General features: G+C 62.8%; 54 protein-coding genes and 1 pseudogene (2 of these 55 only partly in view). 30 read left to right on the top strand and 25 right to left on the bottom strand.

Annotation, left to right across the window (positions count from 1 at the left end; translation table 11 throughout):
* Positions 1-112: the start of a hypothetical protein gene (locus ACFE70_RS06420; protein WP_375416899.1), read on the bottom strand. It extends 362 nt beyond the left edge of the window; 112 of the gene's 474 nt are visible here — the first part of the coding sequence; it begins with the start codon at positions 110-112; its stop codon lies off the left edge, out of view.
* Between the two features lie 117 nt (positions 113-229).
* Between ACFE70_RS06420 and ACFE70_RS06415 the strand changes: the two genes are divergently transcribed.
* Together ACFE70_RS06415 and ACFE70_RS06410 are read left to right on the top strand one after the other, a co-directional pair.
* The gene (locus tag ACFE70_RS06415) at positions 230-481 is read left to right on the top strand and encodes a hypothetical protein (RefSeq protein WP_375416898.1); all 252 of its coding nucleotides are present in this window, start codon (positions 230-232) and stop codon (positions 479-481) included.
* An 11-nt stretch (positions 482-492) separates the two neighbouring features.
* The gene (locus ACFE70_RS06410) at positions 493-810 is read left to right on the top strand and encodes a type II toxin-antitoxin system PemK/MazF family toxin (RefSeq protein ID WP_375416897.1); all 318 of its coding nucleotides are present in this window, start codon (positions 493-495) and stop codon (positions 808-810) included.
* Positions 811-2,008: 1,198 nt separating this feature from the next.
* On the opposite strand, the gene ACFE70_RS06405 is transcribed toward ACFE70_RS06410, so the two are convergent.
* From ACFE70_RS06405 to ACFE70_RS06395, 3 genes and pseudogenes are all read right to left on the bottom strand, one after another.
* On the bottom strand, positions 2,009-2,788 hold the full coding sequence (locus ACFE70_RS06405) for an exodeoxyribonuclease III (protein ID WP_375416896.1): 780 nt from the start codon (positions 2,786-2,788) through the stop codon (positions 2,009-2,011).
* 153 nt (positions 2,789-2,941) lie between these two features.
* Positions 2,942-3,328: a hypothetical protein gene (locus tag ACFE70_RS06400; protein WP_375416895.1), complete on the bottom strand. Its 387-nt coding sequence runs from the start codon at positions 3,326-3,328 to the stop codon at positions 2,942-2,944.
* Between the two features lie 131 nt (positions 3,329-3,459).
* Positions 3,460-3,798, bottom strand: a pseudogene (locus ACFE70_RS06395) (carboxymuconolactone decarboxylase family protein); the annotation flags it as partial.
* Between the two features lie 221 nt (positions 3,799-4,019).
* Here ACFE70_RS06395 and ACFE70_RS06390 point away from each other — a divergent pair.
* Positions 4,020-4,721, top strand: coding sequence for a ComF family protein (locus ACFE70_RS06390; RefSeq protein ID WP_375416894.1), 702 nt, complete (start codon positions 4,020-4,022; stop codon positions 4,719-4,721).
* A 194-nt stretch (positions 4,722-4,915) separates the two neighbouring features.
* On the opposite strand, the gene ACFE70_RS06385 is transcribed toward ACFE70_RS06390, so the two are convergent.
* Both ACFE70_RS06385 and ACFE70_RS06380 read right to left on the bottom strand, forming a co-directional pair.
* A complete protein-coding gene (locus ACFE70_RS06385; protein WP_375416893.1) occupies positions 4,916-6,172 on the bottom strand; it encodes an SUMF1/EgtB/PvdO family nonheme iron enzyme in 1,257 nt (418 codons plus the stop codon).
* 80 nt (positions 6,173-6,252) lie between these two features.
* Positions 6,253-7,296 carry a PorP/SprF family type IX secretion system membrane protein gene (locus ACFE70_RS06380; RefSeq protein WP_375416892.1) on the bottom strand — a complete coding sequence of 348 codons (1,044 nt, stop codon included), beginning with the start codon at positions 7,294-7,296 and terminating at the stop codon, positions 6,253-6,255.
* A gap of 273 nt (positions 7,297-7,569) precedes the next feature.
* Here ACFE70_RS06380 and ACFE70_RS06375 point away from each other — a divergent pair, with 273 nt between their 5' ends.
* Together ACFE70_RS06375 and ACFE70_RS06370 are read left to right on the top strand one after the other, a co-directional pair.
* Complete coding sequence (locus tag ACFE70_RS06375) at positions 7,570-10,641, top strand: AsmA-like C-terminal region-containing protein (RefSeq protein ID WP_375416891.1); 3,072 nt, start codon at positions 7,570-7,572, stop codon at positions 10,639-10,641.
* Positions 10,642-10,848: 207 nt separating this feature from the next.
* A complete protein-coding gene (locus tag ACFE70_RS06370; RefSeq protein WP_375416890.1) occupies positions 10,849-11,685 on the top strand; it encodes a DUF4382 domain-containing protein in 837 nt (278 codons plus the stop codon).
* An 84-nt stretch (positions 11,686-11,769) separates the two neighbouring features.
* Here ACFE70_RS06370 and ACFE70_RS06365 read toward each other — a convergent pair whose 3' ends face one another.
* Complete coding sequence (locus tag ACFE70_RS06365; RefSeq protein ID WP_375416889.1) at positions 11,770-12,261, bottom strand: DinB family protein; 492 nt, start codon at positions 12,259-12,261, stop codon at positions 11,770-11,772.
* A gap of 106 nt (positions 12,262-12,367) precedes the next feature.
* A complete protein-coding gene (locus ACFE70_RS06360) occupies positions 12,368-12,826 on the bottom strand; it encodes a DUF6970 domain-containing protein (protein WP_375416888.1) in 459 nt (152 codons plus the stop codon).
* Positions 12,827-13,358: 532 nt separating this feature from the next.
* Between ACFE70_RS06360 and ACFE70_RS06355 the strand changes: the two genes are divergently transcribed.
* Positions 13,359-14,366, top strand: coding sequence for an SDR family oxidoreductase (locus tag ACFE70_RS06355; RefSeq protein ID WP_375416887.1), 1,008 nt, complete (start codon positions 13,359-13,361; stop codon positions 14,364-14,366).
* Between the two features lie 193 nt (positions 14,367-14,559).
* Here ACFE70_RS06355 and ACFE70_RS06350 read toward each other — a convergent pair whose 3' ends face one another.
* The 5 genes from ACFE70_RS06350 to ACFE70_RS06330 form a co-directional block, all read right to left on the bottom strand.
* The gene (locus ACFE70_RS06350; RefSeq protein ID WP_375416886.1) at positions 14,560-15,006 is read right to left on the bottom strand and encodes a diacylglycerol kinase family protein; all 447 of its coding nucleotides are present in this window, start codon (positions 15,004-15,006) and stop codon (positions 14,560-14,562) included.
* Positions 14,993-15,586 (bottom strand): GNAT family N-acetyltransferase, encoded by a 594-nt coding sequence (locus ACFE70_RS06345; protein ID WP_375416885.1) that lies wholly within the window; start codon positions 15,584-15,586, stop codon positions 14,993-14,995. Before ACFE70_RS06345 ends, ACFE70_RS06350 begins: the two co-directional genes overlap by 14 nt.
* 84 nt (positions 15,587-15,670) lie before the next feature.
* The gene (locus ACFE70_RS06340; protein ID WP_375416884.1) at positions 15,671-17,239 is read right to left on the bottom strand and encodes a DHA2 family efflux MFS transporter permease subunit; all 1,569 of its coding nucleotides are present in this window, start codon (positions 17,237-17,239) and stop codon (positions 15,671-15,673) included.
* A 162-nt stretch (positions 17,240-17,401) separates the two neighbouring features.
* Positions 17,402-18,517, bottom strand: a complete 1,116-nt coding sequence (locus ACFE70_RS06335) for an HlyD family secretion protein (protein WP_375416883.1) — start codon at positions 18,515-18,517, stop codon at positions 17,402-17,404.
* A gap of 123 nt (positions 18,518-18,640) precedes the next feature.
* Entirely contained in the window at positions 18,641-19,981 is a 1,341-nt protein-coding gene (locus tag ACFE70_RS06330) for a TolC family protein (RefSeq protein WP_375416882.1), read from the bottom strand.
* 397 nt (positions 19,982-20,378) lie between these two features.
* Between ACFE70_RS06330 and ACFE70_RS06325 the strand changes: the two genes are divergently transcribed.
* From ACFE70_RS06325 to ACFE70_RS06310, 4 genes are all read left to right on the top strand, one after another.
* Positions 20,379-21,110, top strand: a complete 732-nt coding sequence (locus ACFE70_RS06325; protein WP_375416881.1) for a hypothetical protein — start codon at positions 20,379-20,381, stop codon at positions 21,108-21,110.
* Between the two features lie 117 nt (positions 21,111-21,227).
* Entirely contained in the window at positions 21,228-22,622 is a 1,395-nt protein-coding gene (radA, locus tag ACFE70_RS06320) for a DNA repair protein RadA (RefSeq protein WP_375416880.1), read from the top strand.
* Between the two features lie 237 nt (positions 22,623-22,859).
* Positions 22,860-24,464: a TlpA family protein disulfide reductase gene (locus tag ACFE70_RS06315; protein ID WP_375416879.1), complete on the top strand. Its 1,605-nt coding sequence runs from the start codon at positions 22,860-22,862 to the stop codon at positions 24,462-24,464.
* An 85-nt stretch (positions 24,465-24,549) separates the two neighbouring features.
* Complete coding sequence (locus ACFE70_RS06310) at positions 24,550-25,572, top strand: SPASM domain-containing protein (protein ID WP_375416878.1); 1,023 nt, start codon at positions 24,550-24,552, stop codon at positions 25,570-25,572.
* An 86-nt stretch (positions 25,573-25,658) separates the two neighbouring features.
* Here the strand turns inward: ACFE70_RS06310 and ACFE70_RS06305 are convergent, their stop codons facing one another.
* The 6 genes from ACFE70_RS06305 to ACFE70_RS06280 form a co-directional block, all read right to left on the bottom strand.
* Positions 25,659-25,997, bottom strand: a complete 339-nt coding sequence (locus ACFE70_RS06305) for a hypothetical protein (RefSeq protein ID WP_375416877.1) — start codon at positions 25,995-25,997, stop codon at positions 25,659-25,661.
* 131 nt (positions 25,998-26,128) lie between these two features.
* Positions 26,129-26,368: a hypothetical protein gene (locus tag ACFE70_RS06300; RefSeq protein ID WP_375416876.1), complete on the bottom strand. Its 240-nt coding sequence runs from the start codon at positions 26,366-26,368 to the stop codon at positions 26,129-26,131.
* 35 nt (positions 26,369-26,403) lie between these two features.
* Complete coding sequence (locus ACFE70_RS06295; protein ID WP_375416875.1) at positions 26,404-27,204, bottom strand: inositol monophosphatase family protein; 801 nt, start codon at positions 27,202-27,204, stop codon at positions 26,404-26,406.
* Positions 27,205-27,278: 74 nt separating this feature from the next.
* Entirely contained in the window at positions 27,279-29,060 is a 1,782-nt protein-coding gene (gene lnt, locus ACFE70_RS06290) for an apolipoprotein N-acyltransferase (protein WP_375416874.1), read from the bottom strand.
* Entirely contained in the window at positions 29,011-29,802 is a 792-nt protein-coding gene (rsmI, locus tag ACFE70_RS06285; protein ID WP_375416873.1) for a 16S rRNA (cytidine(1402)-2'-O)-methyltransferase, read from the bottom strand. The genes lnt and rsmI overlap by 50 nt, the downstream gene beginning before the upstream one ends.
* 118 nt (positions 29,803-29,920) lie before the next feature.
* A complete protein-coding gene (locus ACFE70_RS06280; protein ID WP_375416872.1) occupies positions 29,921-30,166 on the bottom strand; it encodes a 4a-hydroxytetrahydrobiopterin dehydratase in 246 nt (81 codons plus the stop codon).
* A gap of 111 nt (positions 30,167-30,277) precedes the next feature.
* Between ACFE70_RS06280 and ACFE70_RS06275 the strand changes: the two genes are divergently transcribed.
* From ACFE70_RS06275 to ACFE70_RS06260, 4 genes are all read left to right on the top strand, one after another.
* Positions 30,278-30,802, top strand: coding sequence for a hypothetical protein (locus ACFE70_RS06275; protein ID WP_375416871.1), 525 nt, complete (start codon positions 30,278-30,280; stop codon positions 30,800-30,802).
* Between the two features lie 92 nt (positions 30,803-30,894).
* Positions 30,895-31,122: a hypothetical protein gene (locus ACFE70_RS06270; RefSeq protein WP_375416870.1), complete on the top strand. Its 228-nt coding sequence runs from the start codon at positions 30,895-30,897 to the stop codon at positions 31,120-31,122.
* Between the two features lie 198 nt (positions 31,123-31,320).
* A complete protein-coding gene (locus ACFE70_RS06265; RefSeq protein WP_375416869.1) occupies positions 31,321-32,658 on the top strand; it encodes an AAA family ATPase in 1,338 nt (445 codons plus the stop codon).
* A gap of 273 nt (positions 32,659-32,931) precedes the next feature.
* Positions 32,932-33,972 (top strand): hypothetical protein, encoded by a 1,041-nt coding sequence (locus tag ACFE70_RS06260; protein WP_375416868.1) that lies wholly within the window; start codon positions 32,932-32,934, stop codon positions 33,970-33,972.
* 155 nt (positions 33,973-34,127) lie between these two features.
* Here ACFE70_RS06260 and ACFE70_RS06255 read toward each other — a convergent pair whose 3' ends face one another.
* Entirely contained in the window at positions 34,128-35,405 is a 1,278-nt protein-coding gene (locus tag ACFE70_RS06255; RefSeq protein ID WP_375416867.1) for a hypothetical protein, read from the bottom strand.
* Positions 35,406-35,660: 255 nt separating this feature from the next.
* Here ACFE70_RS06255 and glyA point away from each other — a divergent pair, with 255 nt between their 5' ends.
* The 3 genes from glyA to rpiB all read left to right on the top strand — a co-directional run bounded on the left by glyA (position 35,661) and on the right by rpiB (position 38,596).
* Positions 35,661-36,959 (top strand): serine hydroxymethyltransferase, encoded by a 1,299-nt coding sequence (gene glyA, locus ACFE70_RS06250; RefSeq protein ID WP_375416866.1) that lies wholly within the window; start codon positions 35,661-35,663, stop codon positions 36,957-36,959.
* Between the two features lie 201 nt (positions 36,960-37,160).
* On the top strand, positions 37,161-38,009 hold the full coding sequence (tatC, locus tag ACFE70_RS06245) for a twin-arginine translocase subunit TatC (protein ID WP_375416865.1): 849 nt from the start codon (positions 37,161-37,163) through the stop codon (positions 38,007-38,009).
* 158 nt (positions 38,010-38,167) lie between these two features.
* Positions 38,168-38,596, top strand: a complete 429-nt coding sequence (rpiB, locus tag ACFE70_RS06240) for a ribose 5-phosphate isomerase B (protein WP_375416864.1) — start codon at positions 38,168-38,170, stop codon at positions 38,594-38,596.
* 14 nt (positions 38,597-38,610) lie between these two features.
* Here the strand turns inward: rpiB and ACFE70_RS06235 are convergent, their stop codons facing one another.
* Positions 38,611-40,029: a hypothetical protein gene (locus ACFE70_RS06235; RefSeq protein ID WP_375416863.1), complete on the bottom strand. Its 1,419-nt coding sequence runs from the start codon at positions 40,027-40,029 to the stop codon at positions 38,611-38,613.
* A 117-nt stretch (positions 40,030-40,146) separates the two neighbouring features.
* On the opposite strand from ACFE70_RS06235, the gene rbfA reads away from it, so the two are divergent.
* From rbfA to ACFE70_RS06205, 6 genes are all read left to right on the top strand, one after another.
* On the top strand, positions 40,147-40,569 hold the full coding sequence (rbfA, locus tag ACFE70_RS06230; RefSeq protein WP_375416862.1) for a 30S ribosome-binding factor RbfA: 423 nt from the start codon (positions 40,147-40,149) through the stop codon (positions 40,567-40,569).
* A 133-nt stretch (positions 40,570-40,702) separates the two neighbouring features.
* Positions 40,703-41,512, top strand: coding sequence for a class I SAM-dependent methyltransferase (locus tag ACFE70_RS06225; protein WP_375416861.1), 810 nt, complete (start codon positions 40,703-40,705; stop codon positions 41,510-41,512).
* Between the two features lie 63 nt (positions 41,513-41,575).
* Entirely contained in the window at positions 41,576-42,181 is a 606-nt protein-coding gene (locus ACFE70_RS06220) for a hypothetical protein (RefSeq protein ID WP_375416860.1), read from the top strand.
* 30 nt (positions 42,182-42,211) lie between these two features.
* Positions 42,212-43,444: an ABC transporter permease gene (locus ACFE70_RS06215; RefSeq protein ID WP_375416859.1), complete on the top strand. Its 1,233-nt coding sequence runs from the start codon at positions 42,212-42,214 to the stop codon at positions 43,442-43,444.
* Between the two features lie 289 nt (positions 43,445-43,733).
* Complete coding sequence (locus ACFE70_RS06210; RefSeq protein WP_375416858.1) at positions 43,734-46,745, top strand: DEAD/DEAH box helicase; 3,012 nt, start codon at positions 43,734-43,736, stop codon at positions 46,743-46,745.
* Between the two features lie 130 nt (positions 46,746-46,875).
* A complete protein-coding gene (locus ACFE70_RS06205; RefSeq protein ID WP_375416857.1) occupies positions 46,876-47,355 on the top strand; it encodes a hypothetical protein in 480 nt (159 codons plus the stop codon).
* 123 nt (positions 47,356-47,478) lie between these two features.
* Here the strand turns inward: ACFE70_RS06205 and ACFE70_RS06200 are convergent, their stop codons facing one another.
* On the bottom strand, positions 47,479-47,814 hold the full coding sequence (locus ACFE70_RS06200; RefSeq protein ID WP_375416856.1) for an ASCH/PUA domain-containing protein: 336 nt from the start codon (positions 47,812-47,814) through the stop codon (positions 47,479-47,481).
* Positions 47,815-48,022: 208 nt separating this feature from the next.
* On the opposite strand from ACFE70_RS06200, the gene ACFE70_RS06195 reads away from it, so the two are divergent.
* From ACFE70_RS06195 to ACFE70_RS06185, 3 genes are all read left to right on the top strand, one after another.
* A complete protein-coding gene (locus ACFE70_RS06195) occupies positions 48,023-48,463 on the top strand; it encodes a hypothetical protein (RefSeq protein ID WP_375416855.1) in 441 nt (146 codons plus the stop codon).
* Between the two features lie 44 nt (positions 48,464-48,507).
* The gene (locus ACFE70_RS06190) at positions 48,508-49,050 is read left to right on the top strand and encodes a GAF domain-containing protein (RefSeq protein ID WP_375416854.1); all 543 of its coding nucleotides are present in this window, start codon (positions 48,508-48,510) and stop codon (positions 49,048-49,050) included.
* A 126-nt stretch (positions 49,051-49,176) separates the two neighbouring features.
* Positions 49,177-50,397: a class I SAM-dependent rRNA methyltransferase gene (locus tag ACFE70_RS06185; protein WP_375416853.1), complete on the top strand. Its 1,221-nt coding sequence runs from the start codon at positions 49,177-49,179 to the stop codon at positions 50,395-50,397.
* A gap of 23 nt (positions 50,398-50,420) precedes the next feature.
* Here ACFE70_RS06185 and ACFE70_RS06180 read toward each other — a convergent pair whose 3' ends face one another.
* Positions 50,421-50,615 (bottom strand): hypothetical protein, encoded by a 195-nt coding sequence (locus tag ACFE70_RS06180; protein WP_375416852.1) that lies wholly within the window; start codon positions 50,613-50,615, stop codon positions 50,421-50,423.
* 548 nt (positions 50,616-51,163) lie between these two features.
* Here ACFE70_RS06180 and crtD point away from each other — a divergent pair.
* Both crtD and ACFE70_RS06170 read left to right on the top strand, forming a co-directional pair.
* The gene (gene crtD, locus ACFE70_RS06175) at positions 51,164-52,663 is read left to right on the top strand and encodes a 1-hydroxycarotenoid 3,4-desaturase CrtD (RefSeq protein WP_375416851.1); all 1,500 of its coding nucleotides are present in this window, start codon (positions 51,164-51,166) and stop codon (positions 52,661-52,663) included.
* A gap of 118 nt (positions 52,664-52,781) precedes the next feature.
* Entirely contained in the window at positions 52,782-53,441 is a 660-nt protein-coding gene (locus tag ACFE70_RS06170) for a carotenoid biosynthesis protein (RefSeq protein WP_375416850.1), read from the top strand.
* Between the two features lie 42 nt (positions 53,442-53,483).
* On the opposite strand, the gene ACFE70_RS06165 is transcribed toward ACFE70_RS06170, so the two are convergent.
* Positions 53,484-53,735 (bottom strand): DUF6952 family protein, encoded by a 252-nt coding sequence (locus ACFE70_RS06165; protein ID WP_375416849.1) that lies wholly within the window; start codon positions 53,733-53,735, stop codon positions 53,484-53,486.
* A gap of 301 nt (positions 53,736-54,036) precedes the next feature.
* On the opposite strand from ACFE70_RS06165, the gene ACFE70_RS06160 reads away from it, so the two are divergent.
* Positions 54,037-54,609, top strand: a complete 573-nt coding sequence (locus ACFE70_RS06160; RefSeq protein WP_375416848.1) for an arylesterase — start codon at positions 54,037-54,039, stop codon at positions 54,607-54,609.
* Positions 54,610-54,652: 43 nt separating this feature from the next.
* Here the strand turns inward: ACFE70_RS06160 and ACFE70_RS06155 are convergent, their stop codons facing one another.
* A complete protein-coding gene (locus tag ACFE70_RS06155) occupies positions 54,653-55,567 on the bottom strand; it encodes a DUF72 domain-containing protein (RefSeq protein WP_375416847.1) in 915 nt (304 codons plus the stop codon).
* Positions 55,568-55,926: 359 nt separating this feature from the next.
* Between ACFE70_RS06155 and ACFE70_RS06150 the strand changes: the two genes are divergently transcribed.
* Positions 55,927-56,203 carry the 5' end (the start) of a septal ring lytic transglycosylase RlpA family protein gene (locus ACFE70_RS06150; RefSeq protein ID WP_375416846.1) on the top strand. 575 nt of this gene lie beyond the right edge of the window, so the window shows 277 of its 852 coding nt (coding positions 1-277); it begins with the start codon at positions 55,927-55,929; its stop codon lies beyond the right edge, outside the window.

Here is a 56,203-nt window from a genome sequence, read left to right as displayed (position 1 = left end):
TGCCCGACTTGATCTTCTGACCACTCATCCAGACCTCGAAGCGGGCAGGCGCGAAGCGTATGTCTCTCCAAACTACCTCTTGGTCGGGGTAACGGTCATATTCTGGCTCCATGCTATTTTATGGGTTTATAAGCGTAAAAGATGGCCAAATATAGGAGAGGTTTCCAACTGCATCTATAGCAGCAGTAATGCAGCCAAATGTACTTACATTGTACGTACATTCGCTTCTATGACCACGCGCCTGATTCGGGTCGGCAATTCCCAGGGGATAGTGCTGCCCAAGAAGCTCCTGCAACAGTATCAACTCACCGGCGAGGTGGACCTGCTGCCCACGCCCGAGGGCCTGCTCATCAAGCTCGTGGCAAAGCCCCGCCGCCAGGGCTGGGACGCGCAGTTTCAACAGGCCTTGGCCCAGGATCCAGCCCCGGAAGGCGAGCTACTGGAAGGCTTTACCGACGACGCTTTTGAGGAAACGGAGTAGCAGTGGTAGCGGTGCAGCGCGTCGAGGTGTGGCTCCTCAACCTCGACCCGACCCAGGGCAGCGAAATCAACAAGACCCGCCCCTGCGTGGTGCTCCCGCCCGACGAGATGAACCGCTACCTGCGCACGGTCACGATTGCGGCCCTGACCAGCACCCGGCGCGCCTACCCCCCACGGGTAGATTGCCCCTTCCAAGGCAAGGAAGGGCAGGTCGCGCTCGACCATATCCGCTCGGTTGATAAAACCCGCCTGGTGCGTCGCCTGGGCGTATTGCCCGACGCCACGGCGCAAGCCGTTTGTGACCGGCTACAGGAGTTGTTTCAATACTAAAAGCTTGCGACTTGCGCCCATAACCGCCACGCCCGCTACTTTCGCCAGGAACCGGCGCGGGGTGAGGCGTCCGCGTCGGCAGGGGGGGCGTCCGCGCTGGGAGGGGGGTAGGGGGTGGGGCGGGACGTGGCGGCTTACCGCGCCGTCTGCTCCCGGTCCGAAGATGAAGCGTCCATTACCGTAGCTGCCAGCGGCTGGCAAGGGAAGCCGGGCAGTAAAAAGTTTCCGGGGGGTAGGGAAGAGGCCGGTGGATAAGCTAAGTATAACTCTTGTTATGTTGAAGGACATAACTAAGACGAAAGGGAGGATCAATACCTTGCTGCTACATCCAAAACTCTGTTTGTGTCCCCCCATGAAAAGTATTGGCTTTGGCGTTTACAAAACTCGTCACCTTAGGCCCTTTCGTAGACGGTGAATGGTAAACGAGTTTCTTAAACTCCTCCGGCACTACAACTGCCGGTTGACCACTAGGTGCCGGGCTAATTCCTGACGTTTAGCGAAAGGAGCGGATGCTCGAACGACCTCCTCCTTTAGTTTTTCAATGGGACAGACCGGGGGATATCCCGGGCGCGGATTAGGATGGCGTCAACGGGGCGTCCGCGACGAAAGGCAACGGTGTCTATTTTCACGGCCCACACCGACGCCGTGCGCGGTGGAGCGGCGGCCCTTTTTGGATGAGAGACTCCTTTCCCCAGGGGGGTGTTAGGTGCAGGAGTTGGCGTTGTTTGGGCGGCAGCAGGACCGCATAGGGCCACTAGCGTCATGCCAAGTAGGAAAAGGGGGTCGGGTTTCATAACCAGGGAAAAGGTGAAAGGGTGAAGATACTGACTATGAGCTGTATTGACGTTCATTCAAACGGTGCTTTAAGCACCCACCGTCTTTCGGATAGGGTTCGATAAAATCTCATTATTGGTATTAAAGTGCTGATTTATAGAGTATGAAATCGACATAGCCAAGCATGTGTACAAGGTAAGGAAGGGCAGGCCGCGCCTCACCATATCTGGTCGATGGACAAAACTCCCTTGGCGCGCCGCTTGGACGTAGTGTCATACACTACGCCCAAGCCGTCTGTTATTGGCTACAGGAGCTGTTTCAATACTGACACTTACTACTCGTGGCCTTAGCGCCCGCTACACCGTCGGGCTGCGGGCATCCGCGCCGGTAGGGGGTAGGGGCTGTAAATCACAATCCGATTCGGTCAACTTCCTATCAACTCCACCCAGGCCGGGCAGTGGTCGGAATGCACCACGTCCGGCAACAGCCCGGCCGCCTGCACCCGTTTGCGCAACTGCTCATCGACCAGCACGTGGTCGAGGCGCCAGCCCACGTTGCGGCGGCGCGAGCCGGCGCGGTAGCTCCACCAGGAGTAGTGGCCGGCGGCTTCGGTGCCCACGTGGTGCCGGAACGAGTCGAAGTAGCCGTCGGCGAGCAGGTCGCGGAACCACTGCCGCTCCTCGGGGGTGTAGCCGGGGCTCTTTTGGTTGGCTTTGGGATTGTGTAGGTCCAGGGGCGTCTGGCAGCAGTTGAAGTCGCCGACGATGATGAGCGGCGCCTGGCCGGGCTGGGCCCGGAGCTGGGCCACGTAGCGCCGGAAGAAGTGCAGCCACTGCACCTTGAAGGCCTGCCGCTCCGGCCCGCTCGTGCCGGAGGGCATGTAGGTGTTCAGCACCGAGAAGCCGTCGAAGTCGAGTCGCAGCACCCGGCCTTCATCGTCGTAGAGCGGTTTGCCGCAGCCTTCGGCCACGCGCCGGGGTAGGGTTTTGGTGAACGTGGCGACGCCGCTGTAGCCGGGCTTGCGGGCCGGGTGCAGGTAGCAGTGGTAGCCCAGCTGCTCAAAGCCTGATACATCAAGCGGGGCGGTGCCGGCCTTGATTTCCTGCACGCAGAAAATGTCGGGTCGGGCCTCGGCCAGCCAGTCGAGCAAGCCCTTGCTTAGGGCCGAGCGTAGGCCGTTGAGGTTGTAAGAGACGATTTTCACGGGGTTAGATAAGGCTACTAGAACGTCATGCAGAGCGCAGCGAAGCATCTCGCTCGTGGCAGTAGTCAATAATTAACAACGATTAGATTACTACCCCCGCGAGATGCTTCGCTGCGCGCTGCATGACGTTCTTACTATTATGCTTCTGCCATCTCACTCCGCGTCGGCGGCGTCGAAATACTCCAGGATGTGCCATTTCAGCATTCGCTCCTGCTCTTTCAGAAACGCGAACGGCACCGGACGCAGCAGCTTGTAATGGGGCCAGCCGTCGGCGTCCACGCTTTCCAGCTCGTAGTGGCCGCTGAGGCTGAAGAGCTTGCAGGTCGCGATGTGCATCAAATCCTGCTTCTGCTCTTTGGTGAATGTGGCCACGCCCTGGCCCAGCTCCTGCACGCCGATGAGCAGCAGCAGCGCGTTGAGGTCGGGGCGGCGGCTGAAACGCGTTTCCATTTCAGCCATCAGCGTTTCCCAGCGGGCCTCGAAGTCGGCTTCGCTCTCGTTGGCGCCGTCGGGGGGGGTAGGGATTTCCTGGTCGCTCATGCGCCGGTCGTTTCGGTGGAGGTGGCCGACGAGGCGATGCCGTGAGCGGCCTGCTCGTGGCGCTGCTGAGCCGCGTCAGCAGCCTGGCGGGGGGTAGGAATTCCGGCGGCAGGTGGTGCCGTGTAGCCGGGCTCCAGCTTCAGTGCCTCCCAATACTCGACGGCGCGGCGGAAGTGCGGGATGACGATGCTGCCGCCGATGAGGTTGGCGATGGCGAAGACCTCGTAGATTTCCTCGTCATTAAGGCCCTCCTCCTGGCACTTGCCCAAGTGATACTTGATGCAGTCGTCGCAGCGCAAGACCATCGAGCAGGCCAGGCCGAGCATTTCCTTGATTTTCACATCCAGGGCGCCGGCCTGGTAGGTGTTGGTGTCGAGATTAAAAAAGCGCTTGATGACTTTGTTGTCGGCGGCGAGAATCTGCTCGTTCATCCGCTGGCGGTAGTCGTTAAATTCGGTTACGAGGGACATTATTTTAGTTAGCAATTAATAGTGAGCAATTAACAACTCAGGGGAAATTATAGCGCGGTAAAAAAGCTCCGGCCCGGCATTTCTCCCGAACCCCGAAGTTAAGCACGCGCCTTCCGGCGCCGGGCGCTACCTTGCCGCATTCCCTACCCCCCTTGGCTGACTGAACTGCCTGGAGGCCTTGCCTACCAGGCTCACCAGCGCATCGCTTTATTATCTCAACAATGCTGCGCGACCTGCTCCCCGACTTCCTGAGCCTGCTGTTTCCCAGCGTGTGCCTGGCCTGCGGGCAGAGTTTGCGGCGCGGCGAGCGGCACTTGTGCACCGGCTGCCGGGCCGAGCTGCCCTACACGGATTTTCACCTGCTGCCGCCCGCCGACAGCCCGCTGGGCCGGCGCTTCTGGGGCAAGCTGCCCGTGCAGTACGCGCTGAGCTACCTGCGCTTCGTGCAGCACGGGCGGGTGCAGCAGCTCTTGCACCAGCTTAAGTATCAGGGGCAGCAGGAAGTAGGCGTGGCGCTGGGCGAGCTATACGGCGCCGAGCTGGCCGGCAGCGGCTTCACCCGGCAGTTTGATGTTATCGTGCCCGTGCCGCTGCACCGCCGCAAGCTGGCGCGCCGCGGCTACAACCAGGCCGCTGCTTTCGCCGAAGGTCTTGGTACCGGCCTCGCGCTGCCTCACCGCGCCGATGCCCTGCGCCGTACCGAGCACACCGCTTCCCAAACCCGAAAGAGTCGTGCTCAGCGCTGGCAGAACGTGGCTACGGTATTTGAAACGGCCGAGCCAACTCAAATAAGCGGCCACCGGGTGCTGCTGGTCGATGACGTGCTCACAACTGGCGCCACCCTCGAAGCCTGCGGCTTGGCGCTGCTGGCAGCCGGCGCAGCAGAAGTAAGCATTGCCACTATTGCCTGCGCCGATAAATAATATCTGGACCACGGATTCAGGCAAATTTTTCGGATTAATCGGGTCTTGGGGACGATTCTGCTCTGCCGGCTCCAAATCCCTACCCCCCTGGAAAGCAAAAAGGCCACTCAAATGAGTGGCCTTTCTTAATTATTTAATCCGAGGATAAAGTCGTCCCTAAAATCCGATTAATCCGAAAATCCGTGGTCCAGATATTACTTGTTCGAGCCGGCGTTAATCATCGCGCAGCGGAAACCGATGGTGGCCGTAGCCGAGTCTTCGGCCATGAAGCGGCGGGTGCCGGGCGAGAGGTAGTATGCTACGTCGCGCCACGAGCCACCCTTGAACACGCGCACGTGGTCGTCAATCAGGCTCTGGTAACCTTTCTTGTCGTACTTGTCGGCGGGGTCCTGCACGCCGTTGCGGCGGAAGGGGTTGAGGTCTTCCACGTCCTGGAAGGAGAGCGGGCGGTACACGTCCTGCACCCACTCATTCACGTTGCCGGCCATGTTGTAGAGGCCGTAGTCGTTGGGGGGGTAGGCGTACACCTGCTCAGTAATCATAGCGCCGTCGTTCAGGCTGCCGGCAATGCCGGCGTAGTCGCCGCGGCCCCGTTTAAAGTTGGCCAGGAACTGACCCATCTTGCGGCCGTAGGCATTGCGGGTCGAGTTGCCGTCCCAGGGGTAGATGCGCTTTACTTCCTGGTTTTCGTTGCCTACTTCCTGGGCACCGACGAGGGCCTGCGCGGCGTATTCCCATTCGGCCTCGGTAGGCAGGCGGTAGTTGGGCAGCACGTTGCCATTCTCGATGGCAACGCGGTTTTTGCTGTCGCCCACGCCCGCGTTGCCACCTTCAGCGGCGGCATCAGCTTTTTTCTTGCGGCCAAACAAGCCACCACCCTTTTTACTGCCACCATTATCGCTGCCGTTCGCTAAGCTGGCATTCACAACTGAAGTGCGCCAAGTGCAATAGTCATCAGCTTGCAGCCAGCTCACGCCCACAACCGGGAAGTAGCGGAAGCCGGGATAGCGCAGGTAATAGTCAACGTAAGGGTCGTTGAACGACAAGTCGCGGGCCCACACCGTGGTGTCGGGCAAAGCCGCCTTGTAGAATTCCTCGGTCGAGTCGGTGCGGATGAAGTGCAGGTATTCGAGCCAGTGAATGTTGGCCACTTCCGCTTCGTCCATGTAAAACGAGGCAATCGTGACCGTGCGCTCCAGGTTGTCGTGCATGTTGGTCACGTCCTCTTCCTGCGATCCCAAAACGGTACGGCCACCTTCGATAAATACCAGTCCGGGGCCATTGGGGGTGCCTTTGTACGAGGCGACCGTCATGCCTTTCTCGGTGTTATATTCCAGATTAGTAGTGGAACTATACTTACCGGGATTAGCCGCCGTCCGGGGTCCTTTATTACAACTTGCCAGGGCAACAGTGCCCAGCAGGGCCAGGCGCACACATTTATAAAAGTTCATAGCAGAGTGAAATTTCGCTGAAGGCTACGGGGGTTAGATTAGGTAATGAAGACGCAATAATACAAAATTTCGGTAATAAATCAGTAGGCCGGAAAAGGAGCGACCGGATAAGCGCGCCGCCGCAACCGGCGGTAGGCGCTGTCCAATTGGTCGAAACTAAACAGATTCAAGGTTAGTTCGTGTGCGCCGCCGAGGTCAGCGCTCAGCGCAGTCAGCCCCGCATCGTAGCAATAGCCGAGCCGAAATGCGCCCACGCCTACCCCCACCGTGAAGGTCAGCACCTGCTGGCGCTCAACGCCACTGCCCGCACCAATATTGCGGTAGCCCGCGCCAATTGTGAGCGGCGCCACGGTGGCGTAGGCGCCCATCTCGCTGCGCGAAGAGCCACCCTGCCGGGTGTAGCTGGCCGTGGGCGTGACACTTATTTCCGTCACGGACGGGCTGCGCGGGCCGGGGCTGGGCCGCCGCAAAAACAGCTTGTAGCCGCCGCTGACGCTGAAGCGGGGGGGCAACTCGCTCTGAGTGCGAAAGCCCAGGCTGGGCCGGTTGAGGTGATGGGCGGCCACGCTCAGCCAGGCCTGTCCGGTGTAGAGCACGATGCCCGGATTAACCGAAAAATAATTGACGGGCACGAAGCTCAGCGGCTCAGCCGATGGGCCGGTGGTGGTGCCATCGGCGCTGAGTTGGTCGCCAAAAACGAGGTTGTCGTAGCCCACGCGCTGGCGGCCGTAGCTCAACCCCAGGCCGCCGCTCAGGGCCAGGGCCGAAGTGAGCCGGCGATGGTAGGCGTACAGGGCGCTGATTTCCAGCCGGGTGTAGCCGATTTCCCCGGCCCGGTCTTGGGTGAGCACCAGGCCCAGGGCGTGGTGCAGGCCGCGGGTGGGCAGGCGCAGGTCGCCGGCCAGCTGCGTGGTGGTGAACGAGCCGGCCAGGGTCGGAAACTGGTTGCGGAAAGCCAGCGTTACGCTGTAGTCGTCGAGCAGGCCGGCAAAGGCTGGATTGGTGTGCAGACGCGTAGCGCCAGGCTGGGAAAAGTACACATCCTGCGCCCGCGCGCCGGCTGGGCTCAGCGGCAGCAGCGTGCTCAGCAGCAGAGCGGCCTTTGGAAACAAATTTGAAAGCATGGGCGAGCAATAACGGGAGCGGGCCGCGTTTTGGTGCGCGGAGGGGGGTAGGGAATGCAGGAGTAGGGGAACAAGAAACATCATGCTGAGCAACGCGAAGCATCTTGCCCGTCACTAATCAGAAGGCGGAATGATTAGATTACTTCCCCTGGCAAGATGCTTCGCGTTGCTCAGCATGATGTTTCTTGTTCCCCTACTCCTGCATTCCCTACCCCCCTCCCGGTACCTACCGGTCCGTTCTAACTTTGACCCTTCCACGCAAATTTCCGACTTATGATGCGTAAGATTCTGCTGGGCCTTTTAGCGGTCGTGGTCGTGCTGATGGCGGCGGCCGTGGCGGCGCCCTTCCTGTTTAAAGACAAGTTGCGGGCCCTGGCCGACCGCCAGATAGCTCAGCGCCTGCGCGCGCAGGTGCAGTATGACCCGAATAGCATTGACGTAAGCCTGCTGCGCTCGTTCCCGGAATTAACGGTGAGTTTGCGCGAGCTGCGCATTATCGGGCAGGACTCGTTTCGGCGCGACACGCTGGCCTACCTGCCGGCCGTGCGCGTGGGGCTCGACGTGATGAGCGTGGTGCGCGGTGGCGCGGTGGACGTGAACAGCATCGCCCTCGACCGGCCCGACATTCAACTAAAAGTGCTGAAAAGCGGGCGCTCGAACTGGGACATCGTGGTTTCGGATTCGACGGCTGCCGCCAAGGGGCAGGACACGAGCCAGGTGCAGCTGGCCATCCGCGGCTGGAACGTGACCGATGGCCACCTGCGCTACGAAGACCTGGGAATGCCTTTCCTGATGCGGGCGCGCGGCGTGCAGCACAGCGGCCGGGGCGACTTCGCCCGCAACGTGTTTGATATGACCTCCCAAACCACGGCTGACAGCCTGAGCATGACTTACGGCGGCGTGGCTTATGTAAGCGACAAGCGCCTGACCGCCGACGTGACAATGGCTATGGATTTGAACCGGAATCTGTATACGTTCAAGAATAACCAAATCAGGCTCAACGACTTTCCGTTCAGCTTCGCGGGTGCCATCGGGCTGCCCAATGAGAAGGACATTACCTATGATTTGACGTTCAAGGCGCTGGAAACCGATTTCAAGAACATCCTGAGCCTGGTGCCGGGCGTGTTTACCGAGCGGTTCAAGAATATTCAAACCAGCGGCAAGGTGGCGTTCGATGGCTACTACAAGGGCACGCAAAACGCGCTGCGAATGCCGGGCTACGGTGTTAATCTGATGGTGAACAACGGCGAATTCAAGTACCCGGATTTGCCGCAGGCGGCGCGCAACATCAACGTGAAAATGCGGGTCGACAACCCCTCGGGCTTCACCAACAACGTGAAAGTCAACGTCGAGCGGTTTCACCTTGACCTGGGCCCTAACCCGGTGGACGGCAGCGTGACTATCGACGGGCTGGAGCCGATGAAAGTGAACGGCCAGGTGAAAGCCAACGTGAATCTGGCTGAAGCGCTGAAGGTGTATCCAGTGCCGGATTTGGCGATGCGCGGGCAGTTTTTCGTGGATGCGACGGCCAACGGCACCTATTCCAAAACGCAGATGCCGGTCGTGAACGCGGCCATCCGCCTCACCAACGGCTACGTGAAATCGGCCAAATTTCCGGCGCCGCTGGAAAACGTGAACCTGAGCGGCACCGTCGTCAACCGCACCGGGCAGGTAAACGACACGCGGGTAGACTTGCCGCAGTTTGCCATGACGCTCGACGGCGAGCCGCTGCAAGGCCGCCTTACGGCCCAGAACCTGAACGCGCCGGTCTTCGACACGGATGTGCGCGGCACGATAGACCTGACTAAAATCACGAAGATTTTCCCGCTGGAAGGCATGACCGTGACCGGGCGGGTGAGCGGCAACGTGGCCGCCGCCGGCAACATGGCCGACGTGGAGGCCGGCCGCTACCAGAACGTGCGCGCCAGCGGCACCGTGACGGCTAACAACGTGACCTACAAATCGAAAGACCTGCCGCAGGGCGTGCGCATCAGCCGTGGCACCGCCACGTTCAACAACAATCAGATTGCCGTGCAGAGCCTGCAAGGCACGGCCGGCTCGTCGGATTTCACGGCCAATGGCACCGTCAGCAACTACCTGGGCTACCTTTTCACGCCCGGCCAGCCGCTGCGCGGCAACCTGAACGTGAATGCCAACCGCTTCAACCTCAACGAGTGGATGGTGGACGAGGTAAGCGGTCAGGCCCGCCCTACCCCCTCCAAAGCGACCGGCGTGCTCGAAGTACCCAAGTTCTTCGACCTGACCCTGAACAGCACCGTGGGCCAGGTCATTTACGACAATCTAAACCTGACCAATGCCAGGGGCGCCGTGGTAGTACGCGACCAGACCGCCACACTGCAAAACCTGGCCTTCAACACGTTGGGCGGCAGCTTCACGACCACGGGCAGCTATTCGAGCAAGGATTTGGCGCACCCGAAATTCAGCCTGGGCTTGAAGATTGATGACTTGAATTTTCAGAACGCCTTCCAGGCCTTCAACACCATCAAGGCGCTGGTGCCGCTGGCAGGGCGGGTGGAGGGCGTTTTCAACACCTCGTTCAACGTGAGCGGCGAGATGCTGCCCGACATGCGGCCCAACCTGAACTCCCTCACCGGGCGCGGCGTGTTTGATATCGTGAAGGCGGCAGTGCTGAAATCGGAGGTGCTGGGCAAGATTTCCGCGCTGACGACGCTGCCCGAACTGAAAGATTTGGTGGTCGTGAACAAGGCCATCAGCACCGAGCTGGTGAACGGCAACTTTATTGTCAAGCCCTTTGACCTGACCATTGGCGACGTGAAGATGACCATCGGCGGCTCCAACTCGGTGGCCGGCGCGCTGGCCTACGTCACGGCCCTGAACGTGCCGACGGGCCGCCTCGGCTCGGCCCTCACCGGCCAGCTCACGCGGCTGACCGGCGTGCGCGACATTCAGGGCGCCGAGCGCGTCACGCTGGGTCTCAACATCGGGGGCAGCGTGACCAGCCCCAGCGTGAAGCTGACCAGCGGCAGCGTGAAAGACCAGGCCAAGACCTTGGTAACTAATGTGGTAAAAACGAAGCTCACGAATACGCTGCTGGATTTGGCCACGAAAAACAAGGCCAGAAACGACAGCACGCAGCAGAGCGCCGCCGCCACGCAGCAGGAAACTGAAGAGCGCCTGCGCCTGGAGCTGGAACGACGACGCCTCGAAGCCGAAGCCAAGGCCCGGCAGAAAGTTGGGCAGGGCATCAACGCCGGCCTGGACCGGCTCTTCGGCAAGCCCAAGCCAAAAGCCCCTACCCCCCCTCCTGCGCCCGAACCCGCCGAAGCGCCAGCGCCGGCCGATACAGCGAAGGCGGGCGGGTAGGGAGTAGCGCGGACTTTGTAGTCCGCGAGTCAGGGGGTAGGGGCGGCTGTTCGGGTCGCGGACTACAAAGTCCGCGCTACTCGCCCGCGCATGAGCGAGTGGCTGCTTGTTGGAGTGGTCCTATATTTGACAAGACAATGGCCTGACAACCTGTGAGTTGTCAGGCCATTTTATATTTCAACTTTTCCTCCGCCCCGTCCCATTTTTATGAAGATTACTCGTTTACTACCCCTGACTGCCGCTGCTGCCCTGGCGCTGGCTGGCTGCTCGAAAGAAAAAGAAAGTGACAGCACTAGCTCGAAGCTGGAAGTGCGGCTGACCGACGCACCGGGCGACTTTCAGAGCGTGGTGCTGGATGTGCGCCAAATTGAGGTGCACTTGAAAGAAGAAAAAGACGCTGATGGCTGGAAAACGCTGGGCTTCACGCCCCAGGCCATCAATGTGCTCGACTACGTGAATGGTAAATCGGCGCTGCTGGTGAGCGAGGACTTCGCCGCCGGTGATCTGAAGGAAATCCGCCTGATTCTGGGTCCCGACAGCTACATCACCAACCGCGACGGCCAGCGCTACGAGCTGAAGACGCCCAGCGGCCAAAGCTCGGGCGTGAAGCTGGCCAAAGCCACGCTGCGCCAGCGCGAGACGTTCCAGCTGCTGCTCGACTTCGACGTGGCCAAGTCCATCGTGGAGCGCGGCAACTGGAAGCCCGGCAACGACAAAAAAGAGCGCTACCTGCTCAAGCCGGTTATCCGGGTGGTGGCCCAGGACTTGCGCGGCGGCCTGCGCGGCACGGTGGTGCCCGTGGCGGCGCGCCCGCAGGTGCTGGCCATTCGCTCGTCCGTCACCGGGCCCGACACGGTGAGCACGTCGGCCGATGCGGCTGGCGCTTACCAGCTGAGTGGGTTGCCCAACGGCACCTACCGGGTCGAGTTTTTCCCGAGCACGATGGCCCCCGCCGGCCAGGCCGCCTACCACTTCGAAGCCCGCACCGGTGTCGTGGTCGCCAACGACCAGATTACCGACCTGCCGCAGGTGAGCGTGCAGTAAGCATTGGCCGCTTGACTATACAAAAAGCCTCTCCCAACGCTGGGAGAGGCTTTTTTGTGATAAGGCAACGCCGCCGCCGGGGTGCTACAAACTGGGCACGGCCGCCGCATCAAGCTGGCGACAATAGGTGATGAAGTCGGTATTAACGGGCTCGATGCCGGCCTCGCGCAAGCGAGTAGCGACCTGCCCGCGGTGATAGCTGGCGTGCACCACGGCGTGGGTTAGCACGTCGGACACGCCGCTGTCGTAGGCATCGCCGAGGGTGTTGGTGTACTGAATGCGGCGGTGCAGCTCGGTGTCGTCGGCCGTGGCCATGATATCGCGCAGGCGTCCGGAAGTTTGCTCATGCCAGTGGTGCAGGCCGGCCAAATCATGCTCCTGCCACACCTTCACGGGGCTTGGGGTGCCACCGAGGCGGGCAATCCAGATGGCCTGGGCATTGAGTACGTGGCTGAACAGGCGCAGGGCGTTGGCGGGCAGCTCGCGGCCAGCTGTGGCGCTCTCGTCGAGGCGGGCCAGCAGCGTTTCGTTGGCCCACACATTGAAAGCACCGAGCTTTTCGATGGTATTTACCATTTTGGGAGTTATGAGTTATAAATTAGGAGCTATGAATTAATGGTTGTGAATTTTGAGCATCATAATTAGTCAGCTCATAACTCCTAATTTATAACTCATAGCCTTTTCACCGTGGGTCCTGCCAGACGAGCTTTTCGTCGGTTTTGTTTTTGTCAAAGTTCGGGCATTTGCCGTCGCCTTTGCCCGTGAGGCCGCCGTCGGGCTGGCAGAGCACCCGGCCGCGGGTGTCGAACACGTAAGAAGGCTGGTCGCAGCAGGGCGCCGACTGGTAATACACCGTCTGGCCCTGGTACTGATAGCTGAGAATGCGCGTAATCGGGTTGCGCTTGCGCTCAGCCAGCACGCCCTGAATGCGGCGCTGCAGCCAGCCGGGGCGGGCCGTCGTGTCTGATTCGGCCACGCGGGCGGGCACGGGGTCCACGGTGTTGGCGCTGGTCGGGGCGGGCGTCGAGTTGCCGGCCACGTTGGGGCTGTCGGGCGGCGTGGTGGGCGTATTCACGGCCAGGGGCTGGCTGCACGCGCCGGCCGCCAACAGTGAAGCCAGCAGAAGATGGGAAGAACGCACGGGGGTAGGAAGCTAAGAGACAGAGGTGGCAGATGCTTACGCGCGGCTGCCGGGCAGGTTGGTGGCTGATTGGAATACCGTGCCGGCGCATCGCCGCGCTTTGATTGCGGGTTTTAGGTTCTGGCGCTCGGCTCAAGGCAGTTTTCTGGGTACGTCTGGGCTAATTTCACTACCCCCCTGGCGGCGGGCAAAGTGAACGAGGCTGGGCAGGGTCTAGCAACGTCAACTGCTCGGATTGACATCGGGCAAAGCGGCCGCCGCTCTCAACTCGACTATAACGCCCGCCCGCTGCTTACCGTTGAACTGATGTACGCTTTGCTGTTAGCTACGTGATGAGCTGATAAGTAAGGCCAGCCAGCATCTTGGCGGGACTAGAGCTAAAGCAAAGAAACCAAGAGCCACTATAGCCTTTGTGGTGGCCGGCAACTTCCAAGTCGGACACTGCGCGAGCCTTGGCGCCGCCAGGGACGCAGTCCGGAATCAATAGCACGAGAAACGCTTCACTAACCCGTCAACCAACCACTGCACTACCATGAACGAAGAAAATAAAATCAGTCGGCGCCAGATAATCAACGGTTTGGGCGCGAGCCTGGCTGCCGCGGCCGTGGGGCCGGTGCTCTCGGCTCAGGGCGCCCCCACCTCAGTAGAATCGGCGCCCGCACCCCTACAGGACCCGACCACCAAGTACCCCCGGCCGCCATTTAAAAGCCAGTCGCAGCCCTGGCCAGGCCTGGCTAGTCAGATGGACCCGCGCCCCGACCACGGCGAAACCAGCTACAAAGGCTCGGGCCGGCTGGCGGGCCGCAAAGCCCTGATTACCGGGGGCGACTCGGGCATGGGCCGCGCCGCGGCCATTGCCTACGCGCGGGAAGGCGCCGACGTGGCCATCAACTACCTGCCGGCCGAGGAGGCCGATGCCAAGGAAGTTATTGCCCTCATTAAGAAGGAAGGCCGCAAGGCCATTGCCATTCCGGGCGACCTGCGCGACGAGGCCTTTTGCCAGCGGCTGGTGGCTGAGGCCGTGCGCCAGCTGGGCGGGCTCGATATTGTGGTCAGCAACGCGGCGCGCCAGCAAACGCACAAGTCTATTCTCGATATCTCCACCGAGCAGTTTGACTGGACGATGAAGACCAACATCTACGCGCCCTTCTGGATTATCAAGGCGGCGCTGCCACACCTGCCGCCCGGCTCGGCCATCATCGGTACCACGTCGGAACAAGCTACTGACCCTTCCGAGGACCTATACGACTACGCCCAGACCAAGGCGGCAACCAGCAACTTCGTCCGCTCGCTGGCCAAACAGCTCGCCCCGAAGGGCATTCGGGTGAATGGCGTGGCGCCGGGCCCCATCTGGACGCCGTTGCAAGTAAGCGGCGGCGCCACCCAGGAAAAACTGAAGAAATTTGGCGGCGACACCCCAATGGCCCGGCCCGGTCAGCCGGTGGAATTAGCGTCTATCTACGTGCAACTGGCCGCCAGCGACGCCAGCTACGCCACGGGCCAAGTGTATGGCGCAGCGGGCGGGAAGGGAATACCGTAAGATAAGGCAGGTGCTGAGCTGGTTAGGTAGCGCCGCCTTTACCGACCAGCTGCCTTTGCTAGCTATAAGAAGGCACGAGTAAGCCCAACCCCAAGCGACTTCATAAACTGAGTTGTTTGGGGTTGGGCTTACGCTTGCTTTATCTTTTGCTGTTTGAGGGGGTAGGGCACGGTAGATTGCCCAAGCACCGCTGCTAAAATAACCCCACTACCCGTTCGCCGAACACAATCAGCCCCACTACGGCCGCGCCGGCCGCAGCCAGCAGCACACCGGCGGCGGCCACGTCTTTGGCCTTGCCGGCCAGCGGGTGGTAGGCGGGCGAGACGAGGTCGGTCAGGGCTTCGATGGCGGTGTTGAACAGCTCGGCGCTCCAGACGCCAGCGATGGCCAGCGCCACCAGGGCCCACTCCACGTGGCTCAGCTCCAGGTAAAAGCCCAGCCCCACCACCAGCACCGTAGCGCCGGCGTGAAAGCGCAAATGCAGCTCGGAGCGCAGCGCGGCCAGCACTCCGCGCCAGGCGTACTGAAACGAAGCCGCCCGGCGGCGCAAAACGCCCAGCCGGCGCGGCGGCGGGCCACCGTCGGCGCCGGCCGGCGGGGTTGCCGGCGAGAGGGGGGGTAGGGGATTAGCCACGGGCATCGAACTCGGCGAAAACGGTGCGGCCCAGCTCGGTCCACTCCGGCCGCAGGATACTAAAGATAACCGTGTCGCGCCGCCGGCCGCCCTGCGTGGGGCGGTGGCTGCGCAGGGTGCCTTCTTCGGTAGCGCCCATGCGGCGCATGGCCTGCTGCGACTTATGGTTGCGGGCATCGGTTTCCAGCTCGACCCGCTCGCAGCCCAACTCCTCGAAGGCGTAGCTCAGCAGCAGGTGCTTGGCCGCCCGGTTGAGGCCCGTGCGCTGAAACGCGCTTCCCACCCAGGTATAGCCGATGCTCAGGCGCTGGTCTTCGGCCACCATATTATAATAGCTCGTGCTGCCGGCCAGCTGCCCGGTGCGCCGGTCGATGATAACGAAAGGGTAGCGTTGCTGCTGCTGCCGGCCTTGCAGGGCGGCGGCCAGGTAGGCGGCTAGGCTCACGGCGTCGTCGCCGCGGGTCAGGATGTGTTCCCACAAATTCGGGTCGAAGGCGACGGATTTGAGCGCTTCAAAATCACTGGCTTCGAGGGGCCGCAGCCGCGCGCGGCTGTTTTCTAAAACGACGGGCGTGGTGAACTCCATAGGCCCGCAAAGAAACGGTGAGATAGTGGGATGGGGCAATAGTGTCGTTCAACGACACTATTGCCCCATCCCACTATCTCACTGCTAGTGCGCGGCCAGTTCCACTTTGCCCACCTGCTTGACCTTCTTCACCAGCAGAATGAGGGGTAGGCAGCCCAGGAAAAAGATGCCCAGCATGGTGAAGGTTTGGGCATAGGTGATGAGCGAAGTTTGCTTGAGCAGCAGGCCTTCGAGGCCGGCGTAGGCCTGCTGCTGGGCCAGGGCCAGGGGGTAGCCTTTGGCCAGGAAGTTCTGGGTGAAGGCTTGCAGGCGCTGCCCGGTTTCAGGGTCGTAAAGCGAGATGTTGGGCAGCTGGGCGGCGCGGTTGAGGGCGTTGCTGCGCTCAATGTAGGTGCCGACGATGGCCACGCCGAACGAGCCGCCGAGCTGCCGAATCATGCTGGTCAGGCCCGCCGCCTGCCCCGCATCCTTGCCCTGCAAGCCGGCCAGGGACATGGTGGTGATGGGCAGAAAAATCAGTCCCAGCGCGATGCCGCGCACCATCAGGGGCCAGAAAAAATCGTCCTCGCCGGCCGTGGGCGAGATTCTCTGACTCATCCAGAAGGTGAATATGAAGAAGATGGCGAAGCCAAAGGGCAGAATGTACTTCTGCGGCACGCCCGCTTGCAAAGCCCGGCCCAGCACTGGCATCATAAAGCCTGACATCAGCGCTCCTGGCAACAGGATGAAGCCGGTTTGGGCGGCCGTGAAGCCCAGGATGCGCTGGGTGAAAATCGGGAACACGAACACCGACGCGAACAGCCCAAAGCCGAGGATAAACGACAGGAACGCGCCCACGGCCAGGTTGCGGCTGCGCGCCAGCACCCGCAAATCCACGATGGGATTCTTGGCCGTCAGCTCGCGCCAGATAAAGCCGACGATGCCGACAATGGAGATGGCGGTGAACAGGTTGATGAACGACGACTCAAACCAGTCCTCGGTTTCGCCTTTCTCCAGTACCAGCTGCAAGGCGCCGACTCCCGCAATGAGCAGCCCAATGCCCGCCCAGTCAAATTCGCTCAGTGCGCGCGGCACCAGATTTTTGAAGCGGGCCGGGTCCACGATGAAGCTGAACGTGCAGATGACGGCCAGAATCCCGACCGGCACGTTGACGTAGAAAATCCAGGGCCAGTCGTAGTTATCCACGATGTAGCCGCCGAGCGTCGGGCCGATGGTCGGGCCGATGATGATGCCCATACCAAACAACGCTTGCCCCAGCGGCAGTTGCTTGGGTGGAAACGTGTCAATCAGGATGGCCTGCGAGGTGGCCATCAGCGCCCCGCCGCCGATGCCCTGCACGAAGCGAAACGCCACCAGCTCCCAGATGTTGGTGCTCTGCCCACACATCACCGAGGCCAGGGTGAAGAGCACCACTGAGAAGCCGAAGTAGTTGCGCCGCCCGAACTGCTCGCTCAGAAAGCCTGTCATCGGCACGACAATAACGTTGGCGATGGCGTAGGAGGCAATCACCCAGCTCACCTCCGAGAGCGTGGCCGAAAGGTTGCCCATCATCTGGGTCAGGGCCACGTTCACGATGCTGGTGTCAATCAATTCCAGCAAGGTGCAGAGCACTACAGTGATAACAATAATCCACTTTTTAGCGCCGGTTTCCATTGCTTGTTCTATAAAAAATCGTGTTGTTAGCCGGCTGTCATGCTGAGCCTGCGAAGCATCCTACTACATGTGAACGACGCAGTGATCAGAAGCTAGTGCTCGTTAAGGCGTGGTAAGATGCTCCGCAGGCTTAGCATGACAAAGAGGGGGTAGGAAAGTCGGCTACTTAATAGCCACTTCCGCTTTAACGCTCATGCCGGCGCGCAACGGGTGCTGTGGGTCGAGCTTGTCCAAGGCAATTTTCACCGGCACGCGCTGCACCACTTTCACGAAGTTGCCGCTGGCATTATCGGGCGGCAGGAGCGCGAAGCGGGCGCCCGTGGCGGCCGACAAGGACTCGACGTGACCTTGGAATTTCAGGTCGGGGTAGGCGTCCACCTCGACCGCGACGGGCTGGCCCACGCGCATGTTGGCCAGCTGCGTTTCCTTGAAGTTGGCCGTAATCCAGGTGCGCTCCGAGCCCACGAGGCCGAGCAGCTGCTGGCCAGGGCCGACCGACTGACCGGGCTGCACGTTCTTTTTGCTCACGATGCCGTTGGCCGGGGCCGTGATGGTGGCGTAGCTGGCTTGCAGCCGGGCGTTATCGAGGTCGGCCTGGCGCTGCTTCACCACGGCCTGCGCCACGGCCACCTGCTGCTGAGCGGCGGTCACTTGCTGCCGGGCCACGCGCACCTGGTTGGTGGCCGTGGTGCGGGTGGCGGAAGTGGCTTCCAAATTGGCTTGCACGGCGTCGAACTCACTCTGCGGAATGATATCCTCCTTGCGCAAAAACTGGCTGCGCTGAAGGTCTTTCTGGAGCTTGGCGCGGTTGGCATCGCTCACGCCGATGGTGCTTTGGGCGGTGCTGATGCCGGCCTGGGCCGTGCCGACGCCGGCGCGGGCGGCTATTACCTGCGCCCTGGCCTGCGCCAGCGCGGCCTCGGCGGCGTTCACGCGCTGCTGATAGTCGGCCGGGTCGAGGGTCACGAGTACGTCGCCTTTTTTAACGAGTTGATTGTCATCGACGCTCACTGCCAGAACCGGCGCGCTGATGCGCGGAATAATCGGGTACACGTCGCCTTCCACCTGGGCGGCGTCGGTGCTTTCGTGGGCAGCGGCGTACTGGTAGCGCGTCCAGCCATAGTAGCCGCCGATGAGCAGGGCCAGGGCCAGAACGAGGAGCACGATGCGCCGGCGGGCCGGGTTGGCGGGCACCTCGTCGGCGGGGGGGGGGGTAGGGGCGGGGCCGGCCGGCGGCGAAACCGTCGCGGTGTTCAGCTCAGTTTGTTGGGTTGCCATATGATGAGATGAGTAGTTGAGTGATAGGGGGTAGCGCAGGATCCTGTAGGGTGCGGGGCTTGCCCCCGCCCGCCATTCGGGTCGTTTGATTACTAACCAAGCGGCGGGGGCAAGCCCCGCACCCTACTGCCAAATCTGCTCGCCCGTGGCGCGGCGCAGCTGAAACTGACCCAGCGTGTAGTTATACATGGCTTGCGCCCGCGCCAGCCGCGCCTGGGCCAGACTGGTTTCGGCGTCGAGCACATCGAGATTGGTGCCCACATCGTAGCGGTAGCGGGCACGGGCGCGGGTCAGCGCGTCGGTGGCCTGCGCAATTTGCTGGGTGGCATTATCGAAGCGGGCCTGGCCGTAGGTGAGGTTGTTGACGGCCTGCCGCACGTCGGCGCGGATTTGCTCCTGCGCGTCCTGGGTGCGGGCCTGCTGGCCGCGGATGTTGGCCAGCGCCTCTACGCGCTGGTTGCGGTTTTTGTGGCCATCGTATATCGGCACCGACAGCTGCACCACGCCCGTGAAGTTGGCCCGGAACTGATTGATATCGGGCTGGAAGCCGTTTTTGCCGCCCACCTGCGCGCCGGTGCCCAGCGAGGGCAGGTTGCTTTTCTCCACCAGCCTGAGCTGCAAATCGGCCGTGCGCTCGGCGTCGCGGGCCAGCTTCACTTCGGGGCGGTTTTCGAGAGCTTTGGCCAGCTCGGCGCTCAGGTCCACGGCCTGAAGCTGGTAGCCGAGGCGGCCCCGCACGGGCACTTCCGTTTGCTGGGGCTTGTGCAGCAGCCGTGCTAATTGCACCTGCTGGTTGCGCAGCTGGTTTTCCAAATCCAGTTTGGTGTTTTGGGCCTGCGTGATGCGCACGTCGGTCGTCGTCACGTCGAAGCGGGTGCTTACGCCGCCCTGCACGCGCTTTTCCATCTCGCGGCGGTGAACTTGCAGCGAGGCCACCTGCTCGTCCTGCACCCGGATGCTCTCGCGCATAAACAGAATGTTGTAGTAGGTCTGCGCGGCCGTGAAGGCCAAATCGCGCCGGGCCACCGTCACGTTGTCCTGGGCCGTCTGGCGCTGGGCCTCGCTCAGGCTCAGCGTGGCGGCGTTGCGGCCGAAGTCCAGCAGCAGGTACTGGGCCGTAATGTGGGCGTCGTAGTTGTTATGCGGCACGAACTGTAACTCCCGAATCTCGCCGCCCGGCCCGGCCGGAAAAGCCGCCCGCGCCACGGGGTTGAGGTAAGTGTAGGTTGCGGTGCCCGTCACCTGCGGCAGCAGGCCGGTGCGCGTCTGGGCCAGGCGACCGGCGGCGGCGTTCACCTGCTCTTCGAGGGAAGTGACGGCCGGATTCGCATCGAGCACCGAGCGCAGCGTGCCGTCGAGGTCGAGCGAATCGCTGATGGCTGGCGTCTGGGCCCAGGCGGGCGCGGCCATCAGCAGCCCGGCCCCCAGCAGCCAGGGTGCAGCAGTTTTAAAACACAAGAGCATAGGAAGGAGAGATAAGCAGCTGGGGCGCCGATGCCCGGCAGATAGGCCATCCAGATAAGTCACCCGGCTGGCAGGGGGGTAGGGATGGCGAGGTGAAAAAGAAAGCCAGCGCACTGTGGTACAACTTCGCTATTACGACTAATGCCGCAGCATGACGATAATCCCACCCACTTTGTTCATTTGCCCGGCCCGGAAAAGGAATCAAGCCGGCCGCCGGGCCGGGGCGGCCGGGCCCGGATTATTCCGCGGGCGGCTGGCGGGCTACTGCGCGATGGTGCCGTCCGGGGGGGTAGGCCACCTGGCTCTGGCAACGAGCCTACCCCTGCCGGGCAAATCAGCGGCGACGTTGGTAGCTTGCGAGTGCGCAGCGTTCTAAATTTTTTTACTGTTTCCTCTGATGGCTTGCCGCTCTTCTCTTTTTCGCCGTTTCTTCCTGCTGCTGCTGACTGGCACTCTGCTCGTGGCGGGCACTGCTGCGCTGGCGCAGCGGCCGGCGCGGGCCGCGACGCGCCTCGACTCGCTGCGGGCCGCCCGCGACGGCGCGCCCACCTTCTTTCCGGCCCTGTTCACGCTCAGCAGCGGCAAACAGGTGCGCGGCTATGTGAAAGAATACAGCACCTGCCTGCTTGAGCGCGTAGCGTGCTACGAGCTGCCCCCCGACCGCCTGCCCCCGCCGCCGGTCAAAGCCATCAGTATTGAGCGGCTGCGCAGCCTGAGCGTGGACGGTCATACGCTGGAAGCTTTGTCTATCAAAGGCAAGCCGCTGGGGATTCTGGCTGAAAACCTGGCCTCGCCCGGTCCGCTCCAAATTTATGGCTATGCCAAAACCAAGAACGATATGCTGCTGCCCATTCCCATCGGGCCGCCCACCATCTTCGTTTCCACTGGCACGCACGAGAAATACTACTGGTTCGTGCGCCAGGTCGGCGGTGAGCTGCAAGAGGTGCCGCGCGACCAGAAAGGGTTTGTGAAGCTGATGAGCCAGCTCTGCGCGCCGGTTCCGGCGCTGGTGACCGAGCTGCAACGGCCGCCCGCCGGCCCGACCAAAGCCGAGCGCCAGCCCCGCTACCGGGTCGATAACGCGCCGGAGCTAATCAGCGCCTATAACGCCGCGCTGGCCAAGCCCTGAAGCGCCGGGTACGCCGCCGAATCCAACCGGGCAATCTGGCAATTTCACTCAACGGCACTTTTCCAACCCTGAAAACCTTACCCCCAGCCGGCCTATTCTGGCTGGCCTTGCTGCTTTATGGCCAAACTCAAAACCATGTATTTCTGCCAGAGCTGCGGCGCGCAGTCGGCCAAATGGATAGGCCGCTGCCCGAGCTGCGGCGAATGGAACACCTACGTGGAGGAAGTTATTCAGAAGGAAGACACCCAGGCCGCCGGCTCCTGGAAGACGCCCGCCAGCACCGTGCCCGGCGGCCAGGGCAAGGCCGCCCGCCCCAAGGTAATTAATGACATTGCCATCGAGGATGAGCCCCGCTACGACACGCTGGACGGTGAGTTGAACCGGGTGCTGGGCGGCGGCCTCGTGCCGGGCTCGCTGGTGCTCATCGGCGGCGAACCGGGCATCGGCAAGAGCACGCTCATGCTCCAGATTGCCATGAAATTGCGCCACCTCAAGGTGCTCTACATTTCAGGTGAAGAAAGCGAGAGCCAGATAAAGATGCGCGCCGAGCGCCTCGGCGAGCAGCATCCGCAGCTCTACATCCTCACCGAAACCAACACCCAGAACATCTTTAAGCAGATTGATACGCTCCAGCCCAATCTGGTCGTGGTCGATTCCATTCAGACCATGCACTCACAGCTGGTGGAGAGTGGCGCGGGCAGTGTCAGTCAGGTGCGCGAATGCACCGCCGAGCTGCTCAAGTTTGCCAAGGAAACCAGCGTGCCGGTCTTGCTCATTGGTCACATCACCAAGGACGGTTCCATCGCCGGCCCCAAGATTCTGGAGCACATGGTGGATACGGTCTTGCAGTTCGAGGGCGACCGGCACCTGAGCTACCGCATCCTGCGCACGACTAAAAACCGCTTCGGCTCCACCTCCGAGTTAGGTATTTATGAGATGCAGGGCGACGGGCTGCGCGAAGTTTCCAACCCCTCGGAAATCCTGCTCTCGCAGCGGGCCGAAAGCCTGAGCGGCATGGCCATCGGCGCCACGCTGGAAGGCAACCGCCCGCTTTTAGTGGAAGTGCAGGCGCTGGTGACGCCCGCCACCTACGGCACGCCGCAGCGCTCGGCCACGGGCTTCGACGCCAAGCGCCTGCAAATGCTGCTGGCCGTGCTCGAAAAGCGCAGTGGCCTGCGCCTGGGCCAGCACGACGTGTTCCTCAATATCGCCGGCGGCCTGCGGCTTGACGACCCGGCTCTCGACGCGGCCGTGTGCGCGGCTGTGGTTTCCTCCCTGAATGACCTGCCCATTCCCGGCACGGTTTGCCTGGCCGCCGAAGTAGGCCTGAGCGGCGAAATTCGAGCCGTCTCGCGGCTGGACCAGCGCCTGGCTGAGGCCGAGAAGCTCGGCTTTAAAGAGATGTACGTATCTGAGTTCAACGGCAAAAACCTGGGCCAGGGCACCCACTCCGGGATGCGGGTGCAGGCCGTGAGCCGCCTCGACGCTGTGTTGGCGGGCTTGTTCGGCTAGCGGGGGGTAGGGGCTGGGTGGGCGTCCACCTCTGGCTACAAAAAACACTTTAACGCGGGGCTAATGCGCTTGGTATTCGGGGCATTGAAAAAATATAGGCTAAATAGGATTTGATAAACAAAAAAGGCCTTATCTTCGGCTATCCTTTGGCTTTTCCCGTGAAAGCTTTTCCTGCCATATTCCAACTCTTCGAGTTCTTCCTTCTTCTACCCGCTTATAGCCGTTAGTATTTTGCTTATGATGCGTTATAACTTTCACTGCACCCGGCGCTGGATACTAAGCGGCGGCCTGCTACTGGCCGGCACGCTAGCCGCTCAGGCTCAGGGTACTGCGGCCCGGCCGGCGGCGGCGCGGCCCGTAGCGGCCGTCGCCAGCAGCGCGGCCAATGCGGCCACGCTCACGGGCAAGATTAGCGGCCCTACGCTCGACTCGGTGGCCGTGTCGGTGCGCGAAAACCCGCTTGACCCGCGCGAAAAAATCACCTACGCCCGCCTTAATGACAAGGGTGAGTTTCGGCTGGTGGTGCCCGTGGTGGGCGGCACCAAGGCCGACCTCGTGTACGGCGACGACGTGGCCCCGCTCTACCTCGACCCCGGCACCGACCTCGACGTGCGCTTTAAGGGCGAGGACATGGCTGCCACGCTCAAGTTCAAGGCCAACGACGTGCCTACGGGCATGAAAGTCAAGCTTAGCAACGGCACCAACCTCACGCCCGAGCAGCGCCACCGCCAGCAGGCTGCCAACGCCAATGCCTATCTGGTGGAGGCCGACGAGCAGTTCGTGGAAAACGACGGCTTTCAGGTTTTGCCCGACAACATTCAGCTTTACGAGGCGCCGTTTATGTCGTTTCTGGAGTACCGCCGTAAGCACCAGAACGAGTTCCTGGAAGACCGTGCCGAGAAGCAGTCGTTCACCCCGGAATTTTACAACTACGCCAAGGCCGAAATCATCTACGCCTACGCCAACGACAAGCTCACTTACCAGGATTTGCGCGAGCAGGTGGTGAACACCGAGGGCCGATTGAAAATGTCGCCCACCTACTACGAGTTCCTCAACGACCCGGCCCTGCTCAACAGCCCCGAAGGCTACCAGAGCGAGTTGTACCACGAGTTTCTGCTCAACTACGTGCACTACGCGGCCGTGGCGGCCAAGCACCAGCGCACCGACCCCGACTTCTACCCCGCCTGCTACGCCCTGGCCAGCAAGCAGCTCACTGGCCCTACCCGGCCCGTCATCCTGGGGCGCATCCTGCAGGAGTCGTTCCGCTTCGGCCACGTGCGGCAGTCGGAAGCCATGCTGGCCGACTTCGAGGCTGGCGACCCGAAAAAAGAGTTTTCCCCCACGCTCAGGGCCGATTTCGACAAGCACCGCAGCTTTGCCATCGGCGCGCCCGCGCCGGCTTTCCGTCTGGCTTCGGCCACCGGCGATTCCATCAACCTCAAAGACTTCCAGGGCAAGCTGGTGTACCTGAACTTCTGGAAAACCACTAATGGCCTGTGCTTGCGCGATTTGGCCTACGCGCAGGACTTGATTCGCCGCTTTGAAGGCAAAAACATTGTGTTCGTAAACGTGGCCCTCGATGAGAACGAGCAGGCCTGGCGACAGCTCGTCACGATCAAGAAGCTGCCCGGCGTGCACGTGCGGGCCACTGGCGGGCTGCGCTCGGCCCTGGCCAAGCTCTATGCCGTGCAGGAAGTGCCTACGTATTATCTGCTGGGCGAAGACGGCACCTTCCTCAATACCAAGCCCAAGCGCCTGAGCAGCCGCGCCGCCGTGGATGAGATAAATCAGTCGTTTGGCAAAGCCAGCACCTACCTCAGCGCGCTGAGCGTGATGAAGTAAGCTCGTCACCCTCCCAAACCCGGTGCCCCAAGTTCCAAGCCAGCCCCACTGAGCTTGGGGCTTGGGGCACTAGCTTTACTTCTCGATGACTTCCACGCTCCGCGACGCCCTCAGCTTCCTGCGCAAAGCCACGCCGCTGCGCCTGCTCAACGGCGCGCAGGTGGTGGGCTCCTACCTTCTGAGCAAGCTCAGCGGGCGCGCCCACCATGCCGGGCTGCCCGTAGCACTGGCTTTCGAGCCCACCACGAGCTGCAATCTGCGCTGCCCGGAGTGCCCCAGCGGCCTGCGCTCGTTCACGCGCCCGACCGGAATGCTGCCGGCTGATTTATTTAAAAAGACGATTGACGAGGTAGCCAGCCGGCTTTGGTACCTGATTTTCTATTTCCAAGGCGAGCCGTATCTGCACCCGGAGTTTCTGGATTTGGTGCAGTACGCGTCCCAAAAAGGCCTCTACACCGCCACCAGCACCAACGCCCACTACCTAAACGAGCAAAACGCCCGCCGCACCGTGGAAAGTGGCCTCGACCGCCTCATCATCTCCCTCGACGGCACCACCCAAGAGGTGTATCAGCAGTACCGCGTTGGTGGCAAGCTGGAGAAGGTGCTGCAAGGCACCCACAACGTGGTGAAGTGGCGCCGGGAGCTGAACTCCCGCACGCCGCGCATCATCTTTCAATTCCTGGTGGTGCGGCCCAACGAGCACCAAATCGAGGATGCCAAACAGCTGGCCGAGGCGCTGGGCGTGGACGACGTGTGGTTCAAGACCGCCCAGATTTACGACCACCAGCACGGCTCGCCGCTGATTCCAACCATCGATTACTACTCGCGCTACCAGAATCAGGGCGACGGCACCTGGCGGCTGAAAAACCGCCTGCTCAGCCACTGCTGGAAGATGTGGCACGCCTGCGTCGTGACCTGGGATGGCCTCGTGGTGCCCTGCTGCTTCGATAAAGACGCCGAATACCGCCTCGGCGACCTCAAAACCCAGACCTTCACCCAGCTCTGGCAGGGTAGGAAATACCGGGACTTTCGCGCCAGCCTGCTCAAAGGCCGCGACCAGATTGAGATGTGCCGCAACTGCTCGGAAGGCACGAAGGTGTGGGGGTAAAAGTCAGTGAACAGTTATCAATGAGCAGTGAACAGTGGCGTTCTACTGACTCATGACAACTGCTCACTGATAACTGTCCACTGAAATTATTTGTGGGCTTTCTTTAGGTTTTTGCCTAAGTCCTCGACGTTCTTGAGAAACTCATCCACGACATCATCGGAATAGACGCCGAAGGGCGCCGAGATGGTGCCCCGCAGGCCGTCAGCGGTTTCGAGGGCGTAGAGAATGGACATATCGTCGGGGTTGCTTTCGCCCTCGAAGCGGTAGAAGTCCACGATGGTAACGTCGGCGGGGGCGTAGCTGCGGTTTTCATCGCTGAAAGCGACCAGGCGGCCCTCGGCGACGCGGAAGTCTTCGGTGAAGCCGTCGGCCGTGAGCTTGGCCTCGACGTTGGTAAGGGCGCGTTCTTCTTCTTTGTCCTGCATGGCGCGGGGGTGTTTGGGAGGTGAGAGGGGGGTAGGGAGCGGGCCGGCCCGAAATGAGGCCGCCTCCAGCCGGCTATACGCAGCCGAGCCGGAGGCGGGTTATTCCTGAGAAAGCTATTAGTTAACAGCGGTTAGCTGATAGCTTTCTTGGTGCGGGTCTCGATGGTGCGCTGCAAACGGTCCACATCGAGCGCGGCCCCGCAGGCGCCGCCGCAGCCTTTGGCGCAGCCCGCCTCACTTTTCAAGACAAAGGCGCGGTAAAAAATGCGGCCGACGTAGAAGAGCGCGGCGGCGAAGAGCGCGGCAATGATAAAATACTGAGCGGCTTCCACGGTGGGGAGGGGGGTAGGGAATGGCGCAGCTAAAACCACGAGGATAAGCGGAAAGTTGCTTGGCAATGCGGGCGCTAGGTCCAGAACTCTCGAATCACGTTGCGTATGGCCTCGTGCAGGTGGCCGTTGCTGGCCAGCACCTGCCGCCCAAACAGCGGGTCGCCCTCTTCCAGCCACTGCGTGACCTGCCCGCCCGCCTCGCGGATGAGCAGGATGCCGGCCGCCACGTCGTAGGAATTAAGGTTGAACTCGAAGAAGCTCTCGAAGCGGCCGGCCGCGACCCAGGCCAAATCGACGGCCGCCGAGCCCACCCGCCGCACGCCGTGGGTCTGGCGCATAAAGGCGCCGAGTACGGCCAGGTACTTGTCAAGCTGGTCGAAGTTGTGGTAGGGAAAGCCCGTGGCAACCAGGCTCTGACCCAGCTCGCTCACCTCACTCACGCGCAGGGGCTGCTCGTTGCAAAAAGCGCCCGCGCCGCGCGCGGCCCGGAAGCACTCGTCCTGGTTCACTTCATACACCACGCCAGCCACCAGTTCTTTTTCGTGCAAAAGCGCTACGCTGATGGAGTAGCAGGGCAGGCCGTGGACGAAGTTGGTGGTGCCGTCGAGCGGGTCGATTATCCAGGTGAACTCGGCGGCGGTTTCGGTGGCCGGGCCGGTGGTGCCCTCTTCGGTGATGAAGCCGGCTTCGGGCAGCAGCTCGCGCAGGCCCAGCACCAGGCGGCGCTCGGTTTCCTGGTCCACGTAGCTCACCAGGTCGTGCAAGCCCTTATTCTCCACTTTGCTGCGGTCGAACGTTTGAGCTTCCCGGCGAATGAACTCGCCGGTGTGGCGGCAGAGCGTGGCGAGGCTGAGGGAGAGTTGGGAATAATCCATGTAGCGTTTAACGCGAAGTTTGAAAGAAGTTTGAAAGGAAGTTTTGCAAAGTTTGCCGCCCGACTTCGCAAAACTTAGTTTTCACTTCTTTTAAACTTCGCGTTAAAAATTGTGAGTCCAAGCAGCAAAACGGCCAAAACTTGCGCGCCGCGCCCAAGCAGCTCGCCGTAGCGCACGTAGAACGTCAGCTCATCATTTAGATGGACAATCCCGCGGCTCGCGGCACCCACCCACCAGCCGGTGCGCTGCGTGATTTCGCCTTTCTGGTTGATGAAGCCCGAGATGCCGGTGTTGGCTGAGCGGGCGATGTCGCGGCGGGTTTCGATGGCCCGCAGCGCGCCGTAGAGCAGGTGCTGGCGGTAGCCGGGCGAGTCGCTCCACCAGCCGTCGTTGGTGATGATGCCCAGCAGCGTGGCGCCGTTGCGGGCGTACTCGCTCACAAAGTCACCGTACACCGACTCGTAGCAGATGATGGGCGAGAGCCGCAGTGCCGGCACGCTGGGCAAGGCCGGAAACACTGTGCGCGCCTCCTGCGAGCCGTAGGAGCCGACGGTGCCGCCCAAGTCGATGTGCTTAATGACGGAAGTAAGCAGCGGCGGAATCTTCTCGACTCCTGGCACGAGCCGCGACTTGTGGTAGAACACAGCTGGCGTCGTGGCATCGGCCAGGAAGACGCCGGAGTTAAACACATCATAGTAGCCCAGGTCGTCGCGGTAGCGGGCCGTGGCGCTGGCCGCGTCCTGGGTGGAGTAGGTGATGATGCTGGTGGCGCCGGTGAGCAGGCTTAGGCTGGGGTGGCGGGCCAGCAGCTCGCGGATGGGCTGGTTGCGGGGGTCTTGGTTGAAGCTGGCTTCCCACTGCGTGTCGGGCAGGCAGGTTTCGGGCCAGAGCACGAGCCGGGTCTGGGGCGTCAGGTTTTGCTCGGTGCGGGTGAGTAGGCGGTTGAGCTGCTCGGCGGGCGGAATGTAACGGGTACCTTTCTTGAACTTCTCCTCAAATGGGTCGACGTTGGGCTGAATGACGAGCACTTCGGCGGCCGGGCCGCGTTCCTGGTAGCTGGCGCCGAGGAGGTAGGAGAAGGCGATGGGCAGCGTGATGAGCAGGAGGGGGGGTAGGAAAGTTAAAAGTTGAGAGCTAAAAGTTAAAACCGGGCGGTTAGTAATGGCGCGGTCGTCGCCGCTTAGACCGCTGCCAGCAGCACCCGCGCGGCCAGCGGAGCCGGACGGCAAGCCTGCATTTGCCGGTTTAACTTTTAACTTTTCACTTTTAACTAAAGCAAAAAACACCGCCAGATTCACCGCCCAAATCCAGACGCTACCCCCCAGAAAACCAGTGAACTCATACCACTGCACCCACTGCGGCACGGCCGCGAAGCCGTTGCCCAGCGTCAGCCAGGGCCAGGTCAGGTCCCAATGCAGGTGCAGCTGCTCGAAGGCAATCCAGTAGAGAGGTAAGGGAAGGTAGCCCCAGCGGGCGCCCAGCCGAGCCTTGGTGCGTCGGAAGGCCATGAGCGGCAGGCACATGAGCAGGGCGTTGAGCACCACGGCGGCGATGCCGCCGCCCAAGGTGCTGTAGCTCACCCACCAGGTGGTGAAGGCGTTCCAGAGCACCAGAAATAGGTAAGTATGGCCAAACACGCGGCGGCGCGAGGCGCCTTGCGCCGTGAGCTGCCGCTCCAGGAGCAGATACGGCACGAAGCCCACGAACAGCAGCAGCGGCGCGGGGCCAGGATTCACGGGCCAGCCGGCCCAGAGCAGGACCGCACCCAGCACGGCCAGCAGCCAGGGATGGCGGGTGAGCAGGGAGCTATTCGTCGTCGGCTGGCTCGTCGGCAGCGTCGTCGTTTTCAGGTTCATCGGCGTCGGCAGTTTCAAAACGGGTTTCGCGGCCCGGACGGGTTTCGCGGGCCGGTGGGGCGGCGCTGCCCTCCACCACGAGCACGATTTCGCCCTTAATGGCCGGCCGCGCCGCGAAGTTCGCCGCCAGCTCGCCCAGGGTGCCGTTCACGGTTTCCTCGAATAGCTTGGTCAGCTCGCGGCTCACGGAGGCGGGGCGGTCGGGGCCGAAAACCTCGGCCAGCTGCTGGAGCGTCTTGACAATGCGGTGCGGCGACTCGTAGAAAATCAACGTCCGGGTTTCTTTGGAAAGTTCGGCCAGGCGCGTCTGCCGGCCTTTCTTGACCGGCAAAAACCCCTCGAAGCAAAACCGCTCGGCCCCGAAGCCCGACTTGAGCAGGGCTGGAATCAGGGCCGTGGCGCCGGGCAGACACTCGACGGCCAGGCCCCGCGCCAGGCACTCGCGCACCAGCAGAAAGCCGGGGTCGGAGATGCCGGGCGTGCCGGCGTCGGACACCAGGGCCATGCGCTCGCCCTTTTCCAATCGGTCGAGCAGACGCGCCACTTGCTGGTGCTCGTTGTGCAGATGGTAGCTCAGCAGCGGCTTTTTCAGGCCCAGATGCTGCATCAGCCGGCCGCTGGTGCGGGTGTCCTCGCAGAGCACCGTGTCAACTTCGCCCAGCACCTTGATGGCCCGCAGCGTGATGTCGTCGAGGTTGCCGATGGGGGTAGGGACCAGGGTGAGGGCGGGCGGCGCGGGCATGACGCAAAGGTAGGAGCCAGCTAAACGAGTACCCCGAAGCTGTGCTTCGGTCCCCACGACACCTGAACAATTCGTTCGCCCATCGTTCGACCGACGCAGAGCTTCGGGGTACAGGGGCTTATACTCCAAACCGCGTAGCCACGGTATCAATCGCGGCGGCCAGCCGGTGGTCGCGCTTGGTTACGGTGTTGCCGCGGTCGTGGGTGCGCAGCCGAAACTCAACCCGGCCGTACTCGTTGCTGAGCCAGGGATGGTGGTCGAGCCGCTCGGCCTCGGCGGCGACTTCGGTCAGGAAAGCCCAGGCGGTCTGGAAGTCCGCGAACTGGAAGCTGCGGCACAGCGCGTGGTCGGTTTCGGTCCACATACTTCTTGAAAACTGGTTGCCAATTGATTGAAATGCCCCAGTAAACCTAAACGGTCAAAGCCAAGTACACTCCTTTATCAAAACACCCGCTTAGCCCGCCTACCCCCCCCTATGGCCATTGACCCCAACGACCGCCCCATCCGCGTTATCAACGACGACACGACCGACGAAGAGATGCGGGCCGGCCACTACACCCCCAACGCCGACCCGCCCAAAAACGAGGCCGCCCGCGGCGGCTTCGGCAACCGCGAAGGCCGCGAGGGCTTTGGCTCCGACACGGCCGGCGGCGAAACCGCCCTGGGCGTGAACGACAACGCCGACAACATGAGCCCGCCCCCGGACAACATGCGCTCGGAGGATGAGGGCCGCGAGGACCGCGCCAACCAGGACCTGCCCGCCCGCGAAACCTACGACGATGACCCCGACCTGGTGGCCGTGCACGACCCCGCCCGCCCCGCCAACGAAATAGCCGCTGACGACCAGCGCGGCGGCGTCGATGAGATGCTTAACCCCAACTCCCGCGTCGGTATGGGCGAGATGGAGCCCCGCCCCATCGAGCCCATCACCGGCACCGACACCAACGCCGAGCTGACCGACCCTGGCGCCACCGACACGGCCATCGACCAGGGCTTTTGATTGAATGAAGAATTAAGAATGAGGAATTGCCTCACGTCTTAGCGCTTCATTCCTCATTCTTCATTTTTCATTCCTACTTCTTCATTAAAACTATGGCCGACCACAGCAGCAGCAAATCGAATCAGCAGTCGGGTGAGCACAAGGGTGGGCCCACCGTCTCGGAGCAGGAAAAAGGCGCCGGCAACCTGCCCGTCAACGATTTAGACGAGGAAACCGAAAACCGCCTCGCCGAAGAAGCCGAGGACGCCGGCATTCGCCATCCCAACCGCAACCTGGAAAAGCCGGAGCTGGACAAGCCCGGCTACGGCGGCGGCCACTAAGCCCCACCCTACCCCCAACCAAAACCCCAACCGGCCCGGCGCGCAAGTGCCGGGCCGGTTGCGTTTGGCCCAATTCTTCATTCCTCATTCTTCATTGAAAAGAGGGGGGTAGGGAATCAAGTCATCCGGCACCGATTCAGCCCCGGCCGCGTTACTTTGCCCCCTCCCGCTTGCTTGCTTGCCCAGCGGCCTGCTGCTTTGCCCACCACTACTCCCACCGAATCAGTCCCTATCCCCCCGCTGCCGCTCACCCGCGAGCAGGTGCTGCGGGCGCTGCGCTTGCTGGGCCGGGCCGGGGCGGCGCCGCTGCCGCCGGCCACGGTGTATGAGCTGGTGTATCGGGGCCGGCGCTACCCGCCGCGCGCCGTGGCCGAGCAGGCCTACCGCCTGGCCCAACAGGATGCGGCCGCCCGCTGGCCTCTGCCCGCTGGCCGCCCCACCAACGCGGTGCTCGAAAAGCTGGACTTCACCATCAGCACCCGCCGTCCTACCCTGTCGCCCGGCTCGGCCGAAGACGGTGAGCAGGCCGCTGAGCAGCAGGCGCAAGCGCTGTATGTGGGCCCCGAAAACGCCCTGGACGCTGCCCGCCTCGGGGCCCGCAAACCCGACCTGGCCCTGGCTGAAGAAGCCGCCGTGCCCTACGCGTTGCCGCCGGAAGCCGAAGCGCCCGCTTACGCCAAGGCGCAGGCTCTGAACGAGTTATTTCTGACGGAGGCAGAGCTGGACGCCGCCCTGGCCGGCCTCAGGCGGCGCCGCAACTTGCTGCTGCAAGGCCCGCCCGGCACGGGCAAAACCTACCTGGCGCGGCGCCTGGCCTGGCTGCTGCTCGGCGCCCAGGACGAGCGCCGCATCGAGCTGGTGCAGTTTCACCCCAGCTACGGCTACGAGGATTTCGTGCTCGGCTTTCGGCCGGGGCCGGACGGGCAGTTTGGCCTGGTGCCGGGCGTGCTGCCGCTGCTCTGTGAGCGCGCTACGCAAGACCCCGGCCGGCCGTATTTTCTCTTGATTGATGAGCTGAACCGCGGCAACGTGGCCCGCATCTTCGGCGAGCTGCTGCTCTTGCTCGAAGCTGACAAGCGCGGCCCGGCCCACGCGCTGCGCCTGCCCTACGCCCCGCCCGAGGCGCCGCGCTTCTTTGTGCCCGAAAACCTCTACGTCATCGGCACGCTCAACCTGGCCGACCGCAGCTTGGCCCCGCTCGACTACGCGCTGCGCCGCCGCTTCGCCTTCGTGAGCCTGCACCCGCAATTTGGCGAGCCGCTGCAACAACTGCTGGCCGTCCAGGGCGTGCCCACCGCCCTGGCCGAAACCATCAGCGCCAAGATGCAGGCCCTGAACCAGGTCATTGCCGACGACCCCGAGCTGGGCCCCGATTTCCAAATCGGCCACAGCTACTTCTGCCAGTCCCCGGCCGGTGAAGATGCCAACGCTTGGCAGCGCCTGATTTTTGAGCAGGAAATCGGCCCTCTACTGGCCGACTACTGGCGCGAGCAGCCTGCCACGGCTGCTGCCCAGCTGCGTAAGCTGCTGAGCTGAAGAGGGGGTAGGGAATTGGCACAACGGCAAGCTCCCCTCCTTTTCTAAGGAGGAGACATTTTCGCGCAGCGAAAATTGGGGTGGTGCAGGTCGTTGAACGAGGGCCATATATCAGGTCTTGGTGGCACAGCGGCGCAGGGCTTGTTATTCTTTCATCGTTCAATGACCTGCACCACCCCCGTTTCCGCTGCGCAGAAACATCCCCTCCTTAAAAAAAGAGGGGAGTTCAGGCGTTACGCCAATTCCCTACCCCCCTCTTAATCAAGTAACCCCGTGATACCCCTCGCCACGCTCTACTACCTGCTCTGCTACGCCTGGAACCGGCTGCCGGTGCCGGCGCTGCTGCAAGCGGCCGAAGCCACGCCGTTTGAGCGGCCACTGGCCTTGCTGGCACAAGTGCTGGCCCACGGCCTGCGCCGCTACTTGCGCGGGGGGCCGCCCGTGGCCTATGCGGCCCAGGAGGCGGAGCTGACCGAGCTGCGGGGCCGGGTGCGGCTGGCGCCCACCCTGAGCCAGGGCCTGCTGCCGCGGGGCCGCGCCGTGTGCGCGTTTGATGAGCTGACCGCCGCCACGCCGCTTAACCTGCTGCTGGCCGCGACCGTGGCGGCGCTGCTGGCTGCCCCGGCCGCCGCGCTGCCACTGCCATTGCGCCGCGAGCTGCGCGGGCTGCGGGCGCGGTTGCCGGCCGTGCCCGCGCCGGCCGCGCCGCCTACCCCCGCCACGTTTGCCGAGCTGCGGCGGCAGCGCCTGGGCGGCGAGGCGCAGCTGCTGCTGCACGTGAGCGAGCTAATCTGGCGGCACGCGCTGCCCGCGCCGGCCGCGGCGGGCCGCGTTCGCTTCCCGGATTTTCGGCGCGATGAGGCCCTGATGGCCCGCATCTTCGAGCAGTTCGTGCGCAACTTCTTTCGCCTCGAGCAGCGCCAGTTCCGGGTTTATGCCGAAACCATCAGCTGGCAGGCCACGGCCCCGGAGGCGGCCAGCCTGGCCTTGCTGCCTGCCATGCTCACCGACACGACCCTGGAGAGTCCAACCCGCAAAATCATCCTCGATACCAAATACTACGCCGCCGCGCTGCGCCCGCGCTACGACCAGCAGCGCCTGATTTCGCCCCACCTTTACCAGCTCTACGCCTACCTCCAAAACCAGCGCCCTACCCCCGGCCAGACCCTCGAAGGCATCCTGCTCTATCCCGCCGCCACGGCCGCCCTGGATGTGCGCTACACCTTGGGTGGTCATCCCGTGCGCGTGCTCACCCTTGACCTGCATCAGCCCTGGCCCGCCATCGCCGCCGACTTGCTGCGCCTAGTGGCGTGATGAGTTGCCGCGCCCGCCCCGGCGGGGCGGCTCCGTTAGTAGGAGGGGGGTAGGGAAATGGAAAAGCCCCGGCGGAGCGGCCCCGATGCTTGCGGGTGTCAAGGACCGCTTCGCCGGGGCAGTCGTCTGGTTTCTTACTCTCTTTATTCTCTCTCTTACTGCACCGCCTCCGCCGCCGCCCGGCGCGCGGCGCCGCGGTAGTCATTAAGCGAGTCGGCCGCGACTGACTGGAGCAGGGCGCGAGCCTGGGGCAGCTGGCCGGCCTGCCAATAAGCCATGCCCAGGTGGTAGCGGGCGCGACGGGCCAGGGCGTCATTGCCTTGCTCGCTCACGCGGCGCAGGTAGGGCTGGGCGGCCAGGCCCTGCTGCTGGCGCAGCAAGAACACGCCGTGCAGGTACGAAAGCGAATCGGGGTCCATGTTGACCGGCGAGATGCGGCTCAGCGTGTGCTGCGCGGCGGGGTAGTGGCCGGCGCGGTACTGCACCAGCGCCTGATAGAGCAGCGGGCGCTGCTGGGCCAGCGCGGGCGTGGGCGCCGGGCCGGGGTCGGGCTGGTAGTAGGCCTGCCAGCTGCGCGGCGCCCCCGCCGCGGTGGGCCGGTGCAACTGCCACCAGGCTCCGGCCAGCACCGCCACCAGCAACGCGCCCAGGCGCACCAGCCAGCGGCGCCGGCGCTGCCCAATCAGGCGCTGGGCCTGGTCGAGGGCGGTCTGGCGCTGGTCGAGGCGCTTGTCCAGCGTCAGCAGGCGCTCCTGCAAGCTTTGGTGGCCGGCGGCCCAGCGCAGGTCGGCCGTGAGCTGCTCGTAGGCCTCGTAAGCGGCGGCTAGGGCGTCGTCATGCTCCAGGCGCAGCTCAAAGGCCTCCTGCGACGAACCCGGCAGCTGCTCGTCGGCAAATTGCTCCAGCTCGTCCAGGTAGGGCCGCAGGTTGAGGGTCGGGCCGCCCGGCTCCAGCAGTTCCAGCAGCTTGCGCATACAGGCCGTCTTCTGCTTGCCCGCCACCAGCGCGTTGGCCGAGCCAAGCTTGCCGGCCAGCCGCTCCAGATTCTGGTGCCGGAAGTAGAAGTAGCCCAGTACCCGCTGGCAGTCGGGGCCCAGCTGCTCGAAGTAGCCCAGCAGGCGCTGGCGGCGGCGCGTGGCGGCCGGCAGCGCCTGCTGGGTAGCCGCCGCGTCGGTGGCCTGCGCCCGCAGGTGCTGCTGGGCCATGCCGTGGATGTGAGCGCGCAAGTCGGTGGGCAGCAGGGTAAGGCGGCCATCGGCCACTTGGTCATAAAATTCTACCAGCGTGGCTTGCAGCAGCGCGTGAGCCGCCGGGGCGGGCAGCGCGTGTTGGCGCTGCGCCCAGCGCGCAAATACGAGGCGGCGGCTCTGGTAAAAGTCAATCAGAAATTTCTGGTTGCCCACCCGCAGCTGGGTCAGCGTTTCGGCCAGCATGATAATTTAATTAACAAGTAGTAATTAATAAGGAGCAATTGCTTTAAACGTAGCTCAATAGCGTATTCAATACCGAAGATAAGGATGTGGTAGGAATATTCCTAGCCGGCGTCCCTACCCCCCCCGGCCGGCCCAACCCCAGTTGAGGCCGCGCCGCCAGTGCCGCCCACCGGCCGCTGAGGGCGCGCGGCGCCACTGACCGGTAGCAGCTGGTGGGGTAGTAATTGCTCGGCGCCTACCCGTACCTTTGCCTCTATGCAAACCATCGCCCCCGCCCACACCCGCGACACCGCCGTTTTCGACCTCATCCGGCAGGAAAAGCAGCGCCAAACCCACGGCCTGGAGCTGATTGCTTCCGAGAATTATGTGTCCCAGCAGGTCATGGACGCGCAGGGCTCGGTGCTCACCAACAAGTACGCCGAGGGCCTGCCCGGCAAGCGCTACTACGGCGGCTGCGAGGTCGTTGACCAGGTCGAGCAGCTGGCCATTGATAGGGTAAAGGAGCTGTTTGGGGTACAGTGGGCCAACGTGCAGCCCCACTCCGGCGCCCAGGCCAACGCTGCCGTCATGCTGGCCTGCCTGAGCCCGGGCGACCGGATTCTGGGCTTTGACCTGGCCCACGGCGGCCACCTCACCCACGGCTCGCCGGTCAACTTTTCGGGCAAGCTCTATCAGCCCAGCTTCTACGGTGTGGAGCCGGAAACCGGCCTCATCGACTGGGAAAAAGTAAAGGAAACCGCCCGCCGCGAGCGGCCCAAGATGATAATTTGCGGCGCCTCGGCCTACTCGCGCGACTGGAATTATAAAGCGTTGCGCGAGGCTGCCGACGAAGTGGGCGCCCTGCTCCTGGCCGACATCTCGCACCCCAGCGGCCTCATCGCCAAGGGGTTGCTGAAATCGCCGTTTCAGTTCTGCCATATCGTGACCACCACGACCCACAAAACCCTGCGCGGCCCCCGCGGCGGCCTCATCATGCTGGGCCAGGATTTCGACAACCCCTTCGGCCTGAAAACACCCAAAGGTGAGATTCGGCCCATGTCGGCGCTGCTCGACTCGGGCGTGTTTCCCGGCACGCAGGGCGGGCCGCTGGAGCACGTAATTGCCGCCAAGGCCGTGGCCTTCGGCGAGGCGCTGAGCGAGGACTTCGGCCACTACATGCGGCAGGTGGCCCGCAACGCGCAAGCCCTGGCCCAGGCCTTCAGCGGGCTGGGCTACGATATTATCTCGGGCGGCACCGACAACCATCTGATGCTGATTGACTTGCGCAGCAAAAACCTGACCGGCAAGCTGGCCGAGAACACACTCGTCAAGGCCGACATCACCATCAACAAAAACATGGTGCCCTTCGATGATAAGTCGCCGTTCGTGACGTCGGGCATCCGCATCGGCGCGGCGGCCGTCACCACGCGCGGGCTGGTGGAGGCCGACATGGGCCGCATCGTGGAGCTGATTGACGAGGCCCTGACCCACCACGCCGATGAGAGCCGCATCGGGCAGGTGCGCCGGCAAGTCAATCAGTGGCTCGACGCCTACCCCCTCTTTCACGGTGAATGAGCTTTTGCAATGGCTGAATGGACGAATGAGAATGAAATTTGAGGCCGGGTGTGTTAGTGACGGGCGGCCTTGCTCGTTTTTTTGTGGGTATTACCCGTCTGCCGGCTATCCCGGCATCTGCTCTACTGCCGGCTAGCGCGCACTCCGGCGAATCAGCTAACCAGTTTTATTCGCCCATTCTCTTATTCAGCCATTCAGCCATTGAACCCGAAAGCTCCCACCGCCCCCGAGGCGGAAATGTCGTTTATCGACCACCTGGAGGCCCTGCGCTGGCACATCATCCGGGCGGCCATTGCCATTGTCGTGTTCACTACGGCGGCTTTTTTCGCCAAAGACCTGCTCTTTCATGACATTCTGCTGGGGCCCTCGCGGCCCGATTTCTGGACCTACCGCATGTTCTGCCGCTTCGGCGCCTGGATTGGCAACCCCGAGATGTGCATCGACAAAGTCGGCTTCGTGATTCAGAACCGCGAGATGAGCGGGCAGTTGAGTATGCACATCAGCACTTCGTTTATGGCCGGCATCGTGCTCACGTTTCCGTATTTATTCTGGGAGCTGTGGCGCTTTGTGAAGCCCGGCCTGTATCCGCACGAGCAAGCCAACTCCCGCGGGGCAGTGTTCTTCGTCTCGGTCTTATTTCTGCTGGGGCTGCTGTTCGGCTACTACATCGCCGCGCCGTTGAGCATCAACTTCTTAGCTGGCTACGTGGTCGATGCCAGCATCGAGAACCAGATTGACATGCAGAGCTATCTGAGTACGCTCACCACGATGAGCCTTTCGTGCGCGTTCGTGTTTGAGTTGCCGATGATCGTGTTTTTCCTGGCCAAAGCCGGCCTGGTGACGCCCGAAATCATGCGCCTCTACCGCAAGCACGCCATCGTGGTCATCCTCATCATCGCCGCCATCATCACCCCGCCCGACATCTCAGCCCAAATTATCGTTACCATTCCCATTTTGCTGCTCTACGAGTTGAGCATCAACATCGCGGCCATCGTGCAGCGCCAAAGCGTGGCGCGGCTGAACGCGGAGCTGAAGAATAATGGGGGGTAGGGATTCGGTAAAAGGCGGTCATGCTGAGCCTTGCGAAGCATCTCGCGTGGGAAAGTAATCAGCTTCCGCAACTAATTGGGTTACTTCCCTAAGCAAGATGCTTCGCGGGGCGTACGCCAGATGAGCATAATGTTTTACTAGCTTATTTCTACTTGATAATGACCCTTGCCATCGGTTCCGACCACGCCGGATTTGAGTTGAAGCAATTCGTGCTGAAGCATTTGCAAGCAGCCGGCCACGAGGTGCGTGACTTCGGCACCTACTCGGCTGACTCCGTGGACTACCCTGATTTTGCGCATCCCGTGGCGGCGGCCGTGGCCGCGGGCGAGGTGCCGCGCGGGCTGCTCTTCTGCGGCTCGGCTAACGGCGTCTGCATCACGGCCAATAAGCACGCCGGCGTGCGCGCCGCCATCGCCTGGCTGCCCGAGCTGGCTGAGCTGGCCCGCCAGCACAACGACGCCAACATCATCTGCCTGCCCGCGAGGTATCTGACCCAGGAGCAGGGGGTAGGGATTGCCGATATCTTTATCGCTACCGAGTTTGAAGGCGGCCGGCACCAAAACCGGGTAAGCAAGATTGACGGCTAGCACGGCCTGGCGCCTCACCGTGCCTGCCAAACGCCCGGCGTCTCCGTCAACTTATACCGCCCGAAAACGCCCGGCATCAGGCCACGCAGGCGCGGCATTAGCCGCTGCTGGTCAATAATATACACGGGCGGGTTGGCGGCCGTTTGTTGGGCCACGCGCACCAGGGCCGCATACTCGTTGAGGTGCCCAAAATCGGCCTGGGCCAGGCTCCAGTCGAGGTAAGGCGTAGCCAGTTGGTTGGTTAAGTATGCCCGGCGGTCGGGGCCCAGCACGAGTACGCGCTGGCCTTGCAGGCGAGCCAGGGCCGGGTCGGGGTGCAGGGCAAAGCGGCTTTCGGCGGGCAGATGCAGCGCCGTTTCCAGGCCCGGTACGGCGGCGCGGTAGCGCAGCGTCGCCACCACCCCAATAGTGAGGAGCAGCAGCACTTCCGGGGCCCACGCTGGCCGCGCCCGCTGCCACAAAAACTGACTGAAATAAGCCAGCGGCGGCAGCACCAGCACCAGCGTACCCGGCGTCACGCCCAGCCCGGCGGCCCCGACCCCCACCGCCACCAGCAGCCACACCAGCATCAGCTGCCGGAACTTGGCCTGAAACACCAGTCCCAGCGCCGTGGCGCCCGTGCGCAGCAGCGCCAGCGCCAGCAGCGCCACCGGCACAGCCAGCAGCGGCAGCTGCACGGCGGCGGGCAGGCCATCGAGGCCCGCGCTGCGCCCGCGCAGGGCTGGCTCCAGGTGGAACTGTCCGAAGCCCGGCAAGGCGCCCACATAAAGAAAAAACGTCGCCACCACGGCGTAGGGAAACAAAAATCCGCACAGCAGCAGCAGCGCGCTGCGAAACGAGCTGGCCGCGAAGAGGGCCACTGCAAACAGCCCTACCCCCACAAACAAGGCCAGCGGCAGGTAGCACAAGGCCGCTACCCCAATCAGAAACCCGGCCCGAAACAAGCGGCGGTTGTCGTAGCCCGCCCGCGAGGTGGGCAGCAGCGCGCTGAGCGCAAACACCACGAACGTGTGGCCCAGCAGCAGTGGCGAGAGCGTGTCGAGGTCGGTGCTGAGGCTGCCCACCAGCAGGTAAGTCAGCGCCGCCACGTAGCCGCGCTCGGGGTGGGCTCCTACCCGGTTGAGCACCGTGTGCAGGCGCAGGGCCTGGGCCAGCAGCAGCCCCAGCGCCAGCAGCCAGTACAGCAGCACGGGCCGGGGCAGCACCGCCTGCAGCAGCGTGGCCGTGGCCGCCGCCAGCGGGGCGGTGCCGTCGTAGAGGTCGCGGTAGGGCAGCGCGCCACCGTGCAGGCGCTCGCCCAGCAGCAGCAGGCGCAGCTCGGCGGCGCTGAGCGAGTGACCTAGCCAAAGCAGCAGGGGTAGGCGCAGGGCCTGCACCAGCAGCAGCAGGGCCAGCAGGCGCGTGGGCAGCAGGTTTTTGAAAAAACGAAGCAAGCAGGGGGTAGGGAATGAGCAGGCTGGGAGCCAGGGCCCGTGGGTCCGTAAAGATGCGGCGGCGCGGCCGTTGCCAACCCCGCCTTACCTACCTCGCCCCCTACCTTTGCTCTTTCTATGGAAAGTAAACGACAACAGAAAATGGCCAGCCTGCTCCAGCAGGAGCTGGCCCAGGTGCTCCAGCGCGACCTGCCCCACCTGTTCGGCAGCGGCCTGGCGCCGGGCATCAGCGAGGTGCGCATCAGCCCCGACTTGGGCGTGGCCCGCGTCTACCTAAGCTTGCTGCTGGCCCAGGATGCCGAAGCCCGGCTGACCGAGGTGCGCGAGAACACGAAGCTTATCCGCGGCGCGCTCGGCAAGCGCATCGGCCGGCAGGTGCGCGTGGTGCCGGAGCTGCACTTCTTCCACGACGACTCCGCCGCCTACGCCGCCCGCATCGACGAGGTGCTCGGCGGCCTGCACATCCCGCCCGCCGATGACGCGCCGAAAACCGGCGAGGACGAGGCGCCGCCGCGCCCAAAGCTTTTTAATAACGAATAAACCGCCTTGTCATCCTGAGCTTGCGAAGGATCTTCTCATATCAGACTAAGTTGTTGCTGCCATTGTCATTCTAATGTGAGAAGGCCCTTCGCAAGCTCAGGATGACAAGGCGATTTCTATTTTCCTACCCTACTTGTACTACGACCCCATTAAGAAGACGCTCGGCGAGGTGTTTAACCGCACGCCGCTCCTGCGCCGGCTGTTCTACCGCCTGCTCGACCTGCTGCTGCTGCGCACCTGGCACGTGCACCGCGAGCTGCGCGCCTGGGCCCAGGGCCAGCAGCAACAAGCCGTCAGCGTGCTCGACGCGGGCTCCGGCTTCGGGCAGTACACCTACTGGCTGTCGGGGCTGAGCGCCAAGTGGTCTATCCTGGCCGTTGATGTGAAGGAAGAGCAGGTGGCTGACTCCAACCGCTTTTTCCGGCAGATTGGCCGCACCAACGTGCAGTTTGCGGTGCAGGATTTGGTGCTCTACCAGGAGCCGAATGCGTTTGATTTGGCTTTGTCGGTGGATGTGATGGAGCACATCCTGGAAGATGTGGAGGTATTTCGCAACATTCACGCCTCGCTGCGCGATGGCGGGATGCTACTCATCTCGACGCCGTCGGACCAGGGCGGCTCCGACGTGCACGACGACTCCGAGACCAGCTTTATTGAGGAGCACGTGCGCGACGGCTACAACATCCACGAGATTCAGCAGAAGCTGCGCACGGCGGGCTTCGAGCGCATTGAGGCGCGCTATGCCTACGGCGAGCCGGGCCAGATTTCGTGGCGCCTGAGCATGAAATATCCAATTTTGATGCTGGGCCGCTCGCGCTGGTTTTTCCTCGTGCTGCCGTTCTATTATCTCCTCACGTCTCCGTTCTGCTTGCTGCTCAACTGGCTCGACGCGCGCACCGTGCATGATTCTGGAACGGGGCTGATTGTGAAAGCCTGGAAGTAGCTTTGACTTTTAGCCGGCTGGCCCCGTATCTTGGTTATCGTTACCTTAAATTTTTATTGAAGAATGGCTGACACCCCGGACTTTGCCCGCTTAGCCGACACGCTTATCAGCCGCCAGGACCAGCACCAGCAGCAGCTCGACCGCCTCACCGCGCTGGCTGCGAACCAGGACGAAATGAATCGTCGCCTCGAAGGCAGTGCCCTGCGCAGTGAAGAGTTGCACCGCAGCGCCGCCGAAACGCACCGCCGCCTTGATGCTGGCCTGGCCGAAGCGCAAGCAACCAACCGCCGCCTCGATGCCGGCCTAGCTGAAACACAAGCTACCAACCGCCGCTTAGATGCCGGCTTGGTTGAAGCCAAAGAAATGAACCGCCGCTTGGACGCCAGCTTAGCTAGGACCGATGAGGTTTTAGCCACGTTCGGCCAAATCCAGCTGCGGATGCTGGACGAAATGGAGAAGCTGCGCGCTGAGCAGGTGCGGTCTAACCGGGTGCAAGAGGAATTTGCGAAGCGGCAGGATGAATTTAATGTCGTTTTCTTGGAAGAAATCCGGCATATTAAGCAGGACGCCCGCGTCTATCATGCCCAGACAACGCTCACCATGCAGCAGTACGACGAGCGCCTCAAGCGGCTTGAAGATTTCATGAACGGCTTCCAAAGCGCCGCCTAGCCCCGTGCCTTACCGGCCCCCAAGATTTCGGTGAACGTCCCCCTGCTCATTGCCCGGCGCTACTTCCGCTCGAAGAAAAAGCGCAACATCATCACCATCATCTCCAACATTTCGATGGTGGGCGTGGCGGTGGGTACTATGGCGCTCATTATTGTGCTCTCGGTCTTCAACGGGCTCGAAGACTTGGTACGCACGCTCTACAGCAAATCCGACCCCAACCTGGTCATTGCGGCCGTCAAGGGCAAGGCTTTCGTGGTTGATTCAGTTTTCACCGTCCGGCTGCAAAACACGCCCGGCGTGGCCCTGCTCACGGAAGTTATCGAGGACAACGCCCTGCTGCAATACCACGACCGGCAGATGGTGGTCAAGATGCGCGGCCTCTCCGATAACTACTTCGCCCAGAGCCCGATAGACTCAACCATCCGCGAAGGCGACCACCGCCTGCGCCGCGGCGCGCGGGAGTACGCCGTGGTCGGCATCGGCGTGCAGCACGAGCTGGGCATCACCCTGGATAATCGCCTCTCGCCCCTGCGCCTGCTCTATCCGCGCAACACGGCCGGCCGCAAAACGCTCTCCATCGACCCCACCCAGGCCTTCAATGAGCAGGATATCACTGCCGGCGGCGTCTTCCTCATCGAGCAAAAGATGGACGACGCCTACATTTTCGTACCCCTGAGCTTCGCCGAGCGCCTGCTCAGCTACGGCGCCAAGCGCACAGCCCTCTACGTGCGCGTCGGGGAGAGCTTTCAGATTGAGCAAGTGAAAAAGCAGCTGCGCAAGCAATTAGGACCGAATTTTACGGTGCTCGACTCCGATGAGCAGCACGTGAGCTTGCTCAAGGCCATCAAGATTGAGAAGCTGTTCGTGTTCATCACCTTCGCCTTTATCCTGCTGATTGCCTCGCTCAACATTTTTTTCTCCCTCTCGATGCTGGTCATCGACAAGAAAAAAGACGTGGCGATTCTGCTCTCGATGGGCGCCACCGAGCAAACCATCCGGCGCTCGTTTCTGCTGGTCGGAGCCATCGTGGCCTTGGTGGGCGCCGCCACCGGGCTGGTGCTAGGCGTGAGCATCTGCTGGATTCAGCAAACCTTCCACGTAGTGAGCATGGGCATGGCTACCAGCGTCGTGGACTCGTATCCGGTGAAGATGCAGGCCACCGACATCATCTATACCTGCCTGGCTATCATTGTGATAACGCTGGCCGTGTCCATTCGCCCGGCCATCAATGCCGGCCGCATCGAGCTGCGCGACAACCTCTAAACCAGGGTTTAGCGCCGCCGAGGGGGGTAGGGAATGCACCACGTCACCCTGAGCAAAGCGAAGGACCCTATTTCGTGAGAACGAGCGATAACTGATTGATTACTGCGAGTCGCCCTCACCTGAAAAGGTCCTTCGCTTCGCTCAGGATGACGTGGTGCATTCCCTACCCCCCTGCTGCGGGGCAAAGCCAGCGGTTCAGCTTAGAAACCTCAATACTATATTACTTTAACAGGTAATAAATAGGATTCTGCGCGGCGTACCCTAACTTGCGGCATCACGTGCGGCCGTAATGAAAGTTTCTACTACCGAGCAGTTTCAAATTGTTTATTCGCTGTTTGCCCACGAGTACCTCGGGCATCTATTCGCGGCCTTCGTGGTGCAGCGCGGACCGCGCGGGCAGCTCACGCTGCTGCACCAGACCGTGTCGGGCAAGAACGCCAGGGAATTTGCCAGCGGCCTGGATGAGGTTGACTTTGAGCTAATTGAGCTGAGCGACCAGCTTCAGCAGGACGCGCTGGTGAAGGAATTTTGGCCCCGCAAAATCAGCACGGCTGAGTTTTTCCTCAAGATTTATCATCCCGAGAAGGGCGACAAGGCCATGCAGGAAGTCATTGCCCGCGCGGTGCAGGAGCGCATGGGCCGGCTGCTGGCCCGGCTGGCGGGCAAGCGCGTCTTCATCATGGGGCGCGACGGCGAGCCGACCTGGAAGGAAATTACGTTGGCCAGCAAGCCAGCTTCCATCCTGTTTCACTTTCGGCGCAACGAGGAAGGCACCCACTACTTCCCCACCATTCAGTACCAGAACCAGCGCCTTGACTTCCAAAACAAAGGCGCGGTGCTGGTGTGCCAGCAGCCGGCCTGGCTGCTGGTGAGCGATGTGCTCTACAGCTTCCGCGACGACGTGGACGGGCGCAAGCTGCTGCCGTTTCTGAGCAAAAAGTTTATCGTGGTGCCGCGGCAGGTCGAGGAAAGCTACTTTCAGAAGTTTGTGGCCCCGCTCATGGAGTCGTTCGACGTGCACGCCCGCGGCTTCGATATTCGCTCGGAGCGCTACGTGGCCCGGCCCTACCTCACGTTTACGGACGCGCAGCCCGCGGCTGCGCCGGTGGTGCCGGTGCGCCCGCCGGGCCCGCCGCGCCGGGGTAGGGCCCCGGCGCCCAAGCCCGTGCCGGTGGCCACGCCCGGCGAGGAGCAGATTCATTTCGAGCTGAGCTTCCGCTACGGGCCCCACCCGATGCCGCCCGGCCCCGCCCGCCGGGTGAGCGTGCGCCTGGAAAAAACGGCCGACTCCTACGTGTTTCACCGCCTGCTGCGCGACCCCGACCAGGAAACGAGTGCCATCAAGGAGCTGGCCCGCCGCGAGCTGCAGATGCAAGGCGCGCGCGCCGTGCTCGACAAGGCCGCCGCCTTCCGCTGGCTGCACCAGCACACGCCGGAGCTGACGGAACTGGGCTACACGGTGGAGGCGGCCAGCACGGCGGCCAAAAATTACTTTATCGGGCCCGTGTCGGTGCAGGTCGGCATCTCGGAGGCCGGCGACTGGTTCGACGTGCGCGGCACAGTGCGTTTCGGCGAGTTTGAGCTGCCGTTTAGCAAGTTGCGGCCCTACATCTTGCAGCGCCGCCGCGAATTCAAGTTGCCCAACGGGCAGGTCGCCATTATCCCCGAAGAGTGGTTTACGGACTACTTGGAGCTGTTTGCCTTCGCCGAAGAAGGTGGCCCGGAACAGCTGCGCCTGCGCCGGCATCACCTGGCTCTGGTGGCTGATTTGCAGAGCGGCGAGCTGGCCACCGTGCGCCTAAGCCGGCAGCTGGAAAAGCTGCGCGACTTCGCCGAAATCGAGGACCAGCCCCTACCCCTCGGTTTTCGGGGCGAGCTGCGCCCCTACCAGAAAGCGGGCTATAACTGGCTGCGTTTCGTACAGGACTACCATTTCGGCGGCTGCCTAGCTGACGATATGGGATTAGGAAAATCCGTGCAGACGCTGGTCATGCTTCAGCAGCGGGCCGAGAGCGGCGCGGCGCAGGGCGCGGCCTCGCTGCTGGTGCTGCCTACCTCGCTGGTTTACAATTGGCTTCAGGAGGCGCAGAAGTTTACGCCTAACCTGCGCCTGCTGGCCTACACCGGCACCTACCGCGACAAGGATATTGCCCGCTTTGCCGACTACGACGTGGTGCTCACGAGCTACGGCATCGTGCGGCTGGATACGGATTTGCTGGCTTCCTACCCCTTCGATTACGTCATTCTGGACGAGTCGCAGGCCATCAAAAATCCGTCTTCGACCACCTCGCAGGCCGTGCGGCAGCTGCGGGCCCGGCACCGGCTGATTCTGACGGGCACGCCCGTCGAGAACAGCACGATGGACTTGTGGTCGCAGATGTCGTTTATCAATCCGGGCCTGCTCGGCACGCAGGCGTTTTTTCGGAAGGAGTTCCTCAAGCCCATCGAGAAAAACCAGGATGAAGCCCGCACCAAGCGCCTGCACGCGCTTATCAAGCCCTTCATCTTGCGGCGCCACAAGGCGCAGGTAGCGCAGGATCTGCCGGCCAAAACCGAGCAGCTCAGCTACTGCCTCATGACCGAGGAGCAGGCCCACCGCTACGAGGAAACCAAGAGCTTCTACCGCAACCAGATTCTCAACAGCTTCGACGCTGCGGCCGGCGCCAACGGCAACGCCGCCGCGCCGAGTGCCGTCGCCGTGCCCAACACCCAGCTGCTGCTGCTGCAAGGCCTGACCCGTCTGCGCCAGATGGCCAACCACCCCCGCCTCGCCGACCCCGACTACGACGGCGAATCGGGCAAGCTGCGCGAGGTGCTGCGGATGCTGCGCTCGGTCGTGGCCGAAGGCCACAAGGTGCTCGTATTCAGTCAGTTCGTTAAGCACCTGGAGCTAGTGCGCGCCGCCCTCGATGAGCGCCAACTGCCCTACGCCTACCTCGACGGCAGCACCCGCGACCGGGCCGCCGAAGTCGCCCGCTTCCAGGAGAACGAGGACCTGCCCATCTTCCTCATCTCCCTCAAGGCCGGCGGCGTGGGCCTCAACCTCACTGCCGCCGACTACGTGTTCATCCTCGACCCCTGGTGGAACCCCGCTGTGGAGGCCCAGGCCATTGACCGCGCCCACCGCATCGGTCAGCAGCGCCCAGTGTTCACTTACAAGTTCATTACCCAGGATAGCGTGGAAGAGAAAATCCTGGCCTTGCAGCGCCGCAAGCTGGCCCTGGTGAGCGAGCTGATTGCCACCGACGAAGCCGTGATGAAGCACCTGACCAGGGAAGATATTGAGGAGCTGCTGGGGTAGGAGGGGGGTAGGGAATTGGGTAAGCGCCGTGCGTAGTATTGCATCACGGAGCCAAAACGGCGGCCTGACTAAAATATAGAGCACCCGCCGTATTTTGCGGGCATCAACTCACTTCTTACTCTATTTCTACATGAAAAAGCTGCTACGTTCATCCCTACTGCTGCTCCTGTTTTCAGGTGCCGCTTCGGCCGCGCAGGCGCAGGCGGTTCTCGTCAACGGGCTTGCTACGCTTTTCCGCGTGGGTGTCACGGCGGCGCACGGCGATTATGGCGACAAGACCGTGACGACTGCCACCTACCGCGACCAGGAGTTTCCGGTGAAGCGGACACCGGCCGAGCAGCTTACCGGCGAAGCGGCCGACCAGATTGGCTTGCTGGAAGCCCAGCTGGAGCAGTGCCATCAGGCGCTGGCCGCTTCGGCTACCGGGCCGGTGTGCCCGGCGAGCCAGTTGGCTACTATCAAGGCGGCGCAGGCGGTGATTGCGGCAGCGCGGCCCAACTGGAGCCAGAAATTTTATAAGCGCGAGCTGGCCTTTTACCAGGCAGAAGATGCCCGCCGCCTGCTGGCCGCAGGCCAGGCAGCTCCTACCCCCGACGCGGCGCCGAAGTAGGGGCAGGCAAAGCGCCACGATATTATAAGACGAAGGACCCGGCGGCCGGAGCTTGCGCTGAGCAGCCCTCGGCCGCCGGGCCCTTCTGCCGCAGCAGGTCCACGGCGCTTGATTCAACTTATTCTACCACAGCTTCGTATCCATCACGCCCGGCGGCAGCGGGGGGTAGGCGCTGAAGCCGAGCACGCACCAGCCGGCTTCGATGCCGAACTGGCCGCCGCGCAGCAGGTGGCTAATCCAGCGGGTGGTGCTGCGGCCGGTGTATTGCTCGGTTTCGGGCTCGAACTCGCGCAGCAGCAGCGCGTCGCCCACCTCGAAGTGGCGGTCGTCCTGGCGCACGTCGAAGGGCTTCTGGCCGGCCTCAACGGCTTCAAAGCAGCCGGGCCAGATTTTCAGCTCGTGGGTGCGGCGCTGGGTTGGAAGAAAGGCGTTGGCCGGGGAAAAGGCAGTCGTTGTCATCGCGAAAATCAGAAAGTTAAGGCTAAGAAACAGGGGCGCCGCCGAGCGGCAGCGGGCTGGCCAGCTAAGGGCCAGACCTTGCCTAACGTGTCGAATCTAGCTAAAATTCAATTAGTTTCGAGCCAGGCCGCCTGCCTGGCCGGCAGCCAGGGGGTAGGGAATCAGGTAGCCGCCGAACAATCGCCGGGGCCGGGCGTTAGCCCAGCCTATGCGCGTTCTTCTTCGCACCGCCGTGGCCCAGCCGCCGGCCGCCGTCATGGCCGGCTTCACCCGCGCCTTGTTCCTGGCTCTGGCGCCGCCCTTTCCGCAACTCACGCTGCGCCGCTTCGACGGCTGCCGCCGCGGCGACCGGGTGGAAATCGAGTTGAATACGCTGGTCAAAAAGCTCGCCTGGACCTCGCTCATCACCGACGATGGCGTGCGGCCTGATGGCACTCATTATTTTATCGACGAAGGCCAGACCTTGCCGCCGCCGCTGCGCTATTGGCGCCATCAGCACCTCATCGAGCCCGGCCCGGCCGGCGGCAGCGTCATCGTCGATGACCTGGAGTACCGCACCGCCTCGCCCGTGCTGGACCGGCTGCTCTACCCGGCCATGTGGGCGCAATTTGCCTGGCGGAAGCCGATTTACCGGCGCTGGTTTAAGTAAAATCCATAAAGCAATTAAGAGCGCCTATTCCCTACCCCCTCGCTATGACCGAGCCCGCCCTGACCGCCCTGGCCGCCTTGCAAGCCGGTCTGACCACCGCCGACGCGGCGCCCGCCGAGCGCCTGCAAGCCGCCCTCGACTTAGTTGGCTCGCACCTGCGCGCCGACCGCTGCTTTCTCTACGTGCGCGACCCGGCCCGCGGGCGCGGGCGCATTGCCTTGGTCTGGCGCCTCGATGAGGCCGTGCCCGACCCGCGCCACGACTGGCAGGACGACACCGGCGAGCTGCCGAAGGAGGACCCGCTGTTTCGGGCCGCGCTGGCCGCCCGGCCGTCGGTGTTCGTGGACGATGTGAGCGAGGCCGGGCCCGAGGTGCTCAACCAAGAGTTCGAGCGCCGCACCTTCGGGCACCGCGCCCTGGTGCACGCCCACATCACCGAAGGCGACGCGCTCTGGGGCATCTTGCAGCCCTGCGTGTTCGGCCACCCGCGCCACTGGACGGCCGATGAGCGGGCGTATCTGGAGGATTCCCTACTCCTGCTGCTACCCGTGGTGCAGGAGTATGTAGCGGGGCAAGATGTCGGGTAGGGAGCGGGGCTCGTCCCCGCCCGGTGCCCGAACAATAATCGTTGGATTGGCGCGGACGCCGGGCGGGGACGAGCCCCGCTCCCTACGGCGGCAGGCACCCGGCCCTACCCCTACCTTTGCCGGCCTATGCCGACTCCCGCCACTATCGTTCTTAAAAATGGAAAAGACCACTCGCTGCGCCGCCGCCACCCCTGGGTGTTTTCGGGCGCCATTGCCCGCTTAGCAGGCGAGGCCGAGGAGGGCGACGCCGTACGGGTGCAAGCCAGCGACGGCGAACTGCTTGGCGTCGGCCACTTTTCCGGTGGCGGCTCCATCGCGGTGCGGATGCTGGATTTTGGTTCCGCCGCGCAGCTGCCCGACGCCGGGTTTTGGGAGCAGAAATTAGGCGAGGCCTACCGGCTGCGACAGCGCCTGGGCCTGGCTGGGGCAAACGGGGGGGGTAGGGAATCCGTCCAAACCAATGTGTTCCGCCTCGTCCACGCCGAGGGCGATGGCCTGCCCGGCCTCATCATCGACGTGTACGGCGACGTGGCCGTGGTGCAGGCCCACAGCGTGGGCATGTACCGCGCCCGGCCCGCCATCGCGGCGGCGCTGCAAGCAGTTTTCGGTGCCGGGCTGCGCGCCATTTATGACAAGAGCGCCGAAACCGTGCCCGCCGCGGCGGCGCCCGGCGCCGTGAACGGCTACCTCTTCGGGGCGAGCACCGGGCAGGAGCATCTGGTGTCGGAAAACGGCCATCAGTTTGCCATCGACTGGGAAGCGGGCCAGAAAACCGGGTTTTTCATCGACCAGCGCGACAACCGCGCCCTGCTGGCCCGCTACGCGCCCGGCCGCCGGGTGCTCAACACGTTTTGCTACACCGGCGGCTTCTCGGTGTATGCGCTGGCGGCCGGCGCCGAGCTGGTGCACTCCGTCGATTCGAGCAAAAAGGCCATTCAGCTCACTGAGCGCAACGCTGCCCTCACGGCGCACGCCGCACGCCACGCCGCCTACCCCGACGATGTGCTCGGCTTCCTCAAAAACCACCCGGAGGAATACGACTTGCTCGTGCTCGACCCGCCCGCCTTCGCCAAGCACATGGGTGCCCGCCACGCCGCCCTCATGGGCTACAAGCGCCTGAACGCCGCCGGCCTCCAGCACTTGGCGCCAGGCGGGCTGCTCTTCACGTTCTCGTGCTCGCAAGTCGTTAGTCCCGAGCTGTTTGAGGGTGCCGTGCTGGCTGCCGCCATCGAGGCGGGCCGCCCCGCGCGCATTCTGCACCGCCTCACTCAGCCCGCCGACCACCCCGTGAGCCTGTTTCACCCCGAGGGCGCGTATCTGAAGGGCCTGGTGCTGGCCGTGGAGTAGCCGAAGTATAAGTAAGGCCGAGCCTATTCTAAGCTTTGCGGCGCATCATTGGAGGACTTATTTCGCCGAGCCTGCTGAAGTTCTTCCACTATTTGGCGGGTGCGCTCATGAATGAGCGTCAGCTTGGCCCGCATATCCGGCAAATGGTCCAATGATTTCTGAGCCTGCTCTTTCCAGGTCCATACGTCTAACTGCGCCTGCGACTCTTTAACTGCCATAGCCCGTAAGTTCGGTAGGGGTGAGAATGCGAAATGGATGTAAGTAGCCTGACTCGCTGTTTAGAGCTAAAATACGGCGTTCTCGGTTGACATTGGCTAGGTGCTTATAATTCCAGCTAACCAGATAGTCCATTCGCCACACCGTACAAAACGCAACGTGCAACGCATCATACAGCTTGGATGGCGGCAACACCCCCATTCGTAGGTAGGGTAGTGTTGAGCCAGCTCCCCGATTTCGCGGCTGTCCGTCACCGCATGAATGGCCACATAATTATCCTCCAGCACCCGAAGCAGGCGGTTGCGGTGCGCGGCGTCCGGCGTCTGGCGAATCTCATCCACCACGTATTCTGACACGCAGGCCTTGTAAATGCCCAGTCGAACAAAGTCAGGGAAGAAATCAATCGTTATAGCTTGCCTCTCGGGGCGTCGTCAGCAAACAGAAAGTTGATGACCGAGGTATCCAAGTAAACATCAGGCCTGTTCATGGTTGAAAGGTAGATGTTGTTTCCCCAACCCTGAAGAGCAGCGTTCCGCCCGCAGAACTCATCGTGAATTATAACCTGAAAGAAGATACTTCCCCCCCTGGCTCGCCCGCCGCCATCATCGGCGCGGGCGTCGCTGGCCTGGCGGCCGCCGTGCGGCTGGCCGTAGCCGGCCACCCGGTCACGGTGTTTGAGGGCGCCGCTAGCTTCGGGGGCAAGATGCAGCAGTTCAGCTTGCCCGGCGGCTACCGCTTCGATGCCGGGCCGTCGCTGTTCACGTTGCCCGCGCTGGTCGATGACTTGTTTCGGCTGGCGGGGCGGGTGCCGCAGGACTATTTCCGCTACGAGCGCCTCGACCCGATTACGCAGTACTTTTTCAGCGACGGCACCCGCGTGGCGGCCTGGGCTGATACCGAACACTTTGCGGCGGAAATCGAGGAGAAGCTGGGCACGCCGGCCGCGCAGGTGCGAGCGTTCCTGAGCCGTAGCGGGCGCAGCTACGAGGCCACGGCGGGCACGTTCCTGCACAAGTCCTTGCACAAAGCGGGCACGTATTTCAACCGCGAAACCCTCAAGGCCGTGGCCGCACTGCCGGCGCTGGGCCTGACCGGCACCATGCACCGGCGCCACGAAAAAGCGTTTAAGGACCCGCGCCTGGTGCAGCTTTTCGACCGCTTCGCCACCTACAACGGCTCGGACCCCTACCAGGCACCGGCCACGCTGAGTTTGATTCCGCATCTGGAGCACGGCATCGGCGCCTTTTACCCTGAGGGCGGCATCTACGCCATTGCCAGCAGCCTGGCGCGGCTGGCCCAGGAGCTGGGGGTAGGGTTTCGGTTCAACGAGCCGGTGGAGGAGATTCTGACCGCTGGCGGCCGGGTCACGGGCTTGCGCACAAGCCAGGGCCGCTACAGTTTCCCGCTGGTAGTCAGCAACATGGATGTGGTGCCAACCTACCGGCGCCTGCTGCCCAAGCAACCGGCGCCGGAGCGCACGCTACGGCAGCCGCGCTCGTCGTCGGCGTTGATTTTTTACTGGGGGGTAGGGGCTGAGTTTGCCGAGCTGGACCTGCACAACATTTTTTTCTCCGCCGATTATAAGGCCGAGTTCGACGCCATCTTTCAGCAAAAAATCGTGGCTGCCGACCCTACGGTGTACGTGAACATCACGAGCAAAAAAACGCCGGAGGATGCGCCCCCCGGCCACGAGAACTGGTTCGTGATGGTGAACGTGCCCCACGACCAGGGCCAGGACTGGGAGGAACTGACCCGCCAAACCCGCGCCGCCGTGCTGGCTAAGCTCAGCCGCACGCTCGGCCGCGACCTGGAACCCCTGATTAAAGCCGAAAAAACCTGGACCCCGCCCGGCATTGCCCAGGATACGTCCTCGTTCGGCGGCGCGCTCTACGGCTCGTCGAGCAACAACGCGCTGGCCGCGTTTCTGCGCCACCCTAATTTCGCCGGCCGGCTGCCGGGGCTGTATTTTTGCGGCGGCTCGGTACACCCCGGCGGCGGCATTCCGTTATGCTTATTGTCGGCCAAAATCGTGGCAGACTTAATTGCTTAAAAGTTATGAGTTATGAAGTATGAAGTATGAGTTGGACGCCCGGCGATACCACTGCGGAACTGATTGTGGCGGGTGTCCAACTCATACTTCATAACTCATAACTCATAACTCAAACTAGATGGAGGGAATAAATTCAACCTTGGCGCCCGCTTCGCCGCGCCTGCGGGCGGCGCAGTTTGTGGTCGTGCTGTTTCACGCGACTGGTTTTTTGGGGCTGGCCTTCTCCGATGACCCCGGCTATTACCTGGCTCACACGCCGCTCACGCTGCTGCTCACACTGGGGCTGCTGGCCGCGTTTCAACCCCAGCGCAACCTGGCTTTCTGGGGGTTTTGTTTCAGCGTGGGGCTGCTGGGCTTTCTGGCCGAGTTCGTGGGCGTAAACACCGGGCAGCTGTTCGGGCACTACTCCTACGGCCAGACCCTGGGCTGGCAGTACGGGGGCGTGCCGCCACTCATTGGGCTTAACTGGGTGATGGTCAGCTACCTGGCCGGGATGCTGGCCCGCTACGTGCCGGGCTCCGCCCTGCTGCGCCTGCTGGCCGGCGCCCTGCTCATGCTGGCCCTGGATGTGTGCCTGGAGCCCGTCGCCGGCCGCTACGACTTCTGGCACTGGACGGCCGACATTATCCCGCTGCGCAACTTCCGCGACTGGTTTATCCTGGCCTGCCTGACGCAGTATTTGTTTCAGCGCGCCGATTTCGTCAAGTACAACCCGCTCGTGCCGCTGACTTATCTGGTGCAGCTGCTGTTCTTCTTCGGCCTGGGCTCGCTGCGCTGAAAGCAGGGGGGTAGGGAGTGGTGCCTGCAACAGCAGTTCACGTTACCGCTGCTCGCCAACCCAGGTGCGGATACGCTGGGCGAAAGCCCGCCGGGCGGCGGCTATGCCGGTGCCGTGGGCCTGCATATAGTGGCGCCACCGCTGCGCTACCAGCACGTGCGTAAGTTGCTCGGCGGCATCGGCGCCGGGCACGTCGATGGCCGGCGGCCGGCCGGCCAGCAGCGCCACTTCGGCCGCCTGAAGGCTGGCCAAAGACTGCGTTTCAACGAGGTGCGTGATGACTGGAATCTGCATTTCAAGAAGCTAGCAAGAAGTTAGCAAGAAGCCGGGCCGCTGCTTGCGGGCCGGTTTGCGCCAGCCTGGTGCGTAGCCAGTCGGCTTGGGTTTTAAATAAAGCGCGGCCGAAACGTGCCCGGCCAGTTGACTGTTTGGGAGGGGGTAGGGATTTTTATCCTGCCCGCGCTGCCGGCTGAAAATAGCCAGCGCAAGGCGCTGATTTAGTAAAGTGACTTTTAATCTCCACCAGCTTTTCGCCGCGTCCGCGGCGTTGGCCCGCCGCGTGCCTGCCGGGCCGGGCCGGCGGCTTTCTGCCTTTATGAAAAACATTCTCTGCTTCGGCGACAGCCTTACGGCCGGCTACGGCTTGCGCGCCAATGAAAGCTTTCCGGCCCTGATTCAGCAAAAGCTCGACGCGGAAAATCTGCCTTACAAGGCGCATAACTACGGCATTAGCGGCGAAACCAGCGCCGGCGGCCGGCAGCGCCTGCCCACAGTGCTGGCCCGGCAGCCGGCCGACGTGTTCGTGCTCGCGCTGGGCGCCAACGATGGCCTGCGCGGCATCCCGGTGCGCGAAACCAGTCAGAATCTCAAGCACATCCTCACGGAGGTGAAGCGGCAGTTTCCGGCCGCCGTCCTGGTGCTGGCCGGCCTGGAGTTTCCCTTCGACCTGGGCCCGCTCGGCGGCCACAAGATGGGACGCTACGCGCTGGAATTCAAGTCTTTGTTTCGCACCTTGGCCGATGAGCAGGGGGTAGGGTTTATCCCGTTTCTGCTGCAAGGCGTGCTGGGCCGCCGCGAGCTGAACCTGCCCGACGGCGTGCACCCCAACGCCGCCGGCCAGCAGATTCTGGCTGAGAACGTGTGGGCCGTGCTGCGCCCGCTGCTGTAAGCGAAAGATGCGCAGGATGACCGACCGGGGAGGGGGTAGGGATTCAAAACAGGCTGCCCTGCACGGCCTGCGGAATGACCTGCGGCGGCGGCACGTAGAGCCCGCTCAGCTCCTGCAGCCGGGCCAGGAAGTAGCTGGCCCAGACCGGCGCGTGGCGCACATCGCGCTGATGAATGAAGAAGTAGATGGCGTGCAGCCCTTGCGCCAGCCACTCGGTGAGGCGGCCGGCCCAGAAGTCGGCCCGCTGATAATCCGACGGAATCAGGCCGTGGCCGTTGAAGCGAATGAAGGCCGTGGCGGTGGTCAGGCGCTGGTGCAGCACGTCGCGCCGGCCAGCTACATCGGTGATAACCAGCGTTTTATTTAACGCCTCCAGCGTAGCCATCACCGCGTCGCGCAGGCCGGCATCCTGAAACCAGCGCGGGTGGCGCAGCTCCACGGCCAGCGGCACGTCGGCGGGAAAGTCGAGCAGGAAGCGCTCCAGCCGAGGCAGGTGCTCGGGGCCGAAGTGCGGCGGCAGCTGCAAAAAAGCCAGCCCCAGGTTGTCTTCCAGCCCGGCCACGGCCCGGCCGAAGGGCACCACGAGGTCGTCGGCCTGGTATAGCTCGCGCTCGTGGCTGATGCTGCGCGGCAGCTTGGGGCAAAACTTAAAGCCCGGCCCGACCAGCTCGCGCCAGCGCCGCACGGTGCCCGCGTCCGGGATGCGGTAGTGGCTGGTGTTCAGCTCCAGGGCGTTGAACTGCCGGGCGTAGTAGTGCAAATAGTCCGCTTCGCGGATGCCGAGCGGGAAATAAGAGCCGAGCCACTCCTTATTCGTCCAGATGGGGCAGCCCACGTGCAAGCCGGGGGTAGGCGGCTGCGTGGGGCGGGCGCGGGCCAGCACGGCGGCGGTTTCGGGATGGTCGGGCGGCAGCCGGAAATCAACGTAGCGCAGGTCGGGCAGGCGGCCAAAATCCATAGGACAAAAGTACGGCGAAAGGCCGCGCGGCAGGGCTTAAAGCAGCGCTTTAAGCATTACAAAAAAGCCGGGACTTATGCAACCGGGCAGCGGGCCAGGGAGCAGCGCTAAAAGCCAAAATCTTGTACCCGTCCTAAAGTCTAATTTTAATGCTATGTTTTGCGCAGCCGACAAACTGTCAAAACTAGCCTCCTGAAACGCAGGCGCAACTCGTTCAGATTGCTCTTGAATTAATTAAATACAAGTTTTATGGGAAAAGGATAAGTTATTAAGCTGTCATTTCGGCTTAAGAACCGAAAAAGATGGGTGGGCCTGGGAGTGGTGCCTAGTTTTGGCTGATTCACCATCCAGGACTTATAGTGATTTTATCCTTTCGACACTTCTCGTCCGCTGCCTTCTCTTTGTGGCTGCTGCTGGCCCCGCTGGCGGCGGTGCAGGCCCGCCACCGGGCCGCCCACCTCACCGAGCCCGCCAAGGTCACCAGCACAATGGTGCTGCGCGGCCGGGCCTCGTGGTACGGCCGCGAATTTCAGGGAGCCCGCACGGCCAGTGGCGAACGCTACAACCGCTTTGCCTACACCTGCGCCCACAAGACGCTGCCTTTCGGCACCCGTTTGCGCGTCACTAACCTTACCA

The sequence above is a fragment of the uncultured Hymenobacter sp. genome, from assembly GCF_964243305.1.
In the GTDB taxonomy this organism is placed as follows: Bacteria; Bacteroidota; Bacteroidia; order Cytophagales; family Hymenobacteraceae; genus Hymenobacter.
This window is presented reverse-complemented; position numbering and strand designations above follow the sequence as displayed.

Bases quoted from the DNA above. Each gene is read 5' to 3' on its own strand.
- ACFE70_RS06415 (WP_375416898.1), top strand. From the start codon at position 230: ATGACCACGCGCCTGATTCGGGTCGGCAATTCCCAGGGGATAGTGCTG.
- ACFE70_RS06400 (WP_375416895.1), bottom strand. From the start codon at position 3,328: ATGAGCGACCAGGAAATCCCTACCCCCCCCGACGGCGCCAACGAGAGC.
- ACFE70_RS06390 (WP_375416894.1), top strand. From the start codon at position 4,020: ATGCTGCGCGACCTGCTCCCCGACTTCCTGAGCCTGCTGTTTCCCAGC.
- ACFE70_RS06385 (WP_375416893.1), bottom strand. From the start codon at position 6,172: ATGAACTTTTATAAATGTGTGCGCCTGGCCCTGCTGGGCACTGTTGCC.
- ACFE70_RS06380 (WP_375416892.1), bottom strand. From the start codon at position 7,296: ATGCTTTCAAATTTGTTTCCAAAGGCCGCTCTGCTGCTGAGCACGCTG.
- ACFE70_RS06375 (WP_375416891.1), top strand. From the start codon at position 7,570: ATGATGCGTAAGATTCTGCTGGGCCTTTTAGCGGTCGTGGTCGTGCTG.
- ACFE70_RS06370 (WP_375416890.1), top strand. From the start codon at position 10,849: ATGAAGATTACTCGTTTACTACCCCTGACTGCCGCTGCTGCCCTGGCG.
- ACFE70_RS06365 (WP_375416889.1), bottom strand. From the start codon at position 12,261: ATGGTAAATACCATCGAAAAGCTCGGTGCTTTCAATGTGTGGGCCAAC.
- ACFE70_RS06355 (WP_375416887.1), top strand. From the start codon at position 13,359: ATGAACGAAGAAAATAAAATCAGTCGGCGCCAGATAATCAACGGTTTG.
- ACFE70_RS06350 (WP_375416886.1), bottom strand. From the start codon at position 15,006: ATGCCCGTGGCTAATCCCCTACCCCCCCTCTCGCCGGCAACCCCGCCG.
- ACFE70_RS06345 (WP_375416885.1), bottom strand. From the start codon at position 15,586: ATGGAGTTCACCACGCCCGTCGTTTTAGAAAACAGCCGCGCGCGGCTG.
- ACFE70_RS06340 (WP_375416884.1), bottom strand. From the start codon at position 17,239: ATGGAAACCGGCGCTAAAAAGTGGATTATTGTTATCACTGTAGTGCTC.
- ACFE70_RS06335 (WP_375416883.1), bottom strand. From the start codon at position 18,517: ATGGCAACCCAACAAACTGAGCTGAACACCGCGACGGTTTCGCCGCCG.
- ACFE70_RS06330 (WP_375416882.1), bottom strand. From the start codon at position 19,981: ATGCTCTTGTGTTTTAAAACTGCTGCACCCTGGCTGCTGGGGGCCGGG.
- ACFE70_RS06325 (WP_375416881.1), top strand. From the start codon at position 20,379: ATGGCTTGCCGCTCTTCTCTTTTTCGCCGTTTCTTCCTGCTGCTGCTG.
- radA (WP_375416880.1), top strand. From the start codon at position 21,228: ATGGCCAAACTCAAAACCATGTATTTCTGCCAGAGCTGCGGCGCGCAG.
- ACFE70_RS06315 (WP_375416879.1), top strand. From the start codon at position 22,860: ATGATGCGTTATAACTTTCACTGCACCCGGCGCTGGATACTAAGCGGC.
- ACFE70_RS06310 (WP_375416878.1), top strand. From the start codon at position 24,550: ATGACTTCCACGCTCCGCGACGCCCTCAGCTTCCTGCGCAAAGCCACG.
- ACFE70_RS06305 (WP_375416877.1), bottom strand. From the start codon at position 25,997: ATGCAGGACAAAGAAGAAGAACGCGCCCTTACCAACGTCGAGGCCAAG.
- ACFE70_RS06295 (WP_375416875.1), bottom strand. From the start codon at position 27,204: ATGGATTATTCCCAACTCTCCCTCAGCCTCGCCACGCTCTGCCGCCAC.
- lnt (WP_375416874.1), bottom strand. From the start codon at position 29,060: ATGAACCTGAAAACGACGACGCTGCCGACGAGCCAGCCGACGACGAAT.
- rsmI (WP_375416873.1), bottom strand. From the start codon at position 29,802: ATGCCCGCGCCGCCCGCCCTCACCCTGGTCCCTACCCCCATCGGCAAC.
- ACFE70_RS06280 (WP_375416872.1), bottom strand. From the start codon at position 30,166: ATGTGGACCGAAACCGACCACGCGCTGTGCCGCAGCTTCCAGTTCGCG.
- ACFE70_RS06275 (WP_375416871.1), top strand. From the start codon at position 30,278: ATGGCCATTGACCCCAACGACCGCCCCATCCGCGTTATCAACGACGAC.
- ACFE70_RS06270 (WP_375416870.1), top strand. From the start codon at position 30,895: ATGGCCGACCACAGCAGCAGCAAATCGAATCAGCAGTCGGGTGAGCAC.
- ACFE70_RS06255 (WP_375416867.1), bottom strand. From the start codon at position 35,405: ATGCTGGCCGAAACGCTGACCCAGCTGCGGGTGGGCAACCAGAAATTT.
- glyA (WP_375416866.1), top strand. From the start codon at position 35,661: ATGCAAACCATCGCCCCCGCCCACACCCGCGACACCGCCGTTTTCGAC.
- rpiB (WP_375416864.1), top strand. From the start codon at position 38,168: ATGACCCTTGCCATCGGTTCCGACCACGCCGGATTTGAGTTGAAGCAA.
- rbfA (WP_375416862.1), top strand. From the start codon at position 40,147: ATGGAAAGTAAACGACAACAGAAAATGGCCAGCCTGCTCCAGCAGGAG.
- ACFE70_RS06220 (WP_375416860.1), top strand. From the start codon at position 41,576: ATGGCTGACACCCCGGACTTTGCCCGCTTAGCCGACACGCTTATCAGC.
- ACFE70_RS06210 (WP_375416858.1), top strand. From the start codon at position 43,734: ATGAAAGTTTCTACTACCGAGCAGTTTCAAATTGTTTATTCGCTGTTT.
- ACFE70_RS06205 (WP_375416857.1), top strand. From the start codon at position 46,876: ATGAAAAAGCTGCTACGTTCATCCCTACTGCTGCTCCTGTTTTCAGGT.
- ACFE70_RS06200 (WP_375416856.1), bottom strand. From the start codon at position 47,814: ATGACAACGACTGCCTTTTCCCCGGCCAACGCCTTTCTTCCAACCCAG.
- ACFE70_RS06195 (WP_375416855.1), top strand. From the start codon at position 48,023: ATGCGCGTTCTTCTTCGCACCGCCGTGGCCCAGCCGCCGGCCGCCGTC.
- ACFE70_RS06190 (WP_375416854.1), top strand. From the start codon at position 48,508: ATGACCGAGCCCGCCCTGACCGCCCTGGCCGCCTTGCAAGCCGGTCTG.
- ACFE70_RS06185 (WP_375416853.1), top strand. From the start codon at position 49,177: ATGCCGACTCCCGCCACTATCGTTCTTAAAAATGGAAAAGACCACTCG.
- ACFE70_RS06180 (WP_375416852.1), bottom strand. From the start codon at position 50,615: ATGGCAGTTAAAGAGTCGCAGGCGCAGTTAGACGTATGGACCTGGAAA.
- ACFE70_RS06170 (WP_375416850.1), top strand. From the start codon at position 52,782: ATGGAGGGAATAAATTCAACCTTGGCGCCCGCTTCGCCGCGCCTGCGG.
- ACFE70_RS06165 (WP_375416849.1), bottom strand. From the start codon at position 53,735: ATGCAGATTCCAGTCATCACGCACCTCGTTGAAACGCAGTCTTTGGCC.
- ACFE70_RS06160 (WP_375416848.1), top strand. From the start codon at position 54,037: ATGAAAAACATTCTCTGCTTCGGCGACAGCCTTACGGCCGGCTACGGC.
- ACFE70_RS06155 (WP_375416847.1), bottom strand. From the start codon at position 55,567: ATGGATTTTGGCCGCCTGCCCGACCTGCGCTACGTTGATTTCCGGCTG.